The organism is Streptomyces sp. NPDC048417, assembly GCF_040651615.1.
In the GTDB taxonomy this organism is placed as follows: domain Bacteria; phylum Actinomycetota; class Actinomycetes; order Streptomycetales; family Streptomycetaceae; genus Streptomyces.
On the sequence record NZ_JBEZKI010000022.1, the window covers coordinates 1 to 55757 of the forward strand.

The window sequence follows — 55757 nt, forward strand, 5'->3', positions numbered from 1 at the left end:
CCACTGCCTCCAGAAACACGAACTGTTCGACGAACAGACCGCGTTCCCAACCCAACTTGCCACCGCAGCTTGACACTTAGCCGCGTGAGGTGTCTCACAGGGCAATACAGGACAGCGTCTCACGCAGGATAAGAACTCCTAACAAAGTGAGAGGTTGACCAGTCGGCGCCAGCAGATGATGCCGCAGGCCAGGCTGAGGAAGGCTTCGTGGATGTCGTCGCGGATCTCCCAGCGGATGCGTAGCCGGCGGAACCAGTGCAGCAGTGCAAAGCTCTGCTCGACCACCCAGCGGTGCACGCCCAGCCCGGAACCGTGCTCGACGCCGCGCCGCGCGACCAACGGGGTTATCCCCAGGGCCCGCACCTGCTTGCGGTACTTGTCGTGGTCGTAGCCGCGGTCGGCGTAGAGCGCGACCGGTCGTTGTCGGGGCCGTCCGCGCCGGCCGCGTACGGGCGGGACGGCTTGGATCAGGGGGATGAGCTGGGTGACGTCGTTGCGGTTTCCGCCGGTCAGCGATACCGCCAGCGGGATGCCGTGCCCTTCGGTGATCAGATGATGCTTGGAGCCTGTTCGGGCACGGTCGACCGGGCTCGGTCCTGTTTTGGGCCGCCTTTGAGTGCCCTGACGTGCGAGCCGTCGATCACCGCCCTCGACCAGTCCAGCGCGCCGGCGGCGTTCAGCTCGGCCAGGAGCGACTCGTGCAGACGCTGCCAGACTCCCGCGTCGTTCCAGTCACGCAGACGCCGCCAGCAGGTCATGCCGGAGCCGAAGCCCAGCTCCTGGGGCAAGAACTCCCACGGAATACCGGTGTACAGCACGAACAGGATGCCCGACAGCACCTTCCGGTCGTCCAGACGCTTGCGGCCCGGGTGATCCGTTCGGCGCGGTACAACCGGCAGCAACGGCTCGATCCGCGCCCACAGCCCATCCGGCACGATCCATGACGGCTGCTCACCCCTTCTCACATGCAGGCTAACAACCCATCAGACACCAACATTCCAAGGTGAGTTGCAGCATTCTGTTAGGAGTTCTAAGGGCGTGCAGATCTTTAACTCGTGGCTTTCTGTTCGGTGGTTCGTTGATCCGGCATGAGCGGGCTGGAAGAGCAACGGGCCGCGCTGGCGGCGAAGTTCGAGGCGATACTGCCGCACCTTGACGAGCGTCAGCGTCGCCTGTTGATAGGAGCGGAGGCCCAGTCTCTCGGTCACGGCGGGATCAGAGCGGTCGCCCGCGCCGCCGGCGTCCGTGAGGCGAGGGTGTCTGCCGGAATACATGAACTCGCCTCCGGAGAAGCCCCGTTGGGGCGCGCCCGTCGGCCCGGCGGCGGCCGCAAGCGCGTCGCCGACCGGAACCCGGCCGCTCGGGAGGCGCTTCTCACGCTGGTCGAGCCCGACGTCCGCGGGGATCCCATGTCGCCGCTGCGCTGGACCACCAAGTCCACCCGCAAGCTCGCCGAGGAACTGACCCGGCAGGGTCACAGGATCTGTGCGGACACGGTGGGCGACCTCCTGCGCGAGGAGGGCTTCAGCCTGCAGAGCAACGCCAAGACTCTGGAGGGCAAGCAGCATCCCGACCGGGACGCGCAGTTCAAGTACCTCAACGAACAGGCCCTCGCCCACCAGGACGGCGGGGCGCCGGTGATCAGTGTGGACACGAAGAAGAAGGAACTGGTCGGCCCGTTCAAGAACAACGGCCGTGAATGGGAGCCGAGAGGAGAGCCGGTACGGGTCGACACCCACGACTTCCCCGACCGCGAGCTGGGCAGAGCAGTGCCCTACGGCATCTACGACGTCGCCGCGAACACCGGCTGGGTCAACGTGGGCACCGACCACGACACCGCCGCATTCGCCGTCGAATCGATCCGCCGCTGGTGGAATGCAGCAGGGCGGGCCGCCTATCCCACGGCCGGCCAGCTGCTGATCACCGCCGACGCGGGCGGCTCCAACGGCTATCGCACCCGCACCTGGAAGACCGAACTCGCCGAATTCGCCGCCGAGTCCGGCCTGACCATCACCGTCTGCCACTTGCCTCCCGGCACATCGAAGTGGAACCGGATCGAGCACCGACTGTTCTCCCACATCACCATGAACTGGCGCGGCAGGCCCCTGACCAGCCACGAAGTCATCGTCCAGAGCATCGCAGCGACCACCACCAAAACCGGCCTGACCGTGCACGCCGAACTCGACACCAACCCCTACCCCACCGGCATCCAAGTCAGCGACGACCAGATCGCCGCCCTTCCGATCACCCGGCACCGCTTCCACGGCGACTGGAACTACACCCTCCACCCCCAGCATCAGCTGGACGAGGCGACGACCGACAGCACGTCAGACCAAGCCTCGACGGGCAGACAGCCTCGCCTGACGCGGCGTTCGCTGCAGGACCCAGAACTGACCGGGATGACCCGCCAGCAGCTCAGCGAGCTCATCGACGCGCTGACTCCAGCGCTGGAGTTTCAACGCGAGCAAGTACTCCGCACACGTCGCGGGCACGAGCGCCTGGTGGCCCCCGGCACAGGCCAAAGCCAAGCTCACCCGAGCCGACCGGGTCCTGGTCACCATCCTCCACCTGCGCAAACTCGCGACCATGGACCTCCTGGGCCAACTCTTCGGCGTCACCGCCATGACCATCAGCCGCGCGAAACAGGAAGTCCACCCACTCCTCGAAGCACACGGCCACCCCATTAGCACCTCTACCGCCCGCCTTCGCACACCAGCCGACGTCGCGACGTTCCTCGCTCCCGACCCCGCCAAGACCAAGGTCAAAAAGACGAGTTAAAGATCTGCATGCCCTAAGGAGGCGCTCGTCCACTGGGATTCGTGCCCTGGACCCACATGGCGATGTGGGAGCGGGAAATGGCCTCCAGTTCGGGCATACCGCTCTCCGCGGCAACGCGCGCGACCGCGGCGGCTGCTTGGGGCTGGGACCAGCCCGCTTCGCGCAGGAGTGCGGCAAGGGCGACGTTTCTCTCACGGGCCATGGACTGCCCCTCGGTTCCGAAATGATCTTTGACGCCTTTGACGGCCTTGAGGGCCTCGTAGGCATACCCCCCGGCAGGGATTCGCGGTTCGCTCAACGTAGCCGCCGGGTCACTCACCTTGCACGTCGGTGGACTGCAGTGCACTGCGTTCCCCCTTGAATTCCATCGATGGTTGCGAACGCTGCGGAAGGAGATCGTTCGCATGCCTCGTGGAGGAGCCAACCGCAAGCCCACTGCCGCCAGGCGGCAGTACTTCGAGCTGGTGCGTCAGGGGTTGAAGGGGGCTGCGGCAGCCCGCCAAGTGGGCGTATCCACCAGCTGTGGATCCAAGTGGTTCATAGAAGCTGGAAGCATGATCATCCCTGATGTCTCCGTCTCGCCACGCTTCCTCACCCAGGACGACCGCATCGCCATCGCCGACGGCCTGCGCACCGGGAAGCCGCCCACCACGATCGCCGCCGCGATCGGGAAGAGCACGTCCACCGTCTACCGGGAGATCGCCCGGGGAAAGAAGGAGGACGGAAGCTACGACCCCTGGTGGGCGCAGAATCAGGCACTGCTTCGCAGGCAGCGTCCGAAAACTGAGAAGATCCGCGACCATGCCCCGTTGCTCATCGTGGTCCGCGAGAAAATCGACGAGAAGTGGTCGCCGCAGCAGATCTCCCGCTACCTCCGGCGGCAGTACCCCGACGAGCCGCAGATGCACGCGTGCGCCGAGACGATCTATCGCGGGCTCTTCGCCGGGCTCCTGGGCCGGCGTCAGGGCAGGCTGCGGACTGGGCGAACCCGACGCAAGAAGCAGCGCCGGGGCGTTCCCTCACCCAACAAGATCAAGAACATGACCTTGATCCGCGACCGCCCCGCCATAGTCAACGACCGCTCCAGGCCAGGGGATTGGGAGGGTGATCTCATCATCGGCGGTGGACAGCGGTCGGCGATCGGGACGATGGTCGACCGGGCCACCCGCTTCGTGCGTCTGATCCATCTCCCTGACGGGTGGAAGGCCGGCCCGATGCGTGACGCTCTCACCGCACAGACCGCAGATCTCCCGGCGAGGGTGCGCAGAACCCTGACCTGGGACCAGGGCCGCGAGCTCGTACTGCACGAAGAGATAGAGCAGCTGACGGGGTTCCGGATCTACTTCTGCGACCCCCATTCGCCCTGGCAGCGCGGGACCAACGAAAACACCAACGGCCTGCTGCGGCAGTACTTTCCCAAAGGGTCTGACCTCGCGGTCCACGGCATCCGCAACCTGAGGGACGTCACCCGTCAACTCAACAACAGGCCCCGAATGGCCCTCGGCGACCGCACTCCGAAGGAGGCCATGCGAGACTGGGGCATAGCCTTGCAATAGGGTCAATTCGCAACCGTCACACGAAACCGCCCCCGCTCAAGTTGGCCTGATTCATATAGGAGTTGCGTCATGCGTCCCTCGCTGGCCCTTCGCCGGGCGTCCTGCCAACGCAGTGATCAGGTTCGGAGAAGCCACGCCCTTGGTGAACCCATCCTGCGACGGGACCAGGCGGCCTCCGCGACGGAGACGGTGACGTTTGTGCTGGGCGAGGACTCACCGTTGCCCGAGACTGCCGCCGATGTGGAGGACCTCGCACTGCGGCTGCGAGGACACGTCAGCCAGCTCGGAGCCCTGACTTCTTCGCAAGAGCCGGCCCTGCTCCGTGCGCAGCAGCTCTGCTCGGGTGGCCTCCCCAATGGCTACATGCCCAGCCGGGTTCATCTGGTCAGGCTGGCCGAGGCAACCCAAGATCTTATCGCTGCCGTGCAGACCCATGGCGATGCCCTCGCGCGGCCGGGCAGGCGGCGCTCGTGGAAGCCAGGGGTCAACGTGCTGCGCAGCGCGGTCTTTGCGCTCGCCTTCGCCTCCTTGATTCTGGCCGCGTCGGTGCCCCGCACATGACCGACACCGGAGCCGTTCTAATCGCGTTGATTCTCGGCCCCGTGGCGTAGCTGGCTCTCCGTCGTAGTCACCGCACCGACTACGCCACTTCGCAGGACGAGGACTCCTGGCCGAGTCAGAACGGGCGTCCCCCGCTCCGGTAGCCACCGAGCGCCGGCACCGCGGTGATTCGCTCGTCCTCACGCCGCAGCACGCCTAGCCACCCCCACCCTGACGAGCATCCCAATGCCTGAAAGATCCGCCCCGGTGATCCGATTCTTCTGGCACCGGACTACCGCGTCGACGAGCTCCTCAGCCTGTACACGCGCAGTAGCCCGTTCCGGGGATACACGAGGGAGACGAAGCGGAACTACATCACGGACGACTGTCTGTTCCTCAACTTCCTGTGGCAGCGCGGGAAGGTCTGGACGCAGGCGGTGGAGTCGGATGTCGAAGACTTCGAGTTCTGGCGACGAACATCGGCGGTCAACCCGGTGCGGGTGGGCGGGAACAAGTGGAATCGTGAACTGGCCGCGCTGATGAGCTTGTACACGTGGGCGACGAAGCCGGGGAATGAGTTCGTGCCGCGCAACCCGGTCCCGCTGCACCAGGTGGTGGGCCGTCATGGACAGATCGTGGAGGTGCCGGAAGGGAAGGCGAAGGACGCCAGGGGCGGCAACGTTCACTGGCTGACGCCTCGGGCGTTCCGGCTCTGGGTGGACGTGGGGCTGCGCGGGTTTGGCGCCGAGGGACTTCCCGCGCCGGGCTGGGTGGGTCGGAGCAGGCCACGGCCGAGGCCATCGCCGGCGCGTGGCGGGACAGGCCCTGGCCCGGCCGCGGACTGGGCTCGTATGAGGTGCTGGGCGCCGACGACGGAACGACGCTGGCGCATTTCTCCCAGGTCGAGGATCTGAGCGACATCCGGCCCAGGACCTGACCTGGAAGCAGGAAGTCGACGCGGTAGTGCCGGGGATCGAGCGTGTCGGCGTGGTCGCGGGCACGTTGCGCCGCAGCTCGCCCGCCTACGGACCAGCCGCCGGGGCCGCCTGCGTCGTGCTGGTCACCCGCGTTTTCGACAGCCCTGACCTGGGCCGGGCAAAGGGACTGGTGGAGGCGATGTTCCAGGGCAGCGCCGACACACCGTCGGCAGACGGACTACTGTCCGCGAACTTCTACGTCAGCGCCGAAGGGGCCCAGGTGTTCAACTACGCGTTGTGGACTTCGGCCGACGCACATGCCAGGGCCATCGCGCAGCGGCCGGCCGAGTTGGAGGCCAACGAGGAGTGGCAGCGGGCGCACGCATGGCCCGGGCTGGTGAGCACCACCTTTCAGCGATTCCGTCCGCTGCTGCGGCTCACCGCATCCGCCGGATAGTCCGCAGCGACCTGCGGCCCTGGTGGCGTGTGCTTCAGGGACGGGCGGCGCCGGAAGGCCGAAGGCGGGTGGTGAGGTCCGCGGCGAACTCCTCCGCTCGGGCGAGCTGGACGCGCAGCTTGTCGACCTGGTCGGCGGCTGCCTGCTGGTAGTCACGGATGCGGCCCATCAGGATTTCACGCTCGTCGGCGTCGAGCGCATCGGCGCTGTCGAGACGGTCAGTGGCCTGGAGCAGGTCCCGCATCTGCTCCAGCGTGAAGCCGAGCGGCTTCATGCGACGGATGACCATAAGGCGGGAGACGTCAGCGTCGGTGTAGAGGCGGAAGCCGCCCTGGGAGCGGGCGGAGGGGATGACCAGACCGGTCTCCTCGTAGTGCCGGATGGTGCGCAGCGACAGCTCGGTCCGCGCGGCGACCTCGCCGATCTGCATGTGCTCGCCGCTCACGCGCCTGCCTTCCGCATAGTCCGTCCTGCCGTCTGCCGCAGAACCGCTTCGATCTCTACCGTAACGTTAGGGTACAGTTTCTGGTGCTGGCACAGCTGTGTCGTCCCAGCACTCCATGGTGCGGGATCCGGTTCCGTACTGCCGTGTCGGGGCCGACGGCGTCCCCAGCGAAGACCGACCTGCAGGAGAAAGCGTGCGCATGCCCACGATCACTCGCGCCGCTGCCTGCCCGCCGTGACCCTTCGCCCGGCAGCAACAGCACGCCCGGTGCTCGCTGCTGCCCTCTGACTTCAGCCCGCCGCATGCGGGCTTCGCGGAAGGCCAGCCCGGCCTTCCTGCGTCTTCCCGCACACACCGGTGACGCCCGGCGTGCCCGACCATGACAGGTACTGCCTCTCTTGTCTGCATCCACAACTGTGCCCGCCATCGCGCGGCTGCGCGGCCTCAAGCCCGACTGGATCTCCGACCCGAAGGTGTGGCGCACCGAGGTCCTCGCCGGCCTGGTCGTCGCGCTCGCCCTGATTCCCGAAGCGATCTCGTTCTCGATCATTGCGGGTGTCGATCCGGCGATCGGTCTGTTCGCCTCCTTCACCATGGCCGTCACGATCTCGATCGTCGGTGGCCGTCGCGCGATGATCTCCGCTGCGACCGGTGCCGTCGCTCTGGTGATCGCCCCGCTCAACCGCGAGCACGGCTTCGGCTACCTCGTCGCGGCCGTGATCCTGGCCGGTGTCTTCCAGATCGTCCTGGGCGCGCTCGGCATGGCGAAGCTGATGCGGTTCGTGCCGCGCTCGGTGATGGTCGGCTTCGTCAACGCCCTCGCGATCCTGATCTTCATGGCGCAGGTCCCCGAGATGCACGACGTCCCCTGGGCCGTCTATCCGCTGATTATCGGCGGGCTGCTGCTGATGGTGTTCTTCCCGAAGGTCACCAAGGTGATCCCGGCGCCGCTCGCCTCCATCGTCATCCTCACCGTGATCACCCTGGCCGCCGGGATCGCGGTGCCGACCGTCGGCGACAAGGGCGACCTGCCCTCCTCCCTGCCGGTGCCGGGCCTGCCCGACGTTCCGTTCACGCTCGACACACTGACCACCATCGCCCCGTACGCGCTCGCCATGGCGCTCGTCGGTCTCATGGAATCGCTGATGACCGCGAAGCTCGTCGACGACATCACCGACACCCGCTCCAACAAGACCCGCGAGTCGATCGGGCAGGGCATCGCCAACATCGTCACGGGCTTCTTCGGCGGCATGGGCGGCTGCGCCATGATCGGCCAGACGATGATCAACGTACGGGTCTCCGGCGCCCGCACCCGCGTGTCCACCTTCTTGGCGGGCTCATTCCTGATGGTGTTGTGCATCGTCTTCGGCCCGGTCGTCTCCGACATCCCCATGGCCGCCCTCGTCGCGGTGATGGTGATGGTGTCCTTCGCAACCTTCGACTGGCACTCCATCGCGCCCAAGACCCTCAAGCGAATGCCCGCCGGCGAAATCACCGTCATGGTCATCACCGTCGCCATCGTGGTCGCCACCTCCAACCTCGCCATCGGCGTCGTCGTCGGTTCCATCACCGCCATGGTGATCTTCGCCAAGCGCGTCGCACACCTGGCCAACGTCACGTCGGTCACCGATCCCGACGGAGGCCAGGTCGTCTATTCCGTTACCGGCGAACTCTTCTTCGCCTCCTCCAACGACCTGGTCACCCGGTTCAACTACGCCACCGACCCGGACAAGGTCGTCATCGACCTGTCCGCCACCCACGTCTGGGATGCCTCCTCGGTCGCAGCCCTGGATGCGATCGAGACCAAGTACGCCCAGCGCGGCAAGAGCGTCGAGATCATCGGCCTGAACCGGCCCAGCGCCGACCTGCACAAGACGCTCAGCGGCGAACTCACCGCCGGTCACTGACCGGCGGCCGGTCCGCTCCCACCCTGTCGACACGCACAACTTGACAGGGAACGCACCTGGTCCGACGACACCACCCACGCCATCCACGAATCACAAACTCTGCGGGTCGAACGCGTCCACGAGGCCGATCCCCGCGAGACGGCCTGGACCATCGCAGCGTACGAAAGCCCCGTCTCCGACCGGATGTGGCACCTCACCATGACCGGCGCCACCCCGGCCCCCGTCCTTCAGACCCTTTTGAACGGGCTCGCCGAGGAAGACGACGCCTGGGAGACCTCGGTCGGCAGCCCCGTCGGCGACAAGACCGTCACCGCAGCCACCCGCGCCCTCACCGACGCCGGCTGGAAGCACACCGTGGACGGACGCTGGATCCGCTGGGCAACTCTCCAAGGAGACGCCGGCGTCCAGTTCGACGCATTCGCCGCCCCAAACCCCCCACAGCACCCTCGCCACCTGGACCATCTGGGCCGACGCCAGCATCGACCGTCCCACCTGGGCCATCACGGCCTCCCCCTACACACCCGCCGCGCTGCTGGCCAACCTCGCCGAGAACCTCGCCCATGGCACCGGCACGCGCCAGAACAGGCCCCATTACGGTGAGCGGCAGACCAGCCGGATCAGCGCAACACCCCTGCCCACGCCACCACCACATCCCGCCCGAGTCAGATCTCCTCGCTGACCTGTCGCGCCCGCCCGTACTCACAGCGACGGCACATCCGCGCTGTGTTCCGGTGCTCCGGAACCGAGCCGAGGGCTCAAGGGGCCGGAGACCGTGGCCAGGCGGGATACACGGAGTATCCAGGGCAGGATCCTCTGTCGCTGCGGTGTGTCGCCGGGGAGCCCATGACAAGATCGGGATAGCTGCCTACCGACAGCACGCCTGGTGTTCGGTACCTTTGTCACCGCCAGGGCAGGAGCAAAGCGCTGGGCGGCTGAGCGAATGTGGAGGGCTTCGTGAGCCAGGGGCGTGGCCCGATCGACACGCGGGTCAGGGAGCTGGCCGCTCGATCCGCAAACTTCGGTTTCTTGCTGCCTCACGAGCCTCTCTTGGTGCTGTACGGAGCAAGCGCAGAGGTAAACCTCTTCACTGACCCGAGCATCACGCTACTCAAGGGGCGTCAGTTCGGGGAGACACTCGCGACGGCCCTGGTCCGGCGATCTGGCATCACGGTCGGCAAGGACGATCAGGCCAACAGGGTGCACGCGCTTGCGCGGGCCGGCTTCCTCGACGAACCAGTACGGCTGATGTTCGATGCTCTTCGGCGCCCCGTGTCCGAATCCATGGACACAGACTTCACTCTTGAGCGAGAAGCCCTGCGCAGAGTCAAGCATTGCTTCCAGTTGGGGGTCTGGTTCCACCGCCTTCTGACCGGCGATCGGGAACAGATTCCTTTCATCCCGCCAGACGCTCCGGACTGGATCCAGACAGCAGAGCCGCCATGCGCGAGGATCTTCCCCTCGTCACCCCAGTCGACCTGGGCCTGGGCCCCTGGAATCACCTCGAACCGTCGGTGCATGCCCGCCAGTTCCCGCGGCGTGATCCCAAGCTCCTCGGCGATCCTCGGGCGGGCTTCCTGAACGTAGAGCTTGACTCGCTGATAGCTGCCCGTGAACCCCTACTCCCTGGCCAGCCGCTCGTGGATGACCGCGGCCTTCATTAAAACCTCTGCCCGAAGCATCGAATCGATCAGCGGTGCGAACTCGTCGATCACTCTCGCCAACGACCGCCCGTTCGTCGACCGCCGCGGCGGAGTCGCCGGCCCCAGCGCCGAGAGGTACTTGCGGACCGTCTTGCGGTCCAGCCCGGTCTCCCTGGAAATCTCCGAAAGGCTCATTGCCCCGGACTCCAACAGGCCGCGAAAACGCCGCAGTTCCAACCAGCGACGTGGATCCAAAACCACCCCCGACCACCCTTCGCCACCCACACCGACATGCAGCAGAGTGCCGAACGCGGCCCCTCAACACGTCAAGAACTGGGGACGTTCATCCGTACGCGGGTGGGGACGTTCATGTGTACGCCGACAGCGAGTGCCCCGACCAGCAGGTGCGTGTTCGCCCCGACGCCCCAGGCAGCGGGTGGGTCAGGGAGCTCGATCCAGTCGAACTGGATCTCCTCGCCCGGTGAGTGCTCGATCACCGCCCGGTCCCGGCCCTGCGAGGCGTGGCAGGGCTCGCAGTGCGGCCGGACGTCGAAGCGGCGAAGCGCTCGGGTGAAGGTCGAGTAGGCGCCTGCGTAGCCGAGCTGGACGATCTCGTCGAACAGGGTCGAGGCCCACAAGTGCGGGTCGTCTGCGAGGCGTTGACGGCAGTAATCCAGGAACGGCACGAACGCGTCCGGGGCCTGCCGACGCTGCTGCGGGACGCGCTCGCCGTTCAGGTAGGCGCGGATCGTCTTGCGGTCACGGCCCAGATGCTGGGCGATCGCCGAGATTGTCCAACCCTGGCGACGCAGTGCGTGCGCATCCAAGTCTTCCTCCCACGTGAGCACTCAGCCCTCCGAAGAGGCCGAACTCGTTGCCCACGCAGGCTTGCCATCGCTCCAACCGGCCATCCCGACACGCCGACCGAGATCACACGAAGGGTGGGGAGATCAACCGAGCAGGTTTGCCCCACCGCTGAGCACGGGGTGGGGACTTTCAAATATCGCCATCAGACGATGTAGGCGGGTTTTGATGTCGCTCGTGTGGAACGAGACCGGGGTCCGAGTACCGGACACCGCCTCGAACCAGCCCAGCACATGCCAAGATCCCGCCCGATCAACCGATCGGACAGGATCTCGTCAACCGCCCCGAGCTAACTCAAGAACAGTTGGGGCCTTGACCCCGGCAGGATCTGACCCTGCGGGTCCCGGCCAGCAGGGACAACGACAGCATCGGACTGTCCATCGGCCCCGACCCGTTGGGGGCCCTCATACCACCCCCGCCGCCACACGTCCCCGGCAGCATCGTGCGGACACGCTACGTTGAGCCCCGGCGTCAGGAGGATCCGGCGTCCGTGGTGTAGGTCAGAACCACGCATCCCTCGTTCCCCTCGTAGCCGGGGGTGGAAGACGCCTGGCGGCCGACATTGGACGCGCCGACGCTGCCGGCGCCGATTCCTCCATGACCGCCCACGCCGGCGGTAGGGCAGCTGTCGGGGCGCTGCGGGGGCGTGCCGCCAGCGCCGCCCCCACCGCGATAGTTGGTACTTCCGGCCTGGCCGCCCGTGCCGCCGTTGCCCGGGGTGATGGTGCGGTCGGTGCCCTCGCACCGGCTTGCCGCTTCGCCGCCGCCCCCTCCTCCGCGGGTGCCAAAACCGCTGGCCCAGAATCCGGATGCATCGCCGCCGGGCCCCTCCCAGCCGTGCTCGGCGGATGCCAGGGTTTTCCCGCCGACATCTACGGTGGTGTTGGAACCGTTCTTACCCCAGGCACCGTCATTGTCCATGCCGCTTCCGCCCGTGCCTCCCACTCCGCCGCTGCCGACCGTGAGGGAGATCTTCGATCCGCTCTTGACGGGGATGAGGCACGACACCACGGCCGAGCTGCCTCCGCCGCCCCCTCCTCCGCCGCTGAAGGAATCGCCGTTGTTGCCCCCACCCCCGCCTCCTCCTCCGCCGCCGCCCAGAGCCACGATGCGGATCTGACTGACGTCCTGCGGCACGGTGAAGGTGTGCGTGCCGGGTGAGGCAAACGTCTGCACCTGGGCAGCAGGCGCTGCGGACGCGGTACCCGGCGACAGGAATGACGCGGCCGCCATCGCAGACACCAGAACCGCGCGCCGCGGCCTGGAAGATGGAATGAATTTCACGAACAACTCCCTGAAGATCGATTCGGACATCGCAAGCTTCTCCACCTGCACCCATGTCCCATGCGCTTTCACGCATGGATTCGATCTTTCGGGGGCCCTCCTACTGGTGTCAGCCACCTTCTCGCTTGCATTCTGCGTCGTCTGTCTGATCGCGGGCTGCGTCATGTTGACTGTCTCGACAGTCAAAGCTGCGGCCGCGCGGCGCGCGCCAGCCAAGATCCGTTCCCGGCGGGGCACCATCGAGGGGCTGGAGGCCGGCCGCTGTACCGGGTGATCCTGGTCCGAGACGGCCTGGCCTGGTGGCGGGAGTGAACTTTAGGGTCCGCCGTTGATGGTGCTACGGGGGTCAAGCCAGGGCGTCTTCCACCGTCGCGCGCACGTCGAGCACCGTGTCGGCTCCGGTCATCTCCAGGATGCGGAGCAGTTGGCGGGTCGGCGCGGCCACGCGCAACTCGGTCAGCCGCCGGATGTGCAGCAGTATGTTCAGGAAGGTCGAGTCCGCGAAGGAGACACCGGAGGTGTCGACCACGACTCTGGGATGCTGTTGGGCTACGATCTCCATCGCCTCGGCCAGTGGTGAGATTGAGTTCATGTCGAAGGCGCCGTGAGCGACGACGACCCAGGCCCCGTTCCGTTCGTACTGCACTACCGTGGCCGGTCCGGTGGCAAAGCCGTTGACGGACGCGAATGGCGTCTTGTCGTTGCCGTCGGCGCGACTCATAAGGCCAGTACGCCCCGCGGGCCGTGACGTCGGGATTACGCGTCTCTCCAGGGTTGCCCAACAGCCCAAGGTCGGGACGACGCCCTGGGCGGCGGGCTGCCAGGGCGGTAACGACGGTTGGCCGCTTTCTTCAGAGATAGTCGGCCACTGCTGTCTCTGCTTCTGCGGGAAGAGGTCGGAGCGCGAGACGCTCCGGCCCCTTCGTCGCCTGCGCGACGCCGTCGGCTCCTAGTCCCCGGTGAGCTTGAAGGTGAACTGGTTGCGGCCGTCTCGCGAGTAGTCCAGATTCTCGGGGACATTCGAGGCGTCGGCGACGTCGATCGACTTGGTGTCGGAGTTCCAGACGAAGTAGATGGCGCCCACAGCGACGTAGACGCCGGAGTACTCGTCGCGGACGTAGATGGCGGTGGTGACCGGCGGGCCGTCCTCGGGCATGACGTCACAGCCGCCCCTTGCGCTGGAAGTTGCTGTTCAGCAGCAAGCAGGCCCCGGCGACGACCCCGAGGACCAGGGGGTAGCCAAAGGTCCAGCGTCCGGTTCACGCAGGCCGACCCACGTCGCCCTGGTCCGGCCGGTGCCGGGACTGCCGCAGGCCCGGGTCGGCTGCGTGGCGGCTGCGACCGCCCGGGGGTTGCAGCGGCGCCCCCGAGCGCGGGGACGGACGCGGGCGTCGGCGAGCGCGGTCGATGTCGTGTGCGGTGATGATCCCGCGCAACCTGTCGTCGTCCAGAACCAGGATGGGCAGTCCGCCACCGGCCACGACACGCTCCAGCACGGAGGTCAGCAGTTCGTCCGGGCTGGCGAGCGTGCACGCGGCCAGCGGTACCGCGACATCGCGTACGCGCGCCGATTGCCGCTGCCCGGGCGGCATGCCGACCAGCCGGCGCAGCTGTACGACACCGCTGAGGTGACCGTCGAAGTCCAGCAACGGCAGCACCGAGTGCCCGGACTGGGCTGCCGCCTCGGACAGGAAGCCGTCCACGGTCAGCCAGTCGGGACCGGTGACCACCGGAACGGTCATCGCCTGCTCCACCCGAACCCCGCGCAGGCCGGTGACCAGCTCCGCCCATCGACGTTCGGCCGCAGCGGCGACCCCGACAAACACACCGACGACGATCAGCCACAATCCGCCCGTAACCCCCCTCGCGAACGCCAGCCACCCCAGGACGGCCAGTGTGATGCCGACGACCTGGCCACTGCGCCCGGCGGCCCGCTGCGCCCGCTCACGGTCCCCGGTAAGCCGCCACAGCGCCGCCAGGAGCAGCCGGCCTCCGTCCAAGGGCGCGGCGGGCAGCAGGTTGAAGACGCCCAGCAGCAGGTTCATGCCACCGAACCAGCCCAGCACGGCAACCGCAATCCGCCAGCCCAGAGTCGCTTGAACGGCGACCGCCGCACCCCATCCGATGCCGCCGAGCAGCAGGCTGGCGAGCGGCCCGCTGACGGCGACCGCGAAGGCGGCCCGGGCTGTCGCCGGCCGGTCCATGCGGGTCAGTCCACCGAGAGCCCACAGCGTCACGTCCCGCACGGGCAACCCCGCTCGGCGGGCCGTCAAAGCATGAGCCCCCTCGTGCACCACCAGGCTCGCCAGCAACAGCACGGCACCGGCCGCCCCGGCGACCGCGTACACCACCGGCGCCAAGCCGGGCGCGTAGGCAGGCAGTGTCCGGTCGGCCAGGCCATACGCGAGGAACAGCATGATCAGCGGCACGCTCCAGTGCGCCTGCACCGCCACCCCGCGGACACTTGCGAGCCGGACCGCACCCTTCATCGCCATCACCGCCGACAGCCGCACCCGGCGACCGCACTCCGCCGCCGTCTTCAATTGTCCGCCTCCGGCTCCCGCGACCGGAAACGTCCGCTGTTGGGCACACGAAATATTTCGGACCTTGGGCGCAGGGGGGGCGGGCAGGCCGGACCAGAGGCGCTCGGGATGCGGCGATGCGGGAAGCCGTCGAGGCATGCGACTCGTGGCGGGCCTGACAGCCGGAGGTTGAGCAGCGCGCGCCACGTTCCCCTATGTCGTCGAGGAGCAGGAAGCCTTCTACCGCAGCCGTGAACTCACCGCTCCGCAGCGGTGGCGAACGAGGCTGTCAGGCTGCCGGAGCGGCTGGACCCGGCCGTCGCGTCCTAGGTTCGGCGTCGTACGGGGATGCCTCGCGGCGTCCGACAAGTGCCGGGTGCGGATGAGACCGCTGCGCAGGTGGTCTTCCTACGGCTTGTTCGCAGGCTGTGAATCGCGGAAGGCATGCGGACGGGTACGGCGAAGCCGGCACACGGTGATCAGGCGCTCCCTCCAGCGAGTTCGCGCGTGTTGCGGAGTGCGGCTCGTACCTCGCCCGGGGCACGGTTCAGCCTGGATGGTCCCGGTCGCTACACCGCTCGGCGGACAGGCGGCGCGACGTACTCGTCCCAGGGGTCTCCTCGGGTACTGGAAGCGGCTGTCGGCAGGGTGTGGATGTGTCGATCTCCGGTGCGGTTCGGTCGAGCCATTGAGCCGTGGTGCTGGCCTCCTCACGGGTCGGTGCGGACACCGCCAGGAGACGGAAGGGGGCGGTGGGCCGGAGTTCGACGCACACGACGGGTCTGCCGGGGCGGACGGCCACGAAGTCCGTCCCGGCGAGGTGGCCGCGTGTTCCGATGCACCGAGCCCCGGGAATCCAGAGGCCGCGCCGCGGGTCCCCGCGCAGGGTGCGCCACCAGTCGGCTTCGACCGTCACCCGGCACACCGCCGTCAGCGGCACCCGCAGGTCGCTGCGGCGGGCGGCTGCCCTTTCCAGCCACCCCAGGTGGACGACCAGGTCATCGCCGTCGACGAACATCCGCGCCATCGCTCGCTCCTCCCCCCATTTTCGTCTGGGAGAGGGCTGGATGTCGCGAGGGCGTTCTCCTGGCCGTTCACCAGGCCGGGACGGCCCTGGCCAGCGGGAAACCAGGGACTGGCGCTGATGTACATCCGCGCTGCCGCCGGCGATCACGGCACGCGCGTAGCCCTCCGTCTGCAGCAGACCCGGCAGCTGCAGCGGTTCATACACCCTGATCCGCTGCGCCATGTCCTCAAAACTCACCACTGCCTGGAGATGCTTCTGCGCCACCCCCGACCACGGCTGCCACCACGGCTGCTGGTTGGCCACCTGCGCCAGTTCCCGAAGCTGGGCCTGCTCCACAGGATCCGTGACCTGGTAGATGACGAAGAAGCGGGCGAGATCCTGCTCCTTGAACTGGTGCTGCCCGGTCTCGATACGGCTCACCTTGGAAACCGACGCGCCCAGCAGCCGAGCGACGTCCTCCTGCTTGAGACCGATGGCCGTACGGCGGGCACACAACGCGTTGCCCAGCACCATCCGCGGCGCGGACGGGACGATCTCGTCCCTGATATACCGCACACGAAGCACCGACTTCAGCGGATCCCCGGAACCCGCAGCGGCTGCCGACCTCCGACTCACATCCCCTCCTTGCGCACAGTGAGCACGACGGCGCTCATCGTGCACGACAGATCCGACAGGCAAGACGGAATCGGAAACATCCTCTCCCTTGGATCATGTAATCGGCTGAAAACCGATCGCCAAAGGGGAAGAAACAGTCTCGCATCCAACAGGCCCACCAGACGGCGCCGGGGGCCCTGCGTCCAAGGCCACGCAGGTGGCGGGGGCGCGCTCCGGCGCACAAGTGCGAGCCCTACCTCGACCCACGCGCCCACGACAGCCTGGACGAAGCCGTCGGCGACGTCGAGCGGCTGGGGCGCATGGTGCATGGGCTGCTCGCCCTGGCCCGCCTGGGGAACACCGCCACCACCCCGGAACCGACCGACCTGGACGCCATGCTGGCCGACCGCGCGGCGATGTGGCAGTCGCTCGCCGCCGAACAGCACGTCATACTCGCCGTCACCAGAACGACGGCGGGCCGGGTCTGGGCGATCCCGGGCGCCCTGGAGCAGGTCATCGACAACCTGGTGGCCAACGCGCTGCGGGTCTCCCCGCCCGGCACCACCCTCACCCGCGCTCCCGGCGCCGAGCCGCACGTCATCGACCAGGGCCCCGGCATGCCGCCGGCGGACCGGGAGCGGGCCTTCGACCGGTTCTGGCGAGCCTCCGACTCCCACCACGACGGCACCGGCCTCAGCCTGCCCATCGTCCGCCCCCTGGTCCGCGCCTCAGGCGGAGAGATCACCCTGCACCCCGCCCCTGACGGCGGCCTGGACGCCCGGGTCTGCCTGCACCCCCTGGCCCACGGGCTGACGCGTGCCGGCGACGGCTCACCACGGCCGACGCGGGCAACGGCCCCGGCGCACTGAGTCGTTGCTCTATCGAAACCGAGCATCCCGTCCGACGTCCCAGGACGGCGACCAGGCGGCCCAGTTCATCGGGCAGGGCAAGGTCACGGCCACACCGCTGTTCATGGCGTCCGTGGCGGCGACCGTACGCAATGCTGGCTTCGAACAGCCAATCATCTTGCCCGGACCGCGGCGACCCGGATCGAGGTCGGCCGCCGACCGCTGTCGGTCTATGACGAACTCACCGGCACCAAGCCCTTCACCTCCCGCCCCGACAGCTAAGGAACCGTCTTGAGCAAGCTGACCGGCACCGGCATCCGCACCACGGCCACCAAGCTCGGCCTGCCCCATCTCGCCGACGGTGTCGATGAGTTGGCCCGCCGGGCAGAGGAGGGCAAGCTCGGTTACTCGACTTCCTCGACCTGGTGCTGTCCGAGGAACTCGCGGTGAGGGACGACCGCCGCTTCCGCCGGTCTCTGCTGTTCTCGAAGCTCCCGCACCACAAGACGCTGGACGACTACGACTTCTCCTTCCAGCCCGACCTCGACCCGCGCAAGGTCAAGGACCTGGCGACTCTCTCGTTCGTCGAGGCCAAGGCCAACGCGGCTCTGTTGGGGCCGCCGGGGGTGGGCAAGACACACATCGCCGTCGCTCTGGCCGTCGCCGCCTGCCGGGCCGGCTTCTCGGGGAAGACGATCGCCCGCTACGGTTGCTCCTTGCCCTCAGCACTTGGCCAGCGCTTCACCTGACACAATCGTTCACCGCGGCGGAACTCTGCTCCAGTTCACCGGGCTACGGCTCGGTGACGCGCCGCTGGTGGTAGGCCCGTTGGCCAGAAGAGGCGCTCCGCAGGCAGACCGAGCCCCCGCGCAGCTGTTTCGGCGTCAGGGCGGGCGAGCAGGGTGCGGCCTCCCTCGGCAGCATGGGTCAGCCCGTCGGGAAGGCCGGCGTCGATGACCAACTGCGGCATGGAGGATCCACGCGATCCACGCCGCCGCCCGGCCGCACGCGAGGCACCAGCCCCGGGCGACGGTGCGGGGTGGCCGATGCCTGGGAGTACACCGGCAGGCCGGGCGCTGGGGCGGGCGCCTTCTCGCTAGCGGCGGCCACCCCCCGGGGTGTAGCGTCGTGACCAGCAGTCGTGGTTCCGAAGTCCCGTTCGCCCGTGATCGCCATCACGGGCGTTCTTGCTGTTTCAGCGCCTCTCCGGACCAGGGCGATCACCTCCCGGGCACGCAGGGCGCGGGCCCGGTTTCCCTCGAAGGAGACGGCCATGGCCAAGGGCACTGTCAAGTGGTTCAACAGCGAGAAGGGCTTCGGCTTCATCGAGCAGGAGGGCGGCGGCCCCGACGTCTTCGCCCACTACTCCAACATCGCCGCCCAGGGCTTCCGCGAGCTGCAGGAAGGCCAGAAGGTCGAGTTCGACGTCACCCAGGGCCAGAAGGGCCCCCAGGCGGAGAACATCCACCCCGCCTGATCCCGCCGGTGCGGCAAGGCCCGGCACGGAACACCGACTTGAGGCCGCCCGGGCCGCTGCCTGCCGTATGCGGGCAGCGGGCCGGTGTCCCAGGCCGGGCCTAGTCCATCACATGATGATCTTTGATGTTCACCGGGGCAAGGGCGGAGCCCACTCACCTCACGCTGGTAGGCGGACCGGCCTTGCCTCCAGTCGGCGGCGACCGCCCGCCAGGGGGGGCGCCGCGTGTCGGTCCGCCGGGGGGCGGTGAGGCAGGGCGTGGGCCTGGAAGACGGCCAACGCACCGAAGATGAGTGCGGCGACCGTGCACACCAGATCGAAGTCCCAGGTCAGCAGGGCGAGTCCGGCGAGCGGGCCGACGAGGATGCCGGCCTGGTAGAAGACGTTGAACGCGGCGAAGGCTTCCACCCTGTGCTCCTCGCCCGCCTCGACGGCCAGGTAGGCGCGTACGGCCGGGTTGAACAGGGCTCCCGCCAGCCGGTCAGTGCGGAGGCGGCGATCAGCACCGGCAGGCTGTCGGCCACGGCGAGCAGCGCGAAGGCCACCGTGCGCAGCGCGCAGCCGGTCAGGATCATCGGCTTGCAGCCGTAGCGGTCGGCGAGTGTTCCGCCGACGAGGAACATGCCCTGCTGGGAGAGGTTGCGCACGCCGAGCACCAGGCCGACCGTCCAGGCCGCGAGGCCGAGGCCATGGGCGAGGTGGTCGGCGAGATAGGGCATCAGCATGTAGAAGCCGAGGTTGATGGCGAACTGGTTCGCCATCAGCAGTCGTGCCGGACGGTCGAAGGATGTCAGCCGGGTCCGCAGTCCCCTCATCGGACGACCGCCGTCGCCCGCTCGCGGCCCAGCGGGTCGCGGACCAGGCCGCAGTGGGTCCAGCCGGTCACCATGTGCTCGTCCGGTGCGGTGATCTCGTCCGGCTCGGGTGGCGGCTGCTGGCCGAGCAGGTTGTGTTCGCGGCACCAGGCGTCGTTGTAGACGGTCTCCAGGTAGCGGTGTGGGCCGTCCGGGAAGACCGCCGCGATCCGGGTGCCCGGCGGGGAGGTCCGCGCCGCCCACCCGGCCACCAGGGCGACCGCGCCGACGCTCCAGCCGCCCGACGCGTAGTGTCGCCGGGCCAGTTGACGGCAGGCCCACACCGCCTCGGCCGGGGCGACCCAGTGGACCTCGGCGAAGGCGTCGTAGTCGACGTTGGCGGGGTGGATGCTGGAGCCCAGGCCGCGCATGAGGCGGGGTGCGGCGGGCTGGCCGAAGATGGTCGAGCCGACGGAGTCGACACCGATCAGCCGGAGCGCGGGAAGCGCGGTGCGCAGGGCCGTCGAGACGCCGGCCGAGTGGCCGCCGGTGCCGACCGCCGCCACCAGGACGTCGATGCGTCCGAGTTGGGCGAGCAGCTCGGCGGCGAGTGGGCGGTAGGCGGCGACGTTGTCGGGGTTGTGGTACTGGTCCGGGCAGTACGCGCCCGGTGTGCGGGCCAGCAGCGCGGCGACGCGCTCGCGGCGGGTCTGCTGCCAGCCTCCCTCGGGGTGGGGACGGGCCGCCTGCTCGACGTGTGCGCCGAGTGCGGTCAGCAGCCGGACCATCGACGGCTCCATGCCCGGATCGGTGACCACGGTGACCGGGTGTCCGTGGGTCAGCCCGGCCAGGGCCAGTCCGAGGCCGAGGGTGCCGCTGGACGATTCGACGATCGGTGCCCCGGGCGCGAGTTCACCGCGCCGGCGGGCTTCGCGGACCATGTGCCGGCCGGGACGGTCTTTGATACCGCCGGGGTTGGCTCCTTCCAGCTTGGCGTAGAAGCCGCGGCCTGGCGGGGCGAAGGGGGCGTCGATCCACAGGACGGGCGTGTTGCCGACGAGCTGGGCGGGGTGCTGCGCGATCACCGGGAGCGGGGCATGGGCAGCGAGGGCGGCGACGGAGGGGTGGGTGGTGAGGGGGTCGAAGGGCTTGAGCAGGGAGAGGTGCATGGGCGTACGGCTCCTTCGCACCGCGCGCGGGAGTGGCGGGGTGCGGTCGTCACGGGTCAGGACGCACGGACACGGCCCGGCCGGGGCCGCCGACCGCATGGGGCATGGGTCGCGGCGAGGCCGGGCGTGCTCGTGGTGCCTACAGACGCCAGACGCAGTGGAACGCGAGGGCGCGGCCGTGGTGCGCCGCGGCGGGGTGCCGGGTGGGGCGGGGCCACAGGACTGTGCGCGCGGTGCCGGCGGCGGCGGACGGTGCGGGTGTGGCGTCCGCTCCGCCCTGCCCCGGATCGGCGACGGTGTCGTCCGCGACGGCCCTGGGGCGATCGGCGGCATGGTCGATGTGCCCGTCGGCCCTGTGGTCGCGCTCGGGAGGATGACCGGCCCCGTCGTCGGTGTGGCACTCGGCCCGGGCGCAGGAGGCGATCGGGAGTGCCCACTGAGGTCCCGTGAAGGCCGGACCATGCACGGCACCCGCGAGGTGGGCGAACACGAGCAGCACGAGTCCCAGGAGGGGCCCGACGCGACCAACCCCTTCGTGGGCCCTTGTGCTGTTCCGCGCCCCGATCACGCACACAGAGTACGCGATCGGATACGTAGAGCTATTTCATGACGGGTCCGCCACCACGTTCGCGGACAGCTCGGAAGGCAGTCGCGGCGCCGCGAACTCCGTACCGCAGGTGAAGCGCATCAGCGGCCCGGAGGTGGCCGGCACCGTCCCACATCACCATCACCAGCACCGCCTCAGCGCGCTCCCGCGCTGCCCCTGCCCAGCGCCCATCACGGCCTGACCGGTCTCCGTCCGCGCGCCGCGCCGCTCGGCGGCACGGTCGCCTCCCGCCCGAACAGGCGAAACGGCCGCAGTCCCGACGTCAGCCCGGCGGCCGCAGTCCGCTCAGGGTGACCGCGACAAGGCGCCTGACCGCCGCCTTGGAACCGAGGGCGCCGGCGGCGGCGAGGGCATGCAGGCAGTAGGCCGCCAATTCGTCCGGGGAGACGTCGTCCCGGACGTCTCCGACCTTCGCGGCCTCGGCGAGCAGCTCCCGCAGGAAGTGCTGGAGGTGCTGCTCCGCTCCGGCGACGTGCTCACCCCGGTGCAGCAGTGCTCCGAGTTCGGCGCCGTGGCCGTGGCGCCGCTGTTGGATGAGCGCGTACGCCTCCAGTACCCGCTCGAGGCGCTCGCCGGGGCTGCCGGGGCCGTGCCCGAGTTCGGCGAGTTCGTGGAGGTGCCCGGAGATCTGGCGCTCATGCCAGGCCACCATGATCGATTCGACGTCCGGGAAGTACTTGTACAGCGTGGCCCGGCCGATACCGCTCTCCTCGGCGATCTTCGACATCGTCACGGCACGCAGCCCGTGCTCGGTCACCAGCGCCGCCGTGGTTTCCAAGACCGTGTCGCGCACGGCACGGCGGTGCTCCTCGATGGTCTCGTTCCACAGCTTCGGCACCGCACCAGCATACGACCCGCCGATGTCGAAACAGTATGGATTGACAGCGACACTGTGTCTCGATAAAGCTGAGGCCGTTACGGGGGACGCGGATGCCCGCGCACCGCAGACACCGCCCCCGACGGGAGGACACCCGCATGACCGGCTCACCCCACCACCCCGGCGGTCCGGCCCCGCATGACCCCGACGACCTCTACGCCGTCCCGCCACCCTGGGACATCGGACGGCCCCAACCGGCGTTCCTCGCCCTCGCCGAGGCGGGCGCCCTGCGGGGGCGGGTTCTCGACGTCGGCTGCGGAACCGGCGAACACGCCCTCATGGCCGCCGGACTGGGCCTCGACGCCACCGGCGTCGACCTCGCCTCCCGCGCCCTGCGCACCGCCGAAGCCAAAGCACACAAGCGCGGCCACAAGGTCCGCTTCCTCCGCCACGACGCGCATCAACTGGCCGGCCTGGCCGAGCAGTTCGACACCGTGTTCGACTGCGGCCTCTTCCACGTCTTCGACGACGCCGACCGCGCCGCGTACGTCGACGGCCTGCGCTCCGTGCTCTCGCCCGGCGGCCGTTTCTTCATGCTCTGCTGCAGCGACCGGGAGCAGAGCAGCTGGGGGCGGGTGCACAAGGTGACGCGGGAGGAGATCGAAGCCGCGTTCGCCCAGGGCTGGCGGATCGACTCCGTCGAACCCGCCGCCATCGACATCACCACCGACCCGGGCGGCCTGCGGTCCTGGCTGACCGCGGCCACCAGGACCTGACCCCCACCCACGACCGAGCCGAGGAAGCCCATGCTCACCGCCGAAGCCCACATCGAGACCGCACGCCCCAGCCGCTACCTCGTACAGCTGTGCAAGCACTTCGACAACAAAGGCCGCCACCTGAACGGCCATCGCCCGCGCATCCACGGCGGAGGAGATGCCCAAGCGTCCGCAGGGACGCACATGGCTGCCGAGATCCGGCCCGACCAGATCCACGTCGAATGGACCGACAGCCACGGGACGGTCCACCTCCCATGGGGCACCTGCACTTTGCAGGCGGCAGGCAGCGAGTTGATCCTCCGCGCCGAGTCACCCGACGAGGAGAGTCTGAGGCGGCTGCAGGACCTCGTCACCTCGCACATCACCAGGTTCAGCAGGCGCGACCCACTGAAGGTCGACTGGCAACTGCCCGAAGCGACCGCCGAGACCGGCACGTCGGTACGGCCGGCTCCGGCGAGGGGCACGGCGGGCCGACGGCGGCCCGGGTGGGCCGGAGTCGCGACGGTCGCCGCCCTGGCCGCCGTTGCGGCCGCGCACCTGGGGCTGGGCGGCACCGTTCTGGCCGACACGCGGTGGACCGGCTGGGCCGTCGGCCTCGTCGTGACGGCCGTCGCGGTAAAGCTCGGGATCGTCGGCACTCTCGCCATCCGCCGCGGCCGCCGCCGTGCGGGGCAGGAACCGAAAACCCCGGCATGACATACCCCCCCGGGGGATACTCGTCCAACCAGCACTGCCACCTCCGGAAGGGCGCGGCTCTGTGGATGCGATCGGGCACGCACTGTCCATTGCCGGTTCGATGACCTGGGAGGTCACCTGGGCACTGATCCTCGGCTTCACCCTGTCCGCCGTCGTACAGGCGGTGGTGCGCCGCTCGACGGTCGTCCGGCTCCTCGGTGACGACCGGCCGCGCACGCTCACCCTGTCCGCCGGGCTCGGCGCCGCCTCGTCCTCCTGCTCCTACGCCGCCGTGGCCCTCGCCCGCTCCCTCTTCCGCAAGGGCGCCGACTTCACCGCGGCCATGGCCTTCGAGATCGCCTCCACCAACCTGGTCATCGAACTGGGCATCATCATGGCCCTGTTGATGGGCTGGCAGTTCACCGCCGCCGAGTTCGTCGGCGGACCGATCATGATCGTCGTACTCGCCGTGCTGTTCCGCCTCTTCCTGCGCAAGCGGCTGCTGCACAAGGCCCGCGAGCAGGCCGAGCGCGGGCTGGCCGGTTCCATGGAGGGCCACGCGGCGATGGACATGTCCGTGCGAGGCCAGGGGAGCTTCGCCCGCCGGCTGTTCTCGCGGGACGGATTTACGTCCGTGTCGCACATCTTCGTCATGGAGTGGGCGGCCATCCTGCGAGATCTGGTGGCCGGGCTGCTGATTGCCGGGGCGATCGCCGCCTGGGTGCCGGACGACTTCTGGCGCACCTTCTTCCTGGCGGACCACCCGCTCGCCGCCAAGCTGATCGGCCCGCTCATCGGGCCACTGGTGGCGATCGCGACCTTCGTCTGCTCGATCGGCAACGTGCCGCTTGCCGTGGTGCTGTGGAAGGGCGGCATCAGCTTCGGCGGCGTGATCGCCTTCATCTACGCCGACCTGCTGATCCTGCCGATCCTGAACATCTACCGGAAGTACTACGGCGCCCGCATGGCAGCCTTCCTGCTGGTCACCTTCTTCGCCGCGATGGCCGTCGCCGGATACGTCGTCGAGTTCGCCTTCGGGGGGCTCGGGCTGATTCCCGACCAGGCCGACGCCAAGATCCCCGAGGAGGGGGTCACCTGGAACTACACGACATGGCTCAACATCGTCTTCCTACTGCTGGCCGTGAGTCTGCTCGTACGGTTCTGGCGCACCGGCGGTCCGGCGATGCTGAAGATGATGGGCGGCTCACCCGATCAATCTGAACACGAGCACGCCGACACCCGTATGCACAACGGACACCACGACTGACCCACCCCCACGCAGTCCAGGAAGAGCCGGATGCCGAGCCCGCAGCAGCACCCTCCACTACCGCCGGCCGGGCGGTGGCTCGCGCTGCTCGTGCTCGGACTGCTGGCAGGGCTGCTGGGCATGCACGCCCTGGCACCCGGGGGCGCCCTCCACGCACACGAACACCTCGAACCGCAGCACATGACGGCAGTGGTCAGCGCCCCTCATGACTGCTCCGGAGACGGCGACTGCGGCGGAGGCCACCTCCAGCACGCCGACTCCACCTGCGCGTCAGGGACGGTGAACGGTGGGCCGGCGTTGCCCGCCCTCGTTCCCGACCCGGTGGCCGTACCGGTACGTGCCGACACCGTGTGCTCGTACGCGGGTGCGGCCCCGGACGGTGCCCGCGCCCCACCGTCGCTGGCGGAACTCCAACTCCTGCGGATCTAGACACCGAACGCCACCGCGCCCCACCGCTCAGCGACGCGGTGCGCCCCGGCACGTCCAGACCCCTTTTCCCATAGCAGGAGTTCCAGCATGCGCCACACCCGTACCTCCCTGACCCGTCGCACCGCCTTGATGGCTGCGACCGCCACCGCGGCGCTCACTCTCGCCGCCTGCGGCAACGACAGTGACAGCGGGAGCAGCGGCCACGACGGCCACTCCGCCTCCTCGTCGTCCTCGGCCTCGTCGTCCGCCGGCGGACACAACGAGCAGGACATGGCCTTCGCGCAGGGCATGATCCCACACCACCAGCAGGCCCTGGAGATGGCGAAGCTGGCTGCCGACCGGGCCTCGTCCGCCAAGGTCAAGGACCTCGCCTCGCGCATCGAAAAGGCCCAGGACCCGGAGATCCAGACCATGAACGGCTGGCTGAAGTCCTGGGGCAAGGACATGTCGTCCTCGATGCCCGGCATGGACCACTCGTCGGACTCAGGCATGCCCGGAATGACGAACGGCAAGGACATGGGCCATCTGGAGAAGATGTCCGGCACGGGCTTCGACACCATGTTCCTGACCATGATGATCGACCATCACAAGGGCGCCGTCGACATGGCCACCACCGAGAAGAACAAGGGCGAGTACGGTCCCGCCACCTCCATGGCCGGCGACATCGTCAAGGCGCAGACCGCCGAGATCACCGAGATGAACAAGCTTCTCGGCAAGAACTGATCCGCCCCGCGAGAGGGGGCCCGGTGCCCACACCGGCCCCCTCCTCCCCCTCTGGATGACGCGCCGCTGCCACTGGTCAGGTCTTCCCTCAGTGCGCGTGCGGGCCGCCCGTCGACTGCGGTTTGGTGTGCGGTACGAGGACGAGGGCGATCAGCGCGCTCGCCGCGGCGGTGATCGCGCTGAGGGTGAAGGCGCTGGTGAAACCATCGGCCGCGCCGTGTTCGATGCCCGACGCCGCAACGGTGGACAGCACGGCGACACCGATCGAACCGCCCACCTCGTGGAAGGTGTTGACGACACCGGAGGCAAGTCCAGCCTCCTGCGGGGCGACCAGGGCGAGCGCGGTGATGATGGCGGTGACGAAGACGGCGCCGATGCCGAGCGAGGCGAGGGCCAGGCCGGGCAACAGCCGTGTGTACACGCTGCCGTCCGCCGGCAGCCAGGCCAGCGGTGCCGTACCGGCCGTGGTTGCCGCCAGGCCGGCCACCGCGGTCGTACGGCTGCCGATCCGGCCGACCAACTGCGATCCCAGGTGCGCGCCGAAACCTGTGGCGACGGCGACCGGGAGGAAGACGAGGCCGGTCGCGAGCGGGCTGTAGCCGCGCAGGTGTTGGAGGTAGACCGAGCCGAGGAAGAAGAACCCGATGAGCAGCGCGGTGGCCACGAGCATCAGGAAGGCGCCGGCCACCACCGGGCGCCGGGTGAACATGCGCAGGTCCATCAGCGGGGCCCGGCCGGCGCGCTCGACGGCGGCGAACGCCGCATACAGGACGAGTGCGCCGAGCAGCGGCAGGACGGCCGTCGCGCTTGCCCAGCCCGCGTCGCCCGCGCGCACCAGGCCGTAGATGAGCGAGGCAGTGCCCGCGGTGACCAGTGCGGCGCCGGGCAGGTCGAGCCGGGCGCGCTGCGCGGCGCGTCGGGGCAGCAGGGCGGGCAGGACCGCCAGCGCGACGGCGCCGACGGGGACGTTGACGAAGAAGACCCATCGCCAGCCGGGCCCGTCGGCCAGGGCGCCGCCGAGCAGGACGCCGGCCGCCGATCCGGTACCGCCGAGTGCCGCCCACACACCGAGCGCCTTGTTGCGCTCGGCGCCGTCGAAGCTGGTGGTGACGATCGACAAGGCCGCCGGTGACAGCAGTGCGGCGCCCACGCCCTGCAGCCCGCGTCCGCTCATGAGCATCGGCGCGCCCGTGGCGAGGCCGGTGACCAGGGAGGCGGACGTGAACACCGCCAGTCCGGCGAGCACGGTCCGGTGGGCACCCAGGGCGTCGGCCAGACGGCCGCCGAGCAGCATCAGCCCGCCGAAGCACAGGGTGTAGGCGGTGACGGCCCAGGTGAGGGCCTCCCTGCCGAGGCGGAGGTCGGCGGCCATGTCGGGCAGGGCGACGTTCACGACCGTGACGTCCAGGATGAGCATGAACTGGGCCACGCAGAGCAGCGCCAGCAGAAGCCAACGGCAGGGTACGGGCGGTGCGGGCGCGTGCTCCGCATGGAGGGTGGGGTGGGCATGGCTCATGACGACTCCTCGGTACGTAGAAGTGTGGATGGACGCCACGGGCGGGCCGCCTTGAACTGAACTGTACGGCCCAGTTCATATGAACTCAACCGTTCAGTTCAGATGAAGGCTAGACTGACGCCATGAGCTCCGCGAACGCCGCATCCTCCGCCAAGCAGCCACCCGCCGGGCCGCGCGCCGAGGCCAAGCGACGGGCCATCGTCGCGGCGGCCCGCGAGCTCTTCCTCCGGGAGGGCTTCGAAGCGAGCGTGGACGCAATCGCCGCTGCGGCCGGCGTGTCCAAGGTGACCGTCTACAACCACTTCGGGAGCAAGGAAGCCCTGTTCATCGGGGTCATCAAGGACTCACTCGACGCCCCGCTCGGGGGCGCGCTGGTCACCGCGATCGACGGCTTGGCCGAAGCCGACGACCTGCGCGAAGCCCTGACCGACCTGGCCCGCGCCTGGGTCCGGGGCACCCGCACCAATCCCGAGGTCCTCGCCCTGCGCAACGTCGTCAGCCGCGAACTGCACCGTTTCCCCGAACTGGGTGCGGTCTGGCAGCAGGCGGGACCGGAACGCCACCACCCCGCCGTGGCCGACGCGCTGCGCCACCTTGCGGATCAGGGTCGGCTCGACATCCCCGACATCGAGGTGGCCATCCTCCAGCTGTACTCGCTCCTGCTCTTTCCGCACCTGGTGTTCAGCACCTACGGCACGAGCATCGACGACAGCCTCACCGACCGCCTGATCACCGGCGGCGTCGACATCTTCCTGGGCCACTACACGCCGCGCGTCACCCAGCCGTAGTCACCTGTCGCGGGCAGCAGCGCCTTCGCACCCCAGCGACCAGCTGATGCGGAGGTCCTCGCCTGCCGCCACCGACGGGACGCCAACGCCGTCGACGCGGTCACACCTGGCGGCGCAGGACGGCCCAGCTGCCCCAGCCCGCCTGGGCCTCGATGGCCTGCCACTGTCCGGGCAGCGCGGCGGCGACGTCTTCGGCGGGCAGGTACAGCGGCCCGTCCTCGCCGAGCTGATTGATCCACAACAGCACGCCGCCGGGGGCCAGCACTCGAGCCGTCTCCACCGGGAACAGCAGCATGTCGATCGCGGCGACGGCCACGACCTGGGCGTCGGCCACGGGCAGAGCGCTGGCGTCGGCCAATACGCGCGACGGTGAGCGTCTGGCGGCGTGGCGGAGCATCTGCTCCGACAGGTCCACGCTGAGCACCCGCTCGAAGGCGCCGTCGAGCAGCGGGGTGAACAGGCCGGTGCCGGAGCCGAGTTCCAGGCAGGTTCCGCCGAGGAACGGTCCGCCGCGGTCCAGGGCGTCGCGCAGCGGATCGTCCCGTCCGGTGGCGCGGCCGGTGTCCCACTCGGCGGCCAACTCGTCAAACTGAGCGGCGATGAAGCGGGCGGTGTCGGCGTCCCAGGCGCGGTGGCCTACGGCCAGGTCGCGGGCGAAGGCTCGGAAGACCTCGGCCGTCCCCACCGGCGGAAGGGGCTTGTCGCCCGGGCTGGACCAGGTCCGGGGCAGCGTCGCGGTCACGGCAGGCATGGCACCATTCCAGCAGAGCAGCTGGGCGGGGCGGATCGGCCCGGGGGTGGACAGTCAGGGTCCACCCCCGGATGGAGAGCGCGTCGACGCGCGTACTCCGTTGTCTTCCCTGGCGCGAAAGGCAGGTCAGGCCCGGTAGGCCACGTTCGTCATCATCCCCGCCTCGCCGTGGTACGCGTTGTGGCAGTGCAGCATCCACTGGCCCGGGTTGTCGGCGTCGAAGAAGACGGACAGCTTCTTCCTGGGCAGCACAATCGCGGTGTCCTTGCGGGGCCCGGCATCGCCGATCTGGTAGGTGTGGCCGTGCAGGTGCATCGGGTGCCACATGTCGGTGTCGTTGACGAAGTCGAGCCGTACGCGCTGCCCCTCCTCGATGACGATGGGGTGCGCCTGGGGCTTCTTCACGTTCAACGGCGTCCCGTTGATGGCCCAGTTGTACTTCATCATGGTGCCGGTCAGCCTGATCTGGTGCGTGACGTCGTTCTTGGCCGACTTCAGGCGCACGTCGTCGGCGGCGCGCAACTGGGACGCCGTCATGATCACGCCGTCGAGTTCCTTCGGGCGGACGGTCGCGGAGGGCTTGCTCCCTGAGCCGGTACGCACCAGGGCCAGACCATTGGCGTTCTTGCCCTCGGCGAGCGCGACGAGCGGGAAGACCCCGTCGCCGAGGGTGACCAGGACGTCGTAGCGCTCACCCATGCCGACTAGCAGGGCGCCGACTTCCTGGTGCCGGACCGGGAAGCCGTCGGTGTGGGTGATGGTCAGTTTGTGGCCGCCGAGAGCGACCCGGTAGGCGGTATCCGAACCGGCGTTGATGATCCGCAGCCGCACCCTCCTGCCGGGCTTGCCGGTGTAGACGTCCGGGTCGGTCGCCACGCGGCCGTTGATCAGGTGGTGCGGGTACTTCACGTCCCCGGCGTCGCCGCCGAGCAGCTTGCTGGTGGCACCCATGAGCATGAACTTCGTGGACATGCCGCCCGATGATGAGGCCGAGGCGGTGGGGGACGCGGAGTCGCTCCCCATGTCCATCCCGCCCATGTCCCCCATATCGTGGCCGCCCATGCTGCCGGAGCTGGGGCTGCTGCTCTCGCCCATGCCTGTGCCCATGCCGCCCATGCCCTGCTTGAGTTCGGCGAAGACCTGGTCCGGGGTGCCGGTGACGCCGTCGACCCAGTCGTCGAGCAGGACGATCCACTCGTCGTCGTAGGCGAGGCTTTCCTTGGGGTCCTCGACGATCAGCGGGGCGTACAGGCCGCGGTCGAGCTGGACGCCGACATGCGGGTGGAAGAAGTACGTGCCCGGTGCGTCGGCGATGAACCGGTAGGTGAAGGTGGAGCCGGCCCGGACGGCGGTCTGGGTTGCGGACGGCACGCCGTCCATGTCGTTGCGCAGGGCGATGCCGTGCCAGTGGATCGAGGTGGTCGTCTTGTTCGGGAGCTGGTTGGACAGCTCGGCGACCAGACTGTCGCCGACCGAGAGCCGGACCTCCTTGCCCGGAGTGCGGCCGTCGAAGGCCCAGGTCCTGGGCATGACGCCGCCGCCCAGGTCGATCATGGCGGCGCCGCGGTCAGGGTGAGTTTCTGCTGCCGTCCGGTGCCTAGGTGTACTGACCCGGGAGGTTGTGGACGGGTGAGCCAGGTCTCGGCTGAGGGATCTTGAACAGGTGAGGGCCTTCCGGTTCGGTGTGGACGCCTCATCGCGGTGATGACGGCCTGCCGCCGCGCTCGCCCTTGCGGGCGGCGGCGTCGAGTCCTTCCAGGGTCGACTCGGGGATGTTCTCCCGCCCGGTCTCCACTACGACCGCGAAGAAACAGCAACTTGCCGTGCCCGCTGAGGGTCGTACATTCCCGCGAGGAGTCCGGCGAGCATCTCCAGCACGAGCACGTCGCGGCCGAGCCGCTTCATCTCGTACACCGTGCGGATGACCCGCCACCCGCCAGCCGGACTGTGGCCATCACTCCCTAGGGGCGTACGCGGATGACTGTCTTCCCGCTGCGTCGCGTGGTCGGGTTAAGGGCACCAACGGCATCATCCAAGCTCGCGACGTCACCGATATTCGTCCGCAGCCGTCCGTCCCGCACCCGCTGCACGATCTCACCCAGTCCGGCAGGATCGGCCTCGACAACGAAGTCCACCGCCAGACCGTCGGTGGGCCGCGCCTCGACCGGGCCGACGACGGACACCAGCATGCCTCCGGCCCTGATCAGGCCAGCGGACCGCTTCTGAACGTCGCCACCGATGACATCGAAGACCAGATCGACGCCGCCGACGTCTTTCAGCGCGTCGTTCTCCAGGTCGACGAACTCATGCGCGCCGAAGTCAAGTGTCTTCTCACGGTCGGCGGCGCGTCCGGTGCCGATGACGTAAGCGCCGGCCTCACGTGCGAGCTGGGTCACCATCGTCCCGACTGCCCCGGCAGCGCCATGGGCGAGGACGGTCTGGCCGATCTGCAGGCGGCCGTGCTGGAACAGCCCCTGCCACGCGGTCAGACCTGAGATGGGCAGGGACGCGGCTACCGTGAAGTCGACGTCGCCGGGCAGCGGTGCGAGGTTGCGTGCTTCGATCGCCACGTACTCCGCCAGGGTGCCGTCGCGGTGCCAGTCGGCGAGGCCGAACACCCGCTGCCCGACCGACAGCCCCGTTGTGCCGTAGCCGAGGGCGGTGACCACTCCGGCCAGCTCGTGGCCGGGGATCGACGGTGTCTTGTCACGGCCGGCGCGATCGGTCCAGGTCGATGGCCACTCCATCTCAGTCGGGACGAAGCCCGATGCATGAATCTGGACGATGACGTCGTTGATCGCTGCGGACGGCTCGGGCCGCTCCGTCAGGGTCATCCCAGCTGTTCCCGCGTCCTGGTCGGTTACCACAATTGCCTTCATTGAGATCCCCTTCCTCGTGTGTCGTTGTGGGTTTAGATCTTCGATGAGCCAGGGTGAGGAAACTGCGGTGTCCGCTCGTCCACTGGTCGGTGATGCTGAGGGCGAGGTCCTCGGCGACCCTGCGTAGCGCGCGTCGTCCCAGCCGCGCCCAGGGGAAAGGCGGACCGCTGTGGCCCTGGAGGTCCTCGAACCGCACCGTGCACAGCTCCTCGATGTCATCTGGGTCGACCTCGATGACGAGGCGTCCCGCCGGGGCCATGAGTCCACCACAACGACGCAGCAGGCCATGAGGGTCGCCTCCTATGCCGATGTTGCCGTCGATGAGCAGCACCGTCTGCCAGCCTTTCTCGGCCGGCAGCCGGTCGAAGACCGATGCGCGCAGTGCGAGTCCGCCCAGGGCGGTGGTCAGTGCGACCGCGCGGGGTGTGATGTCGACCCCGAGGGCGAAGACTCCCTGGCTCAGGAGTGCTCTGCACATGCGGCCCGGGCCGCAGCCGATGTCGATGACGGGGCCGGTGCAGCGTTCCAGGACGGTGTTGTCGGCCGCCGTGGGCTGCTCGTGCCAGCGGTGGACCGGCATCCGGATGCGGCGCCCGTCATCCAGCCGTAGGTAGACCGGTCCGCGGCCGGGTCGCAGGGCGAGCGCGTAGGGGTCCTCGTAGGGATCCTCGTCGGCGTCGTACAGCTCGTCCTCGTCCGTTGTCACGGTGCTGCGCCATCCCCGGCAGGGGGCCGGCTCCCGTCGCTGCCGCCGGTCCGGCGCGCGCGGCGCAGTCTCACCGCGAAGGCGACCGCGGAGGCCGCGAAGAGCACGCCGGTGATCGCCAGCCATCGGCCGAGGTAGACGCTGTCGGACAGGCCCGTGTCACCGGGGTAGGGGACTGCCAGACGGAGGATGAGGGGAAACCAGACCAGCAGGAGCAGACCTGACAGGAAGGCGGGGACGCGCAGGTGGTTGATCCATGGCGTCCATGGCGCCGTCGGCCTGTCGGAGGCGTCGGCTCGGTGCCGTAGTACCGAGAGGGCCGACAGGTCGGCCAGTGAGTACAGGGGCAGCAGGATCAGGTCGTGGAGGACGGCCGCCCCGACGAACCAGATCGCCACCTCCCAGGGCTGGACGGCGAACAGGCGCACCATGGCGTAGCCGGTCAGGGCGAACGAGGCGATCAGGACGAGCAGGTGCAGGGGTCCGGAGCCGTACCAGCGGACGAATCGTGCCATGGTCACGCCCTGAAGGTGAGCCGGTGAACCCACTTGGTGTTGTTCACGCCGGGGTTGGCCGGGACGATGATGCGGGCCGGGTAGCCGTGGTCCAGCGAGAGGTCCGTGCCGTTGACGCGGAGGGCGAGCAGCGCTCGGGGGTCGCGGATCTGGTTGCCGCGCAGCACCACCCTGGTGAAGGGGCCGGGCGGCTGGATCGACTGGACCAGGACGCTTGCGGCGTCGGGCAGTCCGGCCAGGGCGGCTAGGTCGGCCAGTCGTAGGCCGCTCCAGTGCTGGTCCTCGGTGGACCATCCCTCCACACAGGCGATCGGCAGTGCGGCGGCGTGCTGGGGCATCGCCAGGAGCTGCTCGCGGGTGAAGACCCGTGGCGCTCCGCGTCCGTGGACCTCCAGCCGCCAGTTGGGTCCGACGAGCGCGGGGGTGACGCCTACTTTCGCCGCCGTCTTGTTGATCTGGAAGCTGTTCGGACCGCTGCCCGGATCACGGTTGTGCGGAGCGAGCAGTGCGGTGCCGCGCAGCCACCCGCCGATGCTCTGTCCGGCGGTCACGACGAGGAGGAGCAGCGATCCCGCACCCACCATGCCGAGCGCGCCGCGGCGCGTCATCGTCGGCGGGGCGGGGGCGGCCGCCACCAGGCCGTCGGGGTCGGGTGGTTCGGGCACGGTGTGGGCGAGGTCGGTGCGCAGTTCGGTACGCAGGCTGCGCGAGCACAGGGCCGGGGTCATCCGGCCGAGTCTGAGGCACACGTGGACGACGAAGGCGGCGATGAACACCCAGGCGCCGTAGAAATGGAGGCGGTAGAACGAGCCTGGGAAGACGTAGTAGAGCTGGATGTTCAGGATTCCGGTGACGAATTCGAAGATGACGCCGCCGACCAGCATCAGCAGGGACAATCGCTCCAGGCCGTGGGCGACGGAGCGTACCGGCAGCCATTCGAAAAGCTTCGGGATCACCGACCACAGCTTGGCCAGCAGCACCGGTACGAGGACCACGCCCAGTGTCACGTGCACGCCCTGGAGCAGCCGGTAGAGCCAGTACGGGTGGGTGGGCCAGGCGAAGAGGTAGAAGCCCAGGATGCCCTTGTCGGGGGTCTCGTCGTTGAGGGGGCTCAGCCCGGGGTTGTAGGCGGCGTAGGAGAGCAGTCCGGTGAGGAAGAGCAGCGGAATGCCGATCAGGAGGACCAGGCCGAATACCGATGTCAGCCATGGCCCGCGGATCGGACTGCGCCAGAATCCCGGCCGGAACGGCCCCGGGGGCGGGGGCATCTGACTGACGCGCCGCGCCACCGTACGGGTACGGGCGGCCGCCGACGCCACCGCAGCCGCCCCATCGGCCCGCACACGCCTCAGCCGCTCCCGTACCCGTCTCTCGTCCGGTCCCCGGCGTCCCGGCCCACTGCGTGGGACCGAACCCGACGGTCGTCCGCCGCGTGCCATCGGCATCCCGCTACCGGTGTTCGGGGTTCTCGTTGTCGCGGCGGCAGCCGGCGTCCCAGGCCGTGCGCTGGTTGCCGTAGGCGGGGATGCCCCCGAGGTCCTTGAGCGCGCGGGCCAGATGGAGCAGGTTCCAGGTCATGAAGGTGGTGTTGCGGTTGGTGAAGTCGTTCTCCGGGCCGCCGGAACCCGGGTCCAGGTACGAGGGGCCGGGGCCTGCCTCGCCGATCCAGCCGGCGTCCGCCTGGGGAGGGATCGTGTACCCAAGATGCTGGAGGCTGTAGAGGACGTTCATGGCGCAGTGCTTGACGCCGTCCTCGTTACCGGTGATCAGACACCCGCCGACGCGGCCGTAATAGGAGTACTGGCCCGCCTCGTTGAGCAGGCTGGAGCACGCGTAGAGGCGTTCGATCACCTGCTTCATCACTGAGCTGTTGTCGCCCAGCCAGATCGGGCCGGCCAGCACGAGGATGTCGGCCTCCATGACCTGCTGGTACAGATCGGGCCAGGCGTCCGTCTCCCAGCCGTGCTCCGTCATGTCGGGCCACACACCGGTGGCGATGTCGTGGTCAACCGCCCGTACGACATCCACATGCACTCCCTGGGCCTCCAGGATCGCGGTGCACCGGTCGATCAGCCCCTGGGTGTTGCTCGTCTCCGGCAAGCGCTTCAGGGTGCAGTTGATCACCAGAGCGCGCAGGTCGTCGTACCGGGCCGGTGGCACGTCGGTAGCGGGCGACGAAGTAGTCACACAGTCCTCCTGGAGCCCTGCCGCCGCCCGGTGCGCGGCGACTCGTCCACTGTGTCCAGCCTGGGTGTCGACCGCGGCAGCCGCCACCGCAACGCCTCCGAATGGTTCCGGCGTTCCGCGCCCCTCGGTCGGCTGCCGACGAGTGGCTGGGTCCGGTGGCCGCGCCTACGTTCGTCTCATGGGTACCGAAGGCGCGAGCGAGTCGCAGAACACGGCAGCAGTCGAGGACGTCGCGCACCTGTTGGTGCGTTGCCTGCGGGCCGAGGGCGTGGAGTACGTCTTCGGGATCCCCGGCGAGGAGAACATCCGTTTCGTCGACGCGCTGAACGGCTCCGGTATCCGGTACGTCCTGGTGCGCCACGAGCAGGCCGCCTCGTTCATGGCGGAGATCTACGGACGGCTGACCGGCCGGGCCGGCGTGTGCTCGGCGACCCTGGGACCCGGCGCGATCAACCTACTGCTCGGCACCGCAGATGCCATGACCAACAGCGCGCCGATGGTGGCCCTGGCCGCACAAGGCTCCCTGCGCCGTACCCACAAGGAGTCGCACCAGGTCATCGATCTGGTGTCGATGTTCGCTCCCGTCACCCAGTGGGCGGCCCAGGTCGCGTGTCCGGACGCGGTGCCGGAGATGACCCGCAAGGCGTTCAAGACCGCGCAGAGCGAGCGCCCCGGTGCCGTGTTCCTGGCCGTGCCGGAGGACATCGAAGCGGGGCGTCCCTCTGAGCCGCTGGCCCCCCTGCAGGTCGACACGGTGCGTGCCGATGCTCCGTCTGCCTCCCAGATCGGGCGGGCGGTCGAGGTGCTCACCGCTGCACGGCACCCCGTCGTGCTGGCGGGCCACGGCGCCGCCAGAGCCGGGGCCTCGGCCGCCCTGGTGCGGTTCGCCGAACGGCTGGACATCCCGGTCGCGACCACCTTCCACGGCAAGGGCGTCTTCCCCGACGACCACCCCAACGCTCTCGGCGCGGTCGGCTTCATGCGCCACGACTACGGCAACTTCGGCTTCGACGCGGCTGATGTGCTGATCTGCGTGGGCTACGAGATCCAGGAGTTCGACCCGGTCAAGATCAACCCGAACGGCGACAAGCGGATCCTGCACCTGCACCGCTTCCCTGCCGAGGTGGACGCCCACTACCCGGTGGCGGTGGGCGTCAAGGGTGATCCTTCGCAGGCGCTGGACGCACTCGCAGCAGCGCTCCCCGAGGGACTCACCTACGACGCCGGAGGCAGCGAGAAGATCCGTACGCTGCTCGACGAAGAACTGCAGTACGGACGCGACAACGACGCGTTCCCCCTGGTGCCGCAACGTGTCGTGAGCGATGTGCGCACCGCGCTGGACCGCCACGACATCGTGCTCGCCGACACCGGCGCCGGGAAGATGTGGATGTCCCGCCTCTACCCCACCTACGAACCGGACACCTGCCTGGTCTCCAACGGCTTGTCCACGATGGGGTTCGCACTGCCGGGCGCCATCGCCGCCAAGCTCGCCCGTCCGGACCGGCGCGTCCTGGCGATGATGGGCGACGGCTCGTTCCTGATGAACTCCCAGGAACTGGAAACGGCCGTCCGCGAACGCGTCCCCCTGGTCGTCCTCGTCCTCGTGGACGAGGAATACGGCCTGATCACCTGGAAGATGGAACTCGAACTCGGCCGCCACAGCCACACCCGGTTCACCAACCCGGACCTGGTCGCATACGCCGAGAGCTTCGGCGCACGCGGCTACCGGATCGAGGCCGCCGACCAGCTCTTGCCTGTGCTGAGCAGGGCCCTCGACGACGAGGGGGTCTCCGTGATCGCCTGCCCCGTGGACTACTCCGAGAACCTTCGCCTGACCGACAGACTGGGCAGTCTCCACGGCCCGTTCTGAACTGATGGATCCAGAACCCGGATCTTGCGGTCTTCATCCTTCTGAGGGGCGATTTGGGTTGTCCGCCTTGTGCACCCCTGCAGAGGTCTGCCACTCACCGGCCGAGGCGTCAGCGCTTCCCAGCCGCACTGACCACGGCAGGCTCGGTCATCAGTCGGCGACGACTGCGACTGCCCATGGCAAGGAGGGCCGCATAGGCGTCCACGCGACGGCCGGTCTATCCGGATTCCCCTGGCTGGTCCTTGGCCCACCACAGGAACGCGGCGGAGTGCTGCTGGTTGGCGAAGCCCTCGCCGACGAGGGTGTGCAGGAGGTCGTTGCTCCAGAGGATGAGCCGGCCGAGGGTCCAGTTCACCGACTCGGGTGCCGGCAGTTCGAGTCCGTACACGGCCCGGGCTATCTCGCGCTTGCCGCCCGCCAGCGTCGTGTACTTGAGGATCGACAGGAACCGCTCGGGCTGCACCACGCACAGAACTCTGGTGAGAAGCGCCTCCTTGAAGCCGGTCATCGTGAACGGCTTCACCCCTGACAGCAGGTGCTGGAGCCGCTCTTCCAGAGGTACCTCGTCGGGCCCGTACAGGAGGTACTCGATCGTGCTGCGGGTCGACTCTCCCGCCGCGGCGTCGCCCATGAGGTTCCAGGCGGAGTTGAAGGTGGCCTGGTTGCCGGGGTGGGCTCCGACATCGGAGTTGGCGAAATCCTTGAGGACCCTGGGGTCACAGGTGCTCAACCCGTCCGGGGAGAAGACCTGCTGGTACTTCGCCCAGTAGGCGGCGACCTGCGGGTCGAAGTCGGGCCTGGTGGCCAGGTACTCGGCCTTGAGCCGGGCCGCTCGTTCCAGCCACCGGGACTCGACGTCCTCGGGTTTCGGGAAGCGGGCCTTGAGGTCGCCGAAGGAGCGGACCTGCTCCTTCTTCGGGTGGACGGGCTCGCCGTGTTCCCATTCGTAGCCGCACCGGTGTTTCACGAGCCGGCGTCCGTCGTCCAGGGTGCGGACCAGTTCGACATCCTCGTCGTCACTGCACAACGGGCACATGGCCAGTCCCATGGCACCCCCCACTCCGTCGGTGTCCGCGCCGCCGGCGGCCTGTGCGCCTTTTGCCCCGAGGACCGCATTCCGGTATCCCGCTCGGACAGCCAAGGCAGCCGCCGCCTCCCGAGCCAATATTGGCATACTGCAAAGATGACAGGCACATCACCGCCTAGCCGCACCCTTCTCGTCGCATCCCTGTACGTGGCGCTCGCCATTGCGACCACGGGCTGCGCGGACAACTCCTCCGCCCACACTGCCGACGCCGCTTCCCCGAGTACCGGTGGTACGGCCGCTCCCGGCAGCGTTCATGTGGTCGTTGCCGGCGAGGTCGACCTGACGGTCACGGGCGCCGTCGCGCGTCTCGACCGCTTCGGTGACGGCTCGCTTGCCATGACCGTCCGGAACGACGACGGCGTCCCCGAACACCTCGGTATGGTCGCCACCCCCGACGGCAGACGCGGGGAGCTCGTCGGAGGGAAGTCCGCCGAGGGCGACGGATCACTCTCCACCGCCGGAATCCTGGTGACGAGCGGGACCAGCGTCACGTTCGGCGCCACGGACGGACCGCGCGTCCTGCTACATCACGTGCGCGGCATCAGCGCGCGACACACACTGCCCGTGGTCCTTCAGTTCGGCGTGGCCGGACTGATCCGGTTCCAGGCCCGGGTCTCCTCAGCCTGACCTGCCGGTGGTCCCGGCGAAGGCCGCCTCCAGCGCCTGGGCGCGGTCCGTGTAGCCGGTGATCCGTGTGATCAGGCCGCCGGTGACGCCGAAGACGTGGTAGCCCACGCTCTGCGGGGCGGCTGGCGGCACCGTGCCGAGAATCCGCAGCCCGAGGACGGCGGCCATCGGATAGGTGAAGGTCTCCTCGGCGCTCACCCGCAGTCCGAGCGCGTGCAAGCGGGAAAATCGGCTCAGCACGTGGGAGCGGGTGTGGCAGCCGGCCTCGCCTCCTTCGGGAGGACTCCAGTGCACGTTCGGGTGCAGGAGATCGGCCAGCAGCGGGCAGTCGGCGGTTTCCAGGGCTTCGCGCAGGCGAGCGGTGACGAGGCTCGGGCCGGGCCCGGTGCTTGATGGCATCTAACTCTCCGCCCGCTGGGTCTGCTCGCCGGAACTCCGAGCCAACCGGGTCGACTTGGCCGGACGTGAGCGTGGTCCTGTCGACTTCGCCGTTCTCGACCAGGCTGGCACCGCGGCGAGTTGACGCAGATACGGCCGTTGCCTGCCGGCGAGTGCCGTGCCTGCGACGTTGCCCGTCACCGGGAGGTCGGCGAGCCACAGGGCGATTCGGCGCAGCCGCAGTTGCCGGGGGGTGGCGGGGACGAACCAGCGGGCGGTCCTGCGGGCGGAGCGCTGCCTGCGGTTGACGGCCGGGCGCCACAGGCGTTCGTATCCCGCGAGTGCCTCCTCGACACTGCGGGATCCGGCCAACTGGTCGGCGAGGACATAGGCGCCGGCGATCGCCAGCGAGGCACCCTGCGCGGCGAGCAGGGACACGGCGTGGCAGGCGTCACCGACCAGGACGATCCGGCCGCGACTCCAGGACGGCAGGACGGTCTGGGCGACCTGCTCGTAGTAGACCTGAGGGGACGGTGGGCAGCCTGCCAGGGCGCGGGGCACGAGCCAGCCCAGTGAGCGGTACTCGTGGTGCAGAGCGGCACGGGTGTCCTCGGGCCGGCGGGGATCGGAGGCACGGTGCACGGCGAACGCGGCGACCTTGCCGTCCCGCAGTGCGTACAGGCCCATCTGCCTGCCAACGGTGTCGGTGAGGCAGAACCGGTCGCCGAGTTCCGCATGCACCTCGGGGTCGGCGAAGGTGAACGCGGCCGTGTGGTAGCCCAGGTGGCGTACGTAGCGTCGTTCGTCGCCGAAGGCCAGCGCCCGCACCGTGGAGTGGATGCCGTCGGCCCCGACGAGAAGGTCCGCGTCGAGGCTGCTGCCGTCGGTGAGCGTGACGCGGACACCGTAGGCGGTGGCATCGACGCGTGCCGGGCTGACGCCGAAGCGCAGGCCGACGGCGAAGGACAGGCGTTCTCGCAGGGCGAGTTCGAGGTCGGGCCGCATGATGCTCAGCAGACGCCCGTCCAGGGACCGGGCGAACCGGTCGTAGCCGAGATGGGCACGGCTCCGGCCCTGGTCGTCGACGAAGGTGGCCCCGGAGATCGGATAGCTGAGTTCCTCCAGCCAGGACAGGACTCCCATGGCCTCTGCGGCGTCATAGCCAGGACCGAAGAAGTCGATCATGTATCCCTCGGTGCGGGGGCCCGGCGCCTTCTCCAGGACCACGACCTCCCAGCCGAGCGCGTTGTGCAGACGGCCGGCGAGCGCGAGCCCGGCGATACCGGCTCCGCAGATCACTGCTCTCATCGGTGTGCGTCGCCTCTTCCACTTCGGGAGGACCGGGGTGTACCCACCCCACCAATACTTTTGCACTATGCAAAGCTTGGGCGTCAAGGAGGCAGGGCTGGTTGGCGGTGCGACGGAAGGCGCCCGGGCGGTTCACACCCGCCGACACGACACGCAGCGGCTGGAAGGGCAGTCTTAACCGGCTTCATGGGCTGAATCCAAGATCTTGACGATTCCCTGACGCCGGACTGATGCCTTTTTGACGTACGGTCGAACGCGGTGTGCCGGGAAGACTGGTCGGCGAAGTGTCCCTGGTGACTCGTCCGTCGTGCGTACTAACGGACGTCAAGGAAGGTCTTCCCGTGCCCCCATCGAAGTCGGCTGCCGTCGCCTCGAACGCCCCGCCCCTCGCCCCGGACCGGCGCGGCCCCCGCCGTTCCGTCCTGTTCTTCGCGTTCGCCTTCGCGGTAATCGCCGACCCCGTCTCCTCGGTCGCGTACGCGATCGAGGCGGCGCTGCGCGCCCTGCACGGTGACCTCGCGCTGCTGTTTCCGACAATGAGCCTGGTCATCGGGCTCGTCGTACTGGTCACCGCCAACTACTGGCAGCTGGTACGGCGCTTCCCCAAGGGCGGCGGCGCCGCAGCGGCTGCCGGGCGGGCGTTCGGCGCCCGCTGGACGTTCCTGCCCATCGGCGCCCTGGTCGTCGACTTCGTGCTGACCATCGGCATCTCGATCGCGGCCGCCGCGAGCGCGGTGATCGCTCTCTTCCCCGCCCTGGCCCCGTACCGGATCCCGCTCGCGCTGCTGCTGCTCCTGGTGGTGGCCGGGCTGACCTGGTTCGGGCACGGCGGGCGGCTGCTGTTCGCCGTCATGACCGTGGCCTTCGTCGTGATCTCGGTGGCCGTTCTCGTCCTGGGCTTCACGTCCCCACACGTCACCGGCCATGCGGCCACCTCGGCCGACCCAGGCCGCTCCGCCGCACTGGCGGTGGTCCTGGCCTTCCCGGTCGCCATGGCCCTGGCCACCGGCATCGAGGCACCGTCCACCGCGATCGCCCAGCTCGGCCAGCTCGATGACACCCACCGCCGTCGCTTCGGCCGGGGCACACTCGCCCTGCTGCTGGTCATCGTCGGCGGACTCACCCTGGCCCTGACCGCCCTCGCCGTGCGCCTGCACATCGGCATCCCCGGCTCCGACTCCACCCAGATCGCCGACATCGCGCACGCCGCCGCCGGACCGGGCTGGCTGTACGGCGCCTTCCAGTTGACCAGTTCGCTGCTACTGCTCGCCGCGGCCAGCTCCTCCTTCCAGGCCGGACCCGGACTGCTGAAGGCCCTGTCCGGTACCGCCGAACGGCCCGGTGTCCTGCCGCCGGTACTGGGCCGCACCAACCGCCACCACACCCCGTACTGGTCGGTCGTGGCCTACCTGGCCGCCGCCGCACTGATCATCGTCGCGGCGGCCGGCCAGGAACAGGAACTCGTCCTGTTCTACGCGGTCGCCGTCTTCGTCAGCTTCCTGGTCGGCCTGCTCGCCATGGCACGCTTCGCCCACCGGGAGCGGAAGGCGGCCCTGGCCTGGATGAACGGCCTCGCCGCCGTGGCCGTCGCCTTCACCCTCACGGTGAACCTGCTGCGCGGCTGGCCCGTCCTCTCCCTGGCCGCGACCCTGCTCGTCGCGGGCGCCCTGTACGCCCGGTGGACGCGGGCCGGACGGCCCACGGACATCGAGGACGTCGAGGCCCGCGCCGAAGCGGACTGACTCTCACAGGGCGCAATACGCCGCCTCGGGCACCACCCGCGACACCACCCCCTTGACTCGTTTTGCATAATGCAAAGGTATGAAGGGGATGCGATGAGTGCCATACGAGCGGCGACAGGCGGAAAGCACGTGCCCAGCAGTACGACGAGCGGTGCCAGACCAGCCTTGGGATTTCCTGCGGTGCGCACCGCGCCCTGGGTGATGATGGCGCTGGCCGTCGTGGTCGGCGCCGGGGCCGGTGCGGGATCGATCGTCTTCCGCTGGTGCCTCAAGACGTTCACCCGTCTCTTCTCCGGCCATGCGGACTACGCGGCCTCCCCCGGCGCGGTCAATCCGCACGTGCCCTGGCTCGGCCCGTACTTCGTTCTTCTCGCGCCCGTAGCGGGCGGCCTGCTCTACGGTCCCCTGGTGAATCGGTTCGCCAAGGAGGCGCGCGGACACGGGGTGCCGGAGGTGATGCTGGCCGTCGCCCAGCGCGGCGGGCGGATCAGCCCCAAGGTCGCAGTGGTCAAGACGCTCGCCTCCGCCCTGTGTATCGGCTCGGGCGGTTCGGTCGGCCGCGAGGGCCCCATCGTGCAGATCGGCTCAGCGCTGGGCTCCACCCTCGGCCGTATGGCGAAGGTGACCGAGGGCCGGATGAAACTGCTGGTCGCGTGCGGCGCCGCGGGCGGCATCGCGGCCACCTTCAACGCACCGCTGGCCGGGGTCTTCTTCGCCATGGAGCTGATCCTGGGCACCTTCAGCGCGGAAGCCTTCGGCGCCACCGTGCTGGCCAGCGTCACCGCGAGCGTCATCGGACGCGCCGCTTTCGGAAACACCGCCTTCCTGCGGCTTCCCGGCTTCCGGGTGGATCACCTGGCCCAGTACGGGCTGTTCGCGGCGCTCGGGGTGGGGGCCGCGGTGGTCGGGGTAGGGTTCTCCCGGTTCCTGTACCTGGTCGAGGACGCCTGCGACTGGCTGTGGCGCGGCCCCGAGTGGCTGCGGCCGGCGGTCGGCGGACTGGCACTGGGACTGGTACTCCTGCTCCTGCCACAGATGTACGGCGTCGGCTACCCGGTCCTGCAGAAGGCGACCGAGGGCGGCTACGCGATCGGCTTCCTGCTGCTGTTGCTGGTGGGCAAGATGCTGGCGACCAGCCTGACCATCGGCATCGGCGGCTCCGGCGGCGTCTTCGCACCCAGCTTGTTCATCGGGGCGATGCTCGGCTCCGCCTACGGCACAGTCGTCCACCACCTGCTGCCCGGATCGGCCGGCGCGGTCGGCGCCTACGCGCTGGTCGGCATGGGAGCGGTGTTCGCCGGCGCGGCACGGGCACCGATCACCGCCGTGGTGATCCTCTTCGAGCTCACCGGCGAGTACTCGATCATCCTGCCGCTGATGCTGGCGATCGTCCTGGCCACCGCCGCAAGCCGCCTGCTGACCCGGGACACCATCTACACCCTCAAGCTGCGACGGCGGGGCATCGACCTGGAAGGACCCGCCCCGGGTGCGCGGATCGGCACCCAGCGGGTGGATGCCGTGATGGAACCCCTGCCGTCCCCGCTGTCCGCATCGACGACGCTCGCGGACTCCGCCGATCTGCTCAGCCTCTCGGGCCACGGCGCGCTCCCGGTCGTCGACGATGGAGGGGCCTATGTCGGCGTGGTCACCGCCCAGGCGGTGGCCGAGGCACTCGCCGAACAGCCGGACAACGCACCGACCCGCGTCGGACAGCTCGCCGAGGCACCCCTGCCCGTGGTGGCCGACCAGCCGCTCGCCCAGGCCCTGCACACCCTGCTGTCGGCCGGGGGGACCGGCGTACCGGTCCTCGACTCCGAGCAGGGAAAACCGCTGGGCTGGCTCAGCCACCAGAGCGCGCTGCGCGCTGTGCACACGACGGCCTGAGGGGACGACCGGACGCGGTCCGCCCGGTTCCGGCGCCCGCCACCCCTTATTTTGCAGTGTGCAAGAATGGGTACGGGGGCCTCGAAGGGTGACAGCACTCCAGGGAGGTGCCATGCACAGCGAGCACACCCGGCGCTCCTACTCGTTCGCCTGCCTCGACTGCGGACACGGCTGGGAGGCCACGTACGACATCGACGTGACCGTGGACGACCAGGGGCGGATCATCGCCACGTACCACCTCGACGACAAGGCCGTCCCGTCACCGCTGCAGTCACCCCGCTGCCCTGCCTGCGAGCGCCGCAAGATACGCATCATGCGGCCGGGACGGGTGGCGACGGCACACCTATACGAGACGTGACCAGGATGCGGCCACATCATCAACCGCCCGACTGGCTGGAAGCACCGGGCCGGGGTGCCTGACCGGCTTCGCCCGCGCCTGGCTGCTCGGCATCGGTTTCCGGTGCTTCACCATCGCCCCACGCGCGACATCGGCGTCACCCAGGGACTGCGGGAAGCCGTGAAGGCCGACAAGTTCTCCATCGCGTCGTTCCGGATCGACCTGTTGGCGGGCAGGCGCGTCTACCAGGAGGCGCTTTTCGCGCCGGAGTTGGCGAAGACCACGGCCGCATACCGGCCACTGATGCGACTCGCCACGATCGTGGGCTTCTTCACGGCCCGGCCCGCCAACGGCCGGCTCATACGCGCCGGACGGAAAGAGCGGATGTGACCGCGCCTGCCCGAACTGGACCCGATCCGGCACTCGACCTAGATGGCATCATGCAATCTTTACCTAGAGCAAAGGTCTTCTTTCCCTGTCGCCTCCGTACATCCGGACAGCCACACGGTCCGCACCAGGAGGCATCATGCCCATCTCACGCAACGCGATCGGGTCCCTCGCCGTCGGCGGGGCACTTGCCGCCACCCTCGCCGCCCTCGTCTATCCGAGCATGCTGGGCATCCAGACCACCTCCTCGAACGCGTCCCGGATCATCGCGAACACCCAGTGGGGGCCACTCACCGAGTCCGACCGCAACTTCGTCGTCTTCGTGCGTTCCGCCGGGCTCTGGGAGGGGCCCTCGGGGGATCTGGCCATGAAGAAGGGGACGACCGCGGCCGTGCGGGAAGCCGGAAGGCACCTGGTCATCGGGCACGCGGCGCTCGACGCCAGCTGCCGGAAGATCGCACCCATGCTGAACATCACCATCCCCAACCAGCCGACGCCACAGCAGGCGGGCTTTCTCGCGACGTTCCAGTCGGACAAGGGCAAGCAGTTCGACACCGACTTCGCCAACATCCTGCGCGTCACGCACGGGTCGATCTTCAACACCATCGCGAAGGTCCGCTCCACGACCGAGAACACCCTCGTGCGCGCGTTGGCCGACCAGGCCAACGACGTGGTCCTGGACCACATCACACAGATGGAGAAGACCGGACTGGTCAACTTCGACCAGGTCAACTTCCAGATAACGACCCCGCCGAAGCTTCCGTCCGCCCAGGTCACTCCCCCGGTGCCGCAGGCGGGGGCACCCCAGGTCGTCCTCACGGTGCCCCCCGGGCTGTCGACCGAGGGAGTGCCGACGGGTCCGGCCGTCACCTCGGAGGGCTCCTCCGCGACATCCCCGACGCCCACGCCGACTCCGACGCCGACCGCGGGATGACACGGCCCGACCGGCCACTGTATGGCAGCGTGCAAGTTTTACCTTGCGCAATGATCGGTCGGCGTGACTCCCGCGTACCTCTTGACGAACGCTTTACTCGCGCCAGGAGGAATCATGCCCATTGCCCGCAACACGATCGGAGCCCTCGTCGTCGGCGGGGCGCTCACCGCCACATTGGCCGCCCTCGTCTACCCGAGCATGCTCGGCGTGCAGACCACGTCCTCCGATCCGTTCCGGATCATCGCCAACACCCAGTGGGGACCGCTGACCGAAGGGGACCGCGACTTCGTCGTCAAGGTCCGGTCGGCAGGGCTGTGGGAGTACCCCCTGGGAGAACTCGCGCTGGAGAAGGGCTCGACGGCGGAGATGAAAGAGGCGGGCAAGCACCTGATCGTGGGGCACGCCGGGCTGGACGAGCTGTGCCGCAAGATCGCACCCATGCTGAACATCACGCTGCCCAACCAGGCGACCCCGCAACAGCAACAGTTCGTCGCTACCTCGGCGGCGCAGTCCGGCCGACAGTTCGACTCCACCTCGGCGAACATCATGCGCGTCACCCACGGCCAGATCTTCCCGACCATCGCCAAGATCCGCGCCAGCACCACCAACACCCTGGTGCGTCAACTCGCCGACCTGGCCAACGACACGGTCCTGGACCACATCACGGTCCTGGAGAACACCGGCGTGGTCAACTTCGACCAGGTCAACTTCCAGCAGACCACCCCGCCCAAGCTCCCCAAGGACCAGCTCACCCCACCCGCCGCACAGCCCGGCGCCCCCATCGTCGTCCTCACCCCACGCCCCGACCTGGGTATCAACACCGCCTCGCCGACACCCACCCCGTCGGCTGGGTGATCAAGGGCAGGCCGCGGGGGCCCTCAGCGCTTCGCGTCGGCAGGGCGGGAAAGCCGGTAGGAGCGGACGACCGCGACCATGCTCGCGACGACGAGAGCGGATACCCACGGTGTCACGCCACGCAACGGCTGCAGTCCGCCCGATCCCGCCTCCACTCCGCGCGGGGGCACCCGCCCCTCAGGGTCGAACACGAGCGCGATCGCGTCCCCGGGGCGGGTCGTCCCTCCGCAGCCGCGCCAGATCCGGACCTTGAGCGGGACACCGTCGGCGTCCCGCACCGAGCACAGGTACCGGCCCCGCCCGCCGTCCGTGGCCCCGTCCTCGACCGAGGTCACCGTCACGGACTGCACCCGTCCGCGCTCCGCCAGCACCACGCCGGCCGCGGACTGCGGAGCGTGCAGCGCGAGACAGACACCCAGCAGCACGACGATGCCGACCAGAGCACGCCCAGCGCCGACGGATACGAGATACAGCGCGAGCGCCGCCGCGCACGCCAGGGCCCCCTCGCCATCGGCGAGCGAGGGGCGGCCCGTCCAGGCGCCGTAGAGCGTCGTGCCGAGGACGGCCCCGGCGGTGAGGAGCCCCGCGAGGAGTCCCTCCGCGACCAGCCACCACGGCGGAAGGCCCACGAACTCGGCGGGCCCCCACACTGTGGTGCGCAGATGCGTCAGGAGGTGGGAGTCGGCGGACGGCCAAGCCCGACGCGTACGGCGCACCAGTGCCATCCCCCGCGTCCTCCCTCACACTTCCGGCGTCCGTGCCGTGCGGCCGCGCTGTCCCGGCCGGACATGCGCGCACGACACGTGCCCCAAAGCGGGTCGCGTGGCCGGTGTTCACAATTCCCTTGCATTATGCAAGACAAGCGTGATCCGGAAAAGATGTGTCCGAAAACGGGGCCTGGTCGGCCGCGCACTGCGGTTCCTGCCCGTGCGGGTCACATGTCGTGGACCATCGCCTCGTCCACGGCCCAGCCGAGCGGGTGGGGATCCGGGTTGTCGGCGGCGGGGGTCGCCGGCGGCTCGCCGCCCGCCCGGTTGAAGGCGCCCAGAGCCTCGATCAGCGCGAGCCGCTGTGTGGGCCCGAGCCGTGCGACGATCGCCGCGATCTCGGAACGGCGCCGGGCGGTGACGTGCTCGACGGTGCGCCGGCCCTCGTCGGTGAGCTGGAGCAGGGTCTCGCGGCGGTTGTCGGGGTTGGTCTGGCGGTCGGCGAGCCCGGCCGCGATGAGCCGGTCGACCATGCGCATCGCGGTGGACGGCGCCACCTGGAGGAGGTCTGCCAGCACCACCAGCTTGGTGGCACCCCGGGTGGCGAGCACGACCAGCATCCGGAACTGCGGCAGGGTCACCCGCTCCTCGACCTCGCCGAGGGAACGGGCGGAGACCGCCACCAGCAGGCGGGAGGCGGTCAGCACCGCCCTGGTGACCGCGTCGACGTCGTCCATGGCCCCCGCTGGGGTCTCGTGCTCCGGCATAGGTCCTTTTTACCGTGCCGAAGTCGGCGCTCTCTCACGTGATGGGAACAGATTTTCCTTCTCCATGACCGTGGTACCGCAGGAGCAGCATCGCGGCGTCGTCGTGGAGCGGCCCGTCGGCATGTCTGACCAGGTCTTCCCGCAGATCCTCCAGGGCCTGGTCCGCTTCGGGCTCCTTGAGCAGGTCGGCCCGGTCGCCGAGGGGATAGAAGGAGCCCCGGGCGTCCCGGGTCTCGGTGACACCGTCGGTGTACAGGAGGAGCTGGTCGCCGGGCGCGAAGGCCACCCGGTAGGGCTCGGGTCCCTCGGCCCCGTGGGCGCCCAGCCCGAGGGGAAGCGCGTACGCGGGCGGCTGCGGGAAGTCGACGTTGCCGTCCTGCCGCACGACCATCGGCGCCGGATGGCCGAAGTTGAGGAAGACGACCTCGTGACCGGAGCCGATCTCGGCGAGCACCGCCGTGACGAACTTCTCGCCCTCCAACTCCCGGGCCACACTGCGCTCAAGCCGCTCCCCCAGCCCCACCAGATCGGGTTCGTCGTGGGCCGCCTCCCGGAAGGCACCGAGCACCACGGCCGCCGTCTCCACCGCGGCCAGCCCCTTGCCCTGTACGTCCCCCACGATCACCCGGATCCCGTGCGGGGAGGCGACCACCTCGTACAGATCCCCGCCGATCCGCGCCTCCGCAACCGCCGAGGTGTACGACACCGCCGCCCGCAACGGCCCCGCGGTCCGCGGCACCGGCCGCAGCAGCACCCGCTGCGCCACCTCCGCGATCGAACGCACACTGGCCAGCTCCGCCTCCCGGCGCGAGCGCGCCACCGCGGCCGCGACACCCACCCCGGTGACCCCCGCCACCGACGCCATAGCCGTGAACCCACGGCGCTCCTCGAACAGCCCGTCGTACATCCCCAGCCCCACGCACAGCAGCAGCGCCACCGCCCCGATCAGCGCCGTACGCCGCCACCCTCCCACCAGCCCGGAGAACGCCGGCCCCAGCGACACCAGCGGCAGGAACCCCACACCAGGCCCGGACACCAGGTCAGCCCCGGCCACGACAACCATCACCGCCACCGGCATCCAGGACAGCACGGCGGACCGGGACGTCGGCTTGTGTTCGGTCATGACGCCCTCCAGCGGTACCGCGGTCTCAGGAGCCACCTTTCCAGGACCTCTGGCGCAGGCACCCCTCCCCGTTTTTAGACTATGCAAGAGTTTGCACGTCGAAGCGGGCCTCATTCCCGGCCCTTTACCCAGGAGAGGCCGAGAGTCACCGTGGCCGACGTACCCGATCCCGGAAGGCGGCCATGCTTGGCAGACAGACCCCACCGGACCGGCCCGCGCTTCCCGTCGGCTGGCGGCGCCTGGCCGCACGGCTGCCGATACTGCTCTTCCGTTGCGGGCTGGGCTGGGCCTTCGGTAAACGGCTGCTCCTGCTGCATCACACGGGCCGCGTGACCGGACTCCAGCGCCGAGCCGTTCTCGAAGTGGTGGAGCACGATCGGGCCGGCGGCAGCTGGACCGTCGCGTCCGGCTTCGGGCCGAGGGCGGCCTGGTACCGCAATCTGCGTGCGGATCCGAAGACGCTGATCGAGGTGGGCAGCCGCCGGCACGCCGTCACGGCCCGTTTCCTCCCACCGGACGAAGGCGCCGAGATCATGGCCCGCTACGCACGTCGCCACCCCCGGACCGCCCGTCGGCTCTGCGCCTTCATGGGATTCACACCCGACGGCACCGATGCGGGGTACCGGGAGGCCGGAAGAGGCATCCCCTTCGTCCTCCTGGAGGCCGCCCCAGGATTTCGCCCGACATGACCCGCAGGCCCACCGTGACCCGAGACTGGCGCTAAATTTTGCATCATGCAATCATTGCCCCCAGGGGGCCGAGTCGGCGGCCGGGTCGCCCGGCGCCCGCGCAGGAGTGACCGGCACGGATGACGGGCTCGGGTGGCGCGCCGGCCGCCGACGGGCCCCACGGACCTGTCCCGACGGGCACGCCTCACCATCCCCTCCGTTCTTCAGCAGTACGCCACTCCAGCGCGATGTACGCCCGGTCAAGGCAACGGGCATGGAGATGAAAGCCAGTGGTCGCTGAGCACCCGGCGGGCAACGGAGGACTCGGCGGCGAGGACAGTGGTCCGGCCGTCCCGGATGCCGTCCGGCGAAGATTCCTCGACGACACCGAGCAGGCCATCCGGGCCTCCGCGCCCAGGGAGCCCTCCGCACAGGAGCGAGCGGCAGGTGTCCGCTCCCGTCCGACGGGGCGGACCGCCGCGCGACGGTGCCGCCGGGCGACGGAGCGGGATTCCGGGCCGAACCGCATGGGCGACCCGGTCGGCGACCTGTGGGATCCGGAGGATCCGTGGACGGCGACGGCCTGGCGGGACCTGGACGGCCGCGGTAGACGGCGGCGGGCCGGCCGTGTCCTCGCCGTCGTCGCCGCCATCGCGGCCGTGGGTGCCCTTGCCCACGTACCCACCCGATCAGCTTTCCCTGACGGCAGACCCGACGAGGGCATCACACAGCAGTCCGAGGACGTCCTGCCGGACGGGGTACCGACCGCCACCGGCCCACCGACGGGTTCCGCGTACGCCGGCACGCCCTCCCCGACGCCCCGCACCGGGTGATGAGCACGACTCGGGTCACGTCCGTACGTGTTGCTGGACCGAGAGCAGGAAACCGAAGAACCCACGTGGGGCTACCAGAGGTGAACGACATCAGGTGCAAGGCCCGTTCGCTGATCGCCGTGGTCGCCCTGCTCGTCGGCGCCCTGCTCGGCGAAGCGGCGCCCGCGTCGGCGCACGCGACGCTGGCCGGCAGCGACCCCCGCGACGGTGGTGTGCTGAAGACCGCGCCGAAGCAGGTCACGGCGACGTTCGACGAGTCGGTCACCCTGGTCGAGGACTCGCTGCGGGTGGTCGACCCGGACGGGCGTCCGGTGACCGCGGGGCGTCCGCACCACGCGGGCGGCAAGAGCAACACCGACCAGGTGAACCTGACGGACGGTCTGGGGCAGGGCACCTACACCGTTTCCTGGCGGGTGGTGTCGGCGGACAGCCACGCTGTGTCGGGCGCGTTCACGTTCTCCGTCGGAAAGCCCTCCACGACCCGCGTCACGACCGCCGCCGCACCGGCCGTCGACCCCACGGTCAACGCGCTGTACGGCATAGGCCGCTACGTCGCCTACGGCGGTCTGGCGCTGCTGATCGGCGTCGCCGTGTTCGTCCTGGCCTGTTGGCGGTCCGTCACGGCCGTGCGGCTGATGCGCCGGCCGTTCGCGATCGGCTGGTGGGCGCTGCTGGGGTCCTCGGTCGCGCTGATGCTGCTGCGTGGCCCCTACGACAGCGGTGACGGGACGGCCGGGATACTCGACGTGAACTCGCTGCGCCAAGCGGTGGGCACCCGGCCGGGGATCGCCCTGCTCGTCCGGCTGATCCTGCTCCTGACGGTGGCCGTGCTCGTGCGGCGCCGGCTGCCGGAGCCGAAGCCCACACCGCGCGTCGTCGCGGTGAGCGGTGTGCTCGTGCTGGGCCTGGCCGCGACCTGGGTGACGGCCGAGCACGCGGCCGCCGGCATCCAGGTACCCGTGGCCATGGCCTCCACCGCGCTGCACCTGCTGGCCATGGCGGTCTGGCTGGGCGGCCTGACCGCACTGCTGGTCACGCTCCACCGCGCGCCCGCCGAGGATCCGCTACCGCCCGCCGCCGTCGCCCGCTTCTCCCGCATCGCCCTCGCCGCGGTGGCCGTGCTGGCGGCCACCGGTGTGTACCAGTCCTGGCGCGGACTCGGTTCCTGGCAGGCGTTCACCACCCCCTACGGCAGGATCCTCGCGTTCAAGATCTGGGCCGTGCTGGTGATGCTCTTCGCAGCGTCACACTCCCGGCGCTGGACGGCCCGGCTGCTGCCCGCGCCGGAGGAGGGACGGGTCCTGACCCCGGCAGGCCACGGCGGCCCCCCTCCCCCGGCCGAGGAAGGCGACACGGCGGGTCTCACTTCCCAGGCACCCCGACGCGGGTTGCGCCGGTCCGTGCTGGCGGAAGTGGCGATCGGCCTGGCGGTCCTCGTACTCACGACCCTGCTGACCGGCACCCAGACCGGTCGGGCGGACGCCGAGACGGCCGCCACCGCGACCAGAGTGCCGGGTCAGCCCGACATCTCCCTGACCCTGATCCCGTACGACACGGGTACCAACACCCTCGTCGGGCGCGGCAAAGTCCAGGTCAGCCTCTCGCCGGGCCGGACCGGCCGGAACGTGGTGGAGGCCCTGGTCTACGGCGCCGACGACAGCCCCGTCACCATCCCCGAACTCCGCCTGACCTTCACGGACACCGACCGGGCGATCGGCCCGCTGGACGCGGGCCTCGTCGACGAACACGGCTACTGGGGCAGCGACACCCTCAACCTCCCGGTCGCCGGGACCTGGACCATGAAAGCGACCGTCCGTGTGTCCGACATCGACCAGGTCACCGTGGAGAAGACCGTGACGATCCGCCAGTGAGAGCCCTGCCTAACGGGGTTCGGGGTTCTCGTTGTCGCGGCGGCAGCCGGCGTCCCAGGCAGTGCGCTGGTTGCCGTAGGCGGGAATGCCACCGAGGTCCTTGAGCGCGCGGGCCAGGTGGAGCAGGTTCCAGGTCATGAAGGTGGTGTTGCGGTTGGTGAAGTCGTTCTCCGGGCCGCCCGACCCCGGATCGAGGTACGACGGTCCGGGACCCGCCTCACCGATCCAGCTGGCGTCCGCCTGGGGAGGGATCGTGTACCCCAGATGCTGGAGGCTGTAGAGGACGTTCATGGCGCAGTGCTTGACGCCGTCCTCGTTACCGGTGATCAGGCACCCGCCGGCCCTTGCCCCGAGGCCGCGAGAAGCGCGGCGGGAGCACACTTGAGGCAACGACGGACCTGTCAGCACTCGCCCAAGGGGGTGTCGGTCATGGTGCGGTCCCCGGGAGGCAGGGTCAGGATGTGGCGCCTGCGCCGCAACCCGCTGAGGCGGCGCAGTGATGTGGTGGAGTGCTGGATCCTGCTCGCGGCGTGGTTCATCGCGCTGGCAGCGAGCCTGGTCACGGGTCTTGCGGCGGGATCCGCGGTGGACCACCGGCTGGACCGGCAGCGGGCCGAAAGCCGAACGGCCCCGGCCGTCCTCACCACGGAAGCGCCGGGCAGGACATCCGCGTCCGCCGCGGACGACAGCCGCGTCTGGGCCACCGTGCGCTGGACGGCCCCGGACGGCTCCACCCGCACCGGCCGCACAACGGTGCACCCCGGTGCGAAGGCCGGGACGCCGGTCACGGTGTGGATCGACCGTCAGGGCCGTCTGACGTCCGAGCCACTCGCGCCTGTCGATGCGGCTTTCCAGGTTGCCTGGACCGGCATTCTGGTCGCCCTGACCACGGGCGGCGCTGTGCTCGGCGTTACCCAGCTCCTTCGCCTCCGGCTGGAGCGGCGGCGACTGGAGCGGTGGGACGAGGAATGGGCACGTGTCGACAGCCCAAAAGGGTGGAGGACCGGGTGACGCGGCCTCGGAGCCGACAGCACGTGATGCCCGCGGCCCCGGTCCGGATTGCCCGCACGACGGTCGTCGGTAGCGGCGGGGAGAGGTCCGGGGCGGGCGGGACGACGTCTGCCCCGCCCGCACGCTGTCCCTCCCGAACGCGTACTACAGGGACGCGCGGCTCGCCCCGCGGTCCGGCAACAGGCGCCCTGCGGTCAGGCCCGATATGGTCTACAGAAGGTGTGCCGGGAAGTCTGGTCGGCGGACGTCCCCTGCTGCCCGGAGCCACTGGTGCGCTTCTTCCGCTCGTGTTTCCCCCGACTCCTTCGACGGTCCGTCGCACGCGGCCCGTGTGCATGTGAGGTCGTCCGACTGCGCGGTGAGCTCGACGCCCGCAGCGCTAGAGCCACCGGCCTGCGCCTGATCCGGCTGATCGAAGCGGGGCAGCTGGTCCTGGAGATCGACCTCGGCGAGGTGACGTATCTCAGCCCGGACGGCTGCAGAGCGCTGTTCGCCGCACTGCGTGCCGCTCGCGCCCACGGCACCCGGGTGGTCGTCACGCACGCCGACGAACACGCCCGGTGGATCCTGGATCAGCTGGGTATCGCCCGCGTGCTGGCGGCCCAGCCGGGCGGCGGCCTCTGATCGGCGCGGTCAGCCGGGACGCCCTCCGGCCGGACGGTCCTCCGGGGTGTGGCCGCTGCGAGGCCGGGGCACGCTGCCCATCTCCAGGGTGAAGGGCACCGGGTCGCTGTCGGATCCCTCGACCATCTCGTGCATCTCCCACACGCCGGTGCCGTCCCTGACGAACTCGGCCACGGTGGTGGCGGTGGAGTCGGCGACCTGGGCGAAGTCGTCCGCCAGCAGTTCGGTGTAGCGCTGGACGACCAGCACCCCGGCGTTGTGGATGTCGCCGAAGGTCCGGCGTCCGCCGTCCTGGTGGATGACCACTCCCACCACGACACGCCCGTAGGCGGCCGCGAGGCGGTCGAGCTCCAGCACCATCACCTCGACGTAGCCGAAGCCCTGGCCGGTCCGGCTGTGCCGGGTCATGTTGATCGTGCCGTCGGGTGACCGGCTGTCGTAGTGGACGATGTACTCCGGCCGGCCGTGGGGGTCGTCCGCGGAGTAGGTCGCGGCGACGATGTCGAGATGCCGGGGCGGTTCCCCGAAAGGGCTCGGGTCCCATTTCAGCCGTACCTCGACCTTGCCGAGCCCCTCGCCGACGCTGCTCACCGGATGTCGCCTCCCCGCACCGGACCGCTGAGGGCCCAGTCGTCCCCCACTCGTGAAGTATGGCCTGTGACCAGCGAATTGATGCTCCCTTGACGCGCGTCTCACCAGCCGGTCCGGAAGGGTAGGACGTGGGACACCCGTGATGGTGTTCAGGTTGCGTATGTTTCTGCCCGATGACCTGCGCGCCGGGCGGACCGGGTACGAACCTGGGCACAGGGATGTTTCGGGAAGACGGGAGCCGGACGTGCGTGCACGTGATCTGGCGGTGGAGTACCAGTCGGTGAGCGTCGACAGCGACGCCCTGGAGGCGGCGCGGCTAATGGCCGAGCACAAACTGCCGGCGCTGCTCGTGCTGGATGAACGGGGGGAGCCGAAGGCGATTCTGCCGGCCTCCCAGATGGTCAAGGTGCTGGTCCCGGCGTACGTCGTCGAGGACCCCGCGCTCGCGGCGGTCGTCGACGAACAGCACGCCGACCGGCTCTGCCAGGCGCTGGCCGGCCGCCGGGTCGGCGACTGCCTGTCGAGTACCGCTCCCGCGCCGCCGATCGCCGACCCGGACGACACTGCGCTGGAGGTCGCCGCTCTGATGGCTCGAGTGCGCAGCCCCCTGGTCGCCGTCGCCACGAAGGACAAGGCCGGCACTCGTCTGCTCGGGGTCGTCACCGCCTCGCACCTGCTGCACGAGCTCCTGGGCAAGG

General features: G+C 69.5%; 52 protein-coding genes and 8 pseudogenes (1 of these 60 running past the window's edge). 30 read left to right on the top strand and 30 right to left on the bottom strand.

What is annotated here, in order from left to right; translation table 11 throughout:
- Positions 1–138 precede the first annotated feature (138 nt).
- Positions 139–965 (bottom strand): IS5 family transposase gene (locus tag AB0D59_RS31255; protein ID WP_362572493.1). Its coding sequence is split into 2 segments (ribosomal slippage): positions 139–605 and positions 605–965, totalling 828 coding nucleotides; the frame shifts between segments, so codons are not numbered across the junction.
- 123 nt (positions 966–1088) lie between these two features.
- Between AB0D59_RS31255 and AB0D59_RS31260 the strand changes: the two are divergent.
- A pseudogene (locus tag AB0D59_RS31260) lies at positions 1089–2778 on the top strand (ISAzo13 family transposase).
- Between the two features lie 19 nt (positions 2779–2797).
- Here AB0D59_RS31260 and AB0D59_RS31265 read toward each other — a convergent pair.
- Positions 2798–3184 (bottom strand): annotated as a pseudogene (locus AB0D59_RS31265) (hypothetical protein); the annotation flags it as partial.
- Between AB0D59_RS31265 and AB0D59_RS31270 the strand changes: the two are divergent.
- The 3 genes from AB0D59_RS31270 (at position 3183) to AB0D59_RS31280 (ending at position 6248) form a co-directional block, all read left to right on the top strand.
- Positions 3183–4334 carry an IS30 family transposase gene (locus AB0D59_RS31270; RefSeq protein ID WP_362572496.1) on the top strand — a complete coding sequence of 384 codons (1152 nt, stop codon included), beginning with the start codon at positions 3183–3185 and terminating at the stop codon, positions 4332–4334. The pseudogene AB0D59_RS31265 and the gene AB0D59_RS31270 overlap by 2 nt on opposite strands.
- 189 nt (positions 4335–4523) lie before the next feature.
- Positions 4524–4895 carry a DUF6415 family natural product biosynthesis protein gene (locus AB0D59_RS31275; RefSeq protein WP_362572498.1) on the top strand — a complete coding sequence of 124 codons (372 nt, stop codon included), beginning with the start codon at positions 4524–4526 and terminating at the stop codon, positions 4893–4895.
- A 942-nt stretch (positions 4896–5837) separates the two neighbouring features.
- Positions 5838–6248 (top strand): hypothetical protein, encoded by a 411-nt coding sequence (locus AB0D59_RS31280; protein ID WP_362572501.1) that lies wholly within the window; start codon positions 5838–5840, stop codon positions 6246–6248.
- 34 nt (positions 6249–6282) lie between these two features.
- Here AB0D59_RS31280 and AB0D59_RS31285 read toward each other — a convergent pair whose 3' ends face one another.
- Entirely contained in the window at positions 6283–6693 is a 411-nt protein-coding gene (locus tag AB0D59_RS31285; protein WP_362572504.1) for a MerR family transcriptional regulator, read from the bottom strand.
- Between the two features lie 398 nt (positions 6694–7091).
- Between AB0D59_RS31285 and AB0D59_RS31290 the strand changes: the two genes are divergently transcribed.
- The 3 genes and pseudogenes from AB0D59_RS31290 to AB0D59_RS31300 all read left to right on the top strand — a co-directional run bounded on the left by AB0D59_RS31290 (position 7092) and on the right by AB0D59_RS31300 (position 9279).
- On the top strand, positions 7092–8600 hold the full coding sequence (locus AB0D59_RS31290) for a SulP family inorganic anion transporter (RefSeq protein ID WP_362572507.1): 1509 nt from the start codon (positions 7092–7094) through the stop codon (positions 8598–8600).
- 150 nt (positions 8601–8750) lie between these two features.
- A pseudogene (locus tag AB0D59_RS31295) lies at positions 8751–8801 on the top strand (hypothetical protein); the annotation flags it as partial.
- A 277-nt stretch (positions 8802–9078) separates the two neighbouring features.
- A complete protein-coding gene (locus AB0D59_RS31300; protein ID WP_362573003.1) occupies positions 9079–9279 on the top strand; it encodes a DUF317 domain-containing protein in 201 nt (66 codons plus the stop codon).
- A 760-nt stretch (positions 9280–10039) separates the two neighbouring features.
- Here AB0D59_RS31300 and AB0D59_RS31305 read toward each other — a convergent pair.
- The 7 genes and pseudogenes from AB0D59_RS31305 to AB0D59_RS31335 all read right to left on the bottom strand — a co-directional run.
- Positions 10040–10501 (bottom strand): annotated as a pseudogene (locus tag AB0D59_RS31305) (IS21 family transposase); the annotation flags it as partial.
- 65 nt (positions 10502–10566) lie between these two features.
- Positions 10567–11067, bottom strand: a complete 501-nt coding sequence (locus AB0D59_RS31310; protein WP_362572510.1) for a transcriptional regulator — start codon at positions 11065–11067, stop codon at positions 10567–10569.
- A gap of 508 nt (positions 11068–11575) precedes the next feature.
- The gene (locus tag AB0D59_RS31315) at positions 11576–12553 is read right to left on the bottom strand and encodes a hypothetical protein (RefSeq protein ID WP_362572513.1); all 978 of its coding nucleotides are present in this window, start codon (positions 12551–12553) and stop codon (positions 11576–11578) included.
- 181 nt (positions 12554–12734) lie between these two features.
- Positions 12735–13109 carry an STAS domain-containing protein gene (locus AB0D59_RS31320; RefSeq protein WP_362572516.1) on the bottom strand — a complete coding sequence of 125 codons (375 nt, stop codon included), beginning with the start codon at positions 13107–13109 and terminating at the stop codon, positions 12735–12737.
- A gap of 228 nt (positions 13110–13337) precedes the next feature.
- Complete coding sequence (locus tag AB0D59_RS31325; RefSeq protein ID WP_362572519.1) at positions 13338–13544, bottom strand: hypothetical protein; 207 nt, start codon at positions 13542–13544, stop codon at positions 13338–13340.
- Between the two features lie 103 nt (positions 13545–13647).
- Entirely contained in the window at positions 13648–14931 is a 1284-nt protein-coding gene (locus AB0D59_RS31330; RefSeq protein WP_362572521.1) for a site-2 protease family protein, read from the bottom strand.
- 526 nt (positions 14932–15457) lie between these two features.
- Entirely contained in the window at positions 15458–16492 is a 1035-nt protein-coding gene (locus AB0D59_RS31335) for a Scr1 family TA system antitoxin-like transcriptional regulator (RefSeq protein ID WP_362572524.1), read from the bottom strand.
- Between the two features lie 359 nt (positions 16493–16851).
- Between AB0D59_RS31335 and AB0D59_RS31340 the strand changes: the two genes are divergently transcribed.
- From AB0D59_RS31340 to AB0D59_RS31350, 3 genes and pseudogenes are all read left to right on the top strand, one after another.
- Complete coding sequence (locus AB0D59_RS31340; RefSeq protein ID WP_362572527.1) at positions 16852–17400, top strand: HAMP domain-containing sensor histidine kinase; 549 nt, start codon at positions 16852–16854, stop codon at positions 17398–17400.
- A gap of 270 nt (positions 17401–17670) precedes the next feature.
- Positions 17671–18065, top strand: a pseudogene (locus AB0D59_RS31345) (ATP-binding protein); the annotation flags it as partial.
- A 587-nt stretch (positions 18066–18652) separates the two neighbouring features.
- Positions 18653–18856 (top strand): cold-shock protein, encoded by a 204-nt coding sequence (locus AB0D59_RS31350; protein ID WP_362572530.1) that lies wholly within the window; start codon positions 18653–18655, stop codon positions 18854–18856.
- A 243-nt stretch (positions 18857–19099) separates the two neighbouring features.
- Here AB0D59_RS31350 and AB0D59_RS31355 read toward each other — a convergent pair.
- From AB0D59_RS31355 to AB0D59_RS31370, 4 genes and pseudogenes are all read right to left on the bottom strand, one after another.
- Positions 19100–19671, bottom strand: a pseudogene (locus AB0D59_RS31355) (MFS transporter); the annotation flags it as partial.
- Positions 19668–20819, bottom strand: a complete 1152-nt coding sequence (locus AB0D59_RS31360) for a PLP-dependent cysteine synthase family protein (RefSeq protein WP_362572533.1) — start codon at positions 20817–20819, stop codon at positions 19668–19670. The gene AB0D59_RS31360 and the pseudogene AB0D59_RS31355, both read right to left, overlap by 4 nt.
- 139 nt (positions 20820–20958) lie before the next feature.
- On the bottom strand, positions 20959–21318 hold the full coding sequence (locus AB0D59_RS31365; RefSeq protein WP_362572535.1) for a hypothetical protein: 360 nt from the start codon (positions 21316–21318) through the stop codon (positions 20959–20961).
- A gap of 370 nt (positions 21319–21688) precedes the next feature.
- Positions 21689–22264, bottom strand: a complete 576-nt coding sequence (locus AB0D59_RS31370; RefSeq protein ID WP_362572538.1) for a TetR/AcrR family transcriptional regulator — start codon at positions 22262–22264, stop codon at positions 21689–21691.
- Positions 22265–22401: 137 nt separating this feature from the next.
- Between AB0D59_RS31370 and AB0D59_RS31375 the strand changes: the two genes are divergently transcribed.
- The 5 genes from AB0D59_RS31375 (at position 22402) to AB0D59_RS31395 (ending at position 26113) form a co-directional block, all read left to right on the top strand.
- Positions 22402–23019 carry a class I SAM-dependent methyltransferase gene (locus tag AB0D59_RS31375; protein WP_362572541.1) on the top strand — a complete coding sequence of 206 codons (618 nt, stop codon included), beginning with the start codon at positions 22402–22404 and terminating at the stop codon, positions 23017–23019.
- 30 nt (positions 23020–23049) lie between these two features.
- Positions 23050–23715, top strand: coding sequence for a DUF2218 domain-containing protein (locus AB0D59_RS31380; RefSeq protein ID WP_362572544.1), 666 nt, complete (start codon positions 23050–23052; stop codon positions 23713–23715).
- Between the two features lie 61 nt (positions 23716–23776).
- The gene (locus AB0D59_RS31385; protein ID WP_362572547.1) at positions 23777–24961 is read left to right on the top strand and encodes a permease; all 1185 of its coding nucleotides are present in this window, start codon (positions 23777–23779) and stop codon (positions 24959–24961) included.
- Positions 24962–24991: 30 nt separating this feature from the next.
- Positions 24992–25390: a DUF6153 family protein gene (locus tag AB0D59_RS31390; protein ID WP_362572550.1), complete on the top strand. Its 399-nt coding sequence runs from the start codon at positions 24992–24994 to the stop codon at positions 25388–25390.
- Between the two features lie 87 nt (positions 25391–25477).
- A complete protein-coding gene (locus tag AB0D59_RS31395) occupies positions 25478–26113 on the top strand; it encodes a DUF305 domain-containing protein (protein ID WP_362572552.1) in 636 nt (211 codons plus the stop codon).
- A gap of 88 nt (positions 26114–26201) precedes the next feature.
- Here AB0D59_RS31395 and AB0D59_RS31400 read toward each other — a convergent pair whose 3' ends face one another.
- Positions 26202–27629 (bottom strand): MFS transporter, encoded by a 1428-nt coding sequence (locus AB0D59_RS31400; protein WP_362572555.1) that lies wholly within the window; start codon positions 27627–27629, stop codon positions 26202–26204.
- 122 nt (positions 27630–27751) lie between these two features.
- On the opposite strand from AB0D59_RS31400, the gene AB0D59_RS31405 reads away from it, so the two are divergent.
- Complete coding sequence (locus AB0D59_RS31405; protein ID WP_362572558.1) at positions 27752–28417, top strand: TetR/AcrR family transcriptional regulator; 666 nt, start codon at positions 27752–27754, stop codon at positions 28415–28417.
- Between the two features lie 100 nt (positions 28418–28517).
- Here the strand turns inward: AB0D59_RS31405 and AB0D59_RS31410 are convergent, their stop codons facing one another.
- The 7 genes and pseudogenes from AB0D59_RS31410 to AB0D59_RS31440 all read right to left on the bottom strand — a co-directional run bounded on the left by AB0D59_RS31410 (position 28518) and on the right by AB0D59_RS31440 (position 35455).
- Positions 28518–29168 (bottom strand): methyltransferase domain-containing protein, encoded by a 651-nt coding sequence (locus AB0D59_RS31410; RefSeq protein WP_362572561.1) that lies wholly within the window; start codon positions 29166–29168, stop codon positions 28518–28520.
- Between the two features lie 126 nt (positions 29169–29294).
- Positions 29295–30763: pseudogene (locus AB0D59_RS31415) on the bottom strand (multicopper oxidase family protein); the annotation flags it as partial.
- A gap of 366 nt (positions 30764–31129) precedes the next feature.
- Positions 31130–32002 carry an NADP-dependent oxidoreductase gene (locus AB0D59_RS31420; protein WP_362572564.1) on the bottom strand — a complete coding sequence of 291 codons (873 nt, stop codon included), beginning with the start codon at positions 32000–32002 and terminating at the stop codon, positions 31130–31132.
- Entirely contained in the window at positions 31917–32753 is an 837-nt protein-coding gene (locus AB0D59_RS31425; protein ID WP_362572567.1) for a class I SAM-dependent methyltransferase, read from the bottom strand. The genes AB0D59_RS31420 and AB0D59_RS31425 overlap by 86 nt, the downstream gene beginning before the upstream one ends.
- On the bottom strand, positions 32750–33268 hold the full coding sequence (locus AB0D59_RS31430; RefSeq protein ID WP_362573006.1) for a hypothetical protein: 519 nt from the start codon (positions 33266–33268) through the stop codon (positions 32750–32752). Before AB0D59_RS31430 ends, AB0D59_RS31425 begins: the two co-directional genes overlap by 4 nt.
- 2 nt (positions 33269–33270) lie before the next feature.
- Positions 33271–34536 (bottom strand): molybdopterin-dependent oxidoreductase, encoded by a 1266-nt coding sequence (locus tag AB0D59_RS31435; RefSeq protein WP_362572570.1) that lies wholly within the window; start codon positions 34534–34536, stop codon positions 33271–33273.
- Positions 34537–34717: 181 nt separating this feature from the next.
- A complete protein-coding gene (locus tag AB0D59_RS31440; RefSeq protein WP_362572573.1) occupies positions 34718–35455 on the bottom strand; it encodes a flavodoxin family protein in 738 nt (245 codons plus the stop codon).
- Between the two features lie 178 nt (positions 35456–35633).
- Between AB0D59_RS31440 and AB0D59_RS31445 the strand changes: the two genes are divergently transcribed.
- Positions 35634–37325 (top strand): acetolactate synthase large subunit, encoded by a 1692-nt coding sequence (locus AB0D59_RS31445; RefSeq protein WP_362572576.1) that lies wholly within the window; start codon positions 35634–35636, stop codon positions 37323–37325.
- Positions 37326–37542: 217 nt separating this feature from the next.
- Here AB0D59_RS31445 and AB0D59_RS31450 read toward each other — a convergent pair whose 3' ends face one another.
- Entirely contained in the window at positions 37543–38373 is an 831-nt protein-coding gene (locus AB0D59_RS31450) for a hypothetical protein (protein WP_362572578.1), read from the bottom strand.
- A 135-nt stretch (positions 38374–38508) separates the two neighbouring features.
- Here AB0D59_RS31450 and AB0D59_RS31455 point away from each other — a divergent pair, with 135 nt between their 5' ends.
- On the top strand, positions 38509–39039 hold the full coding sequence (locus tag AB0D59_RS31455; protein ID WP_362572581.1) for a hypothetical protein: 531 nt from the start codon (positions 38509–38511) through the stop codon (positions 39037–39039).
- Here the strand turns inward: AB0D59_RS31455 and AB0D59_RS31460 are convergent.
- Positions 39031–39438, bottom strand: coding sequence for a nuclear transport factor 2 family protein (locus AB0D59_RS31460; protein ID WP_362572584.1), 408 nt, complete (start codon positions 39436–39438; stop codon positions 39031–39033). The genes AB0D59_RS31455 and AB0D59_RS31460 overlap by 9 nt on opposite strands.
- Positions 39439–40725, bottom strand: coding sequence for an FAD-dependent monooxygenase (locus AB0D59_RS31465; RefSeq protein WP_362572587.1), 1287 nt, complete (start codon positions 40723–40725; stop codon positions 39439–39441).
- 341 nt (positions 40726–41066) lie between these two features.
- On the opposite strand from AB0D59_RS31465, the gene AB0D59_RS31470 reads away from it, so the two are divergent.
- The 6 genes from AB0D59_RS31470 to AB0D59_RS31495 all read left to right on the top strand — a co-directional run bounded on the left by AB0D59_RS31470 (position 41067) and on the right by AB0D59_RS31495 (position 46864).
- Positions 41067–42467: an amino acid permease gene (locus tag AB0D59_RS31470; protein WP_362572589.1), complete on the top strand. Its 1401-nt coding sequence runs from the start codon at positions 41067–41069 to the stop codon at positions 42465–42467.
- Positions 42468–42671: 204 nt separating this feature from the next.
- Positions 42672–44351 (top strand): chloride channel protein, encoded by a 1680-nt coding sequence (locus tag AB0D59_RS31475; protein WP_362573009.1) that lies wholly within the window; start codon positions 42672–42674, stop codon positions 44349–44351.
- Positions 44352–44463: 112 nt separating this feature from the next.
- A complete protein-coding gene (locus AB0D59_RS31480) occupies positions 44464–44709 on the top strand; it encodes a hypothetical protein (protein WP_362572592.1) in 246 nt (81 codons plus the stop codon).
- Positions 44710–44811: 102 nt separating this feature from the next.
- Positions 44812–45078: a DUF4396 domain-containing protein gene (locus tag AB0D59_RS31485; protein WP_362572595.1), complete on the top strand. Its 267-nt coding sequence runs from the start codon at positions 44812–44814 to the stop codon at positions 45076–45078.
- A gap of 136 nt (positions 45079–45214) precedes the next feature.
- Positions 45215–46009, top strand: coding sequence for a DUF4142 domain-containing protein (locus AB0D59_RS31490; protein ID WP_362572598.1), 795 nt, complete (start codon positions 45215–45217; stop codon positions 46007–46009).
- A 114-nt stretch (positions 46010–46123) separates the two neighbouring features.
- On the top strand, positions 46124–46864 hold the full coding sequence (locus AB0D59_RS31495; RefSeq protein ID WP_362572601.1) for a DUF4142 domain-containing protein: 741 nt from the start codon (positions 46124–46126) through the stop codon (positions 46862–46864).
- 23 nt (positions 46865–46887) lie between these two features.
- Here the strand turns inward: AB0D59_RS31495 and AB0D59_RS31500 are convergent, their stop codons facing one another.
- The 3 genes from AB0D59_RS31500 to AB0D59_RS31510 form a co-directional block, all read right to left on the bottom strand.
- The gene (locus tag AB0D59_RS31500) at positions 46888–47589 is read right to left on the bottom strand and encodes a hypothetical protein (protein WP_362572604.1); all 702 of its coding nucleotides are present in this window, start codon (positions 47587–47589) and stop codon (positions 46888–46890) included.
- A 209-nt stretch (positions 47590–47798) separates the two neighbouring features.
- Positions 47799–48338, bottom strand: a complete 540-nt coding sequence (locus tag AB0D59_RS31505) for a MarR family transcriptional regulator (protein ID WP_362572607.1) — start codon at positions 48336–48338, stop codon at positions 47799–47801.
- Positions 48339–48372: 34 nt separating this feature from the next.
- Positions 48373–49461, bottom strand: coding sequence for a PP2C family protein-serine/threonine phosphatase (locus AB0D59_RS31510; RefSeq protein WP_362572610.1), 1089 nt, complete (start codon positions 49459–49461; stop codon positions 48373–48375).
- 182 nt (positions 49462–49643) lie between these two features.
- Here AB0D59_RS31510 and AB0D59_RS31515 point away from each other — a divergent pair, with 182 nt between their 5' ends.
- The 3 genes from AB0D59_RS31515 (at position 49644) to AB0D59_RS31525 (ending at position 52833) form a co-directional block, all read left to right on the top strand.
- Positions 49644–50150 carry a nitroreductase family deazaflavin-dependent oxidoreductase gene (locus AB0D59_RS31515; RefSeq protein ID WP_362572613.1) on the top strand — a complete coding sequence of 169 codons (507 nt, stop codon included), beginning with the start codon at positions 49644–49646 and terminating at the stop codon, positions 50148–50150.
- Between the two features lie 269 nt (positions 50151–50419).
- Complete coding sequence (locus AB0D59_RS31520) at positions 50420–50962, top strand: hypothetical protein (protein WP_362572616.1); 543 nt, start codon at positions 50420–50422, stop codon at positions 50960–50962.
- An 80-nt stretch (positions 50963–51042) separates the two neighbouring features.
- Positions 51043–52833, top strand: a complete 1791-nt coding sequence (locus AB0D59_RS31525; RefSeq protein ID WP_362572619.1) for a copper resistance protein CopC — start codon at positions 51043–51045, stop codon at positions 52831–52833.
- Positions 52834–52842: 9 nt separating this feature from the next.
- Here the strand turns inward: AB0D59_RS31525 and AB0D59_RS31530 are convergent.
- Positions 52843–53172: pseudogene (locus AB0D59_RS31530) on the bottom strand (flavodoxin family protein); the annotation flags it as partial.
- 120 nt (positions 53173–53292) lie between these two features.
- Here AB0D59_RS31530 and AB0D59_RS31535 point away from each other — a divergent pair.
- Both AB0D59_RS31535 and AB0D59_RS31540 read left to right on the top strand, forming a co-directional pair.
- Positions 53293–53844 (top strand): hypothetical protein, encoded by a 552-nt coding sequence (locus tag AB0D59_RS31535; protein ID WP_362572622.1) that lies wholly within the window; start codon positions 53293–53295, stop codon positions 53842–53844.
- Positions 53845–54063: 219 nt separating this feature from the next.
- Entirely contained in the window at positions 54064–54468 is a 405-nt protein-coding gene (locus tag AB0D59_RS31540) for an STAS domain-containing protein (protein ID WP_362572624.1), read from the top strand.
- A gap of 9 nt (positions 54469–54477) precedes the next feature.
- Here the strand turns inward: AB0D59_RS31540 and AB0D59_RS31545 are convergent, their stop codons facing one another.
- A complete protein-coding gene (locus tag AB0D59_RS31545) occupies positions 54478–55098 on the bottom strand; it encodes a TerD family protein (protein WP_362573011.1) in 621 nt (206 codons plus the stop codon).
- A 205-nt stretch (positions 55099–55303) separates the two neighbouring features.
- Between AB0D59_RS31545 and AB0D59_RS31550 the strand changes: the two genes are divergently transcribed.
- Positions 55304–55757 carry the 5' portion of a CBS domain-containing protein gene (locus AB0D59_RS31550; RefSeq protein ID WP_362572626.1) on the top strand. It continues 29 nt past the right edge of the window, so 454 of the gene's 483 nt are visible here — the first part of the coding sequence; its start codon is at positions 55304–55306; the stop codon falls past the right edge of the window.

Excerpts from the sequence above, each read along its gene's own strand:
- AB0D59_RS31270 (WP_362572496.1), top strand. The coding sequence starts at position 3,183 with ATGCCTCGTGGAGGAGCCAACCGCAAGCCCACTGCCGCCAGGCGGCAG.
- AB0D59_RS31315 (WP_362572513.1), bottom strand. The coding sequence starts at position 12,553 with ATGACGCAGCCCGCGATCAGACAGACGACGCAGAATGCAAGCGAGAAG.
- AB0D59_RS31320 (WP_362572516.1), bottom strand. The coding sequence starts at position 13,109 with ATGAGTCGCGCCGACGGCAACGACAAGACGCCATTCGCGTCCGTCAAC.
- AB0D59_RS31325 (WP_362572519.1), bottom strand. The coding sequence starts at position 13,544 with ATGCCCGAGGACGGCCCGCCGGTCACCACCGCCATCTACGTCCGCGAC.
- AB0D59_RS31340 (WP_362572527.1), top strand. The coding sequence starts at position 16,852 with ATGGTGCATGGGCTGCTCGCCCTGGCCCGCCTGGGGAACACCGCCACC.
- AB0D59_RS31350 (WP_362572530.1), top strand. The coding sequence starts at position 18,653 with ATGGCCAAGGGCACTGTCAAGTGGTTCAACAGCGAGAAGGGCTTCGGC.
- AB0D59_RS31360 (WP_362572533.1), bottom strand. The coding sequence starts at position 20,819 with ATGCACCTCTCCCTGCTCAAGCCCTTCGACCCCCTCACCACCCACCCC.
- AB0D59_RS31375 (WP_362572541.1), top strand. The coding sequence starts at position 22,402 with ATGACCGGCTCACCCCACCACCCCGGCGGTCCGGCCCCGCATGACCCC.
- AB0D59_RS31380 (WP_362572544.1), top strand. The coding sequence starts at position 23,050 with ATGCTCACCGCCGAAGCCCACATCGAGACCGCACGCCCCAGCCGCTAC.
- AB0D59_RS31390 (WP_362572550.1), top strand. The coding sequence starts at position 24,992 with ATGCCGAGCCCGCAGCAGCACCCTCCACTACCGCCGGCCGGGCGGTGG.
- AB0D59_RS31395 (WP_362572552.1), top strand. The coding sequence starts at position 25,478 with ATGCGCCACACCCGTACCTCCCTGACCCGTCGCACCGCCTTGATGGCT.
- AB0D59_RS31400 (WP_362572555.1), bottom strand. The coding sequence starts at position 27,629 with ATGAGCCATGCCCACCCCACCCTCCATGCGGAGCACGCGCCCGCACCG.
- AB0D59_RS31405 (WP_362572558.1), top strand. The coding sequence starts at position 27,752 with ATGAGCTCCGCGAACGCCGCATCCTCCGCCAAGCAGCCACCCGCCGGG.
- AB0D59_RS31410 (WP_362572561.1), bottom strand. The coding sequence starts at position 29,168 with ATGCCTGCCGTGACCGCGACGCTGCCCCGGACCTGGTCCAGCCCGGGC.
- AB0D59_RS31420 (WP_362572564.1), bottom strand. The coding sequence starts at position 32,002 with ATGACCCTGACGGAGCGGCCCGAGCCGTCCGCAGCGATCAACGACGTC.
- AB0D59_RS31430 (WP_362573006.1), bottom strand. The coding sequence starts at position 33,268 with ATGGCACGATTCGTCCGCTGGTACGGCTCCGGACCCCTGCACCTGCTC.
- AB0D59_RS31435 (WP_362572570.1), bottom strand. The coding sequence starts at position 34,536 with ATGCCCCCGCCCCCGGGGCCGTTCCGGCCGGGATTCTGGCGCAGTCCG.
- AB0D59_RS31445 (WP_362572576.1), top strand. The coding sequence starts at position 35,634 with ATGGGTACCGAAGGCGCGAGCGAGTCGCAGAACACGGCAGCAGTCGAG.
- AB0D59_RS31450 (WP_362572578.1), bottom strand. The coding sequence starts at position 38,373 with ATGGGACTGGCCATGTGCCCGTTGTGCAGTGACGACGAGGATGTCGAA.
- AB0D59_RS31455 (WP_362572581.1), top strand. The coding sequence starts at position 38,509 with ATGACAGGCACATCACCGCCTAGCCGCACCCTTCTCGTCGCATCCCTG.
- AB0D59_RS31460 (WP_362572584.1), bottom strand. The coding sequence starts at position 39,438 with ATGCCATCAAGCACCGGGCCCGGCCCGAGCCTCGTCACCGCTCGCCTG.
- AB0D59_RS31465 (WP_362572587.1), bottom strand. The coding sequence starts at position 40,725 with ATGAGAGCAGTGATCTGCGGAGCCGGTATCGCCGGGCTCGCGCTCGCC.
- AB0D59_RS31475 (WP_362573009.1), top strand. The coding sequence starts at position 42,672 with ATGGCGCTGGCCGTCGTGGTCGGCGCCGGGGCCGGTGCGGGATCGATC.
- AB0D59_RS31480 (WP_362572592.1), top strand. The coding sequence starts at position 44,464 with ATGCACAGCGAGCACACCCGGCGCTCCTACTCGTTCGCCTGCCTCGAC.
- AB0D59_RS31490 (WP_362572598.1), top strand. The coding sequence starts at position 45,215 with ATGCCCATCTCACGCAACGCGATCGGGTCCCTCGCCGTCGGCGGGGCA.
- AB0D59_RS31495 (WP_362572601.1), top strand. The coding sequence starts at position 46,124 with ATGCCCATTGCCCGCAACACGATCGGAGCCCTCGTCGTCGGCGGGGCG.
- AB0D59_RS31500 (WP_362572604.1), bottom strand. The coding sequence starts at position 47,589 with ATGGCACTGGTGCGCCGTACGCGTCGGGCTTGGCCGTCCGCCGACTCC.
- AB0D59_RS31505 (WP_362572607.1), bottom strand. The coding sequence starts at position 48,338 with ATGCCGGAGCACGAGACCCCAGCGGGGGCCATGGACGACGTCGACGCG.
- AB0D59_RS31510 (WP_362572610.1), bottom strand. The coding sequence starts at position 49,461 with ATGACCGAACACAAGCCGACGTCCCGGTCCGCCGTGCTGTCCTGGATG.
- AB0D59_RS31515 (WP_362572613.1), top strand. The coding sequence starts at position 49,644 with ATGCTTGGCAGACAGACCCCACCGGACCGGCCCGCGCTTCCCGTCGGC.
- AB0D59_RS31535 (WP_362572622.1), top strand. The coding sequence starts at position 53,293 with ATGTGGCGCCTGCGCCGCAACCCGCTGAGGCGGCGCAGTGATGTGGTG.